61 protein-coding genes and 1 pseudogene (1 of these 62 cut by a window edge) are annotated in these 57,671 nt (G+C 40.8%); 11 read left to right on the forward strand and 51 right to left on the reverse strand.

Going from position 1 to position 57,671, the window contains the following annotated elements; translation table 11 throughout:
- The first annotated feature begins 53 nt into the window (after nt 1-53).
- The gene (locus G6R08_RS01565; RefSeq protein ID WP_163526375.1) at nt 54-554 is read left to right on the forward strand and encodes a DUF1189 family protein; all 501 of its coding nucleotides are present in this window, start codon (nt 54-56) and stop codon (nt 552-554) included.
- A 45-nt stretch (nt 555-599) separates the two neighbouring features.
- Here G6R08_RS01565 and G6R08_RS01570 read toward each other — a convergent pair whose 3' ends face one another.
- Nucleotides 600-1,229, reverse strand: coding sequence for an NfeD family protein (locus G6R08_RS01570; RefSeq protein WP_163526376.1), 630 nt, complete (start codon nt 1,227-1,229; stop codon nt 600-602).
- A 276-nt stretch (nt 1,230-1,505) separates the two neighbouring features.
- On the opposite strand from G6R08_RS01570, the gene ispG reads away from it, so the two are divergent.
- On the forward strand, nt 1,506-2,609 hold the full coding sequence (ispG, locus tag G6R08_RS01575; protein WP_205439451.1) for a flavodoxin-dependent (E)-4-hydroxy-3-methylbut-2-enyl-diphosphate synthase: 1,104 nt from the start codon (nt 1,506-1,508) through the stop codon (nt 2,607-2,609).
- 47 nt (nt 2,610-2,656) lie between these two features.
- On the opposite strand, the gene G6R08_RS01580 is transcribed toward ispG, so the two are convergent.
- On the reverse strand, nt 2,657-3,070 hold the full coding sequence (locus G6R08_RS01580; protein ID WP_163526378.1) for a DUF4190 domain-containing protein: 414 nt from the start codon (nt 3,068-3,070) through the stop codon (nt 2,657-2,659).
- A gap of 187 nt (nt 3,071-3,257) precedes the next feature.
- On the opposite strand from G6R08_RS01580, the gene G6R08_RS01585 reads away from it, so the two are divergent.
- Nucleotides 3,258-3,542 (forward strand): DUF2624 domain-containing protein, encoded by a 285-nt coding sequence (locus tag G6R08_RS01585; RefSeq protein ID WP_163526379.1) that lies wholly within the window; start codon nt 3,258-3,260, stop codon nt 3,540-3,542.
- A gap of 33 nt (nt 3,543-3,575) precedes the next feature.
- Here G6R08_RS01585 and G6R08_RS01590 read toward each other — a convergent pair whose 3' ends face one another.
- Both G6R08_RS01590 and G6R08_RS01595 read right to left on the reverse strand, forming a co-directional pair.
- Nucleotides 3,576-4,469, reverse strand: coding sequence for a deoxyribonuclease IV (locus G6R08_RS01590; RefSeq protein WP_163526380.1), 894 nt, complete (start codon nt 4,467-4,469; stop codon nt 3,576-3,578).
- A 17-nt stretch (nt 4,470-4,486) separates the two neighbouring features.
- Nucleotides 4,487-5,812 carry a DEAD/DEAH box helicase gene (locus G6R08_RS01595; RefSeq protein ID WP_163526381.1) on the reverse strand — a complete coding sequence of 442 codons (1,326 nt, stop codon included), beginning with the start codon at nt 5,810-5,812 and terminating at the stop codon, nt 4,487-4,489.
- Nucleotides 5,813-5,971: 159 nt separating this feature from the next.
- Between G6R08_RS01595 and G6R08_RS01600 the strand changes: the two genes are divergently transcribed.
- Nucleotides 5,972-6,919 (forward strand): 4-hydroxy-3-methylbut-2-enyl diphosphate reductase, encoded by a 948-nt coding sequence (locus G6R08_RS01600; RefSeq protein ID WP_163526382.1) that lies wholly within the window; start codon nt 5,972-5,974, stop codon nt 6,917-6,919.
- Nucleotides 6,920-7,163: 244 nt separating this feature from the next.
- Here G6R08_RS01600 and G6R08_RS01605 read toward each other — a convergent pair whose 3' ends face one another.
- The 35 genes and pseudogenes from G6R08_RS01605 to gpr all read right to left on the reverse strand — a co-directional run bounded on the left by G6R08_RS01605 (nt 7,164) and on the right by gpr (nt 41,439).
- Nucleotides 7,164-8,276 carry a Nif3-like dinuclear metal center hexameric protein gene (locus G6R08_RS01605; protein WP_163526383.1) on the reverse strand — a complete coding sequence of 371 codons (1,113 nt, stop codon included), beginning with the start codon at nt 8,274-8,276 and terminating at the stop codon, nt 7,164-7,166.
- The gene (locus G6R08_RS01610) at nt 8,273-8,980 is read right to left on the reverse strand and encodes a tRNA (adenine(22)-N(1))-methyltransferase (RefSeq protein ID WP_163526384.1); all 708 of its coding nucleotides are present in this window, start codon (nt 8,978-8,980) and stop codon (nt 8,273-8,275) included. The genes G6R08_RS01605 and G6R08_RS01610 overlap by 4 nt, the downstream gene beginning before the upstream one ends.
- 63 nt (nt 8,981-9,043) lie before the next feature.
- A complete protein-coding gene (gene cccA / locus G6R08_RS01615) occupies nt 9,044-9,406 on the reverse strand; it encodes a cytochrome c550 (RefSeq protein ID WP_079530300.1) in 363 nt (120 codons plus the stop codon).
- Nucleotides 9,407-9,812: 406 nt separating this feature from the next.
- Nucleotides 9,813-10,940, reverse strand: a complete 1,128-nt coding sequence (gene rpoD, locus G6R08_RS01620; protein WP_163526385.1) for an RNA polymerase sigma factor RpoD — start codon at nt 10,938-10,940, stop codon at nt 9,813-9,815.
- A gap of 33 nt (nt 10,941-10,973) precedes the next feature.
- Complete coding sequence (gene dnaG, locus G6R08_RS01625; protein WP_163526386.1) at nt 10,974-12,791, reverse strand: DNA primase; 1,818 nt, start codon at nt 12,789-12,791, stop codon at nt 10,974-10,976.
- A 409-nt stretch (nt 12,792-13,200) separates the two neighbouring features.
- Nucleotides 13,201-14,013, reverse strand: coding sequence for a pyruvate, water dikinase regulatory protein (locus G6R08_RS01630; protein WP_163526387.1), 813 nt, complete (start codon nt 14,011-14,013; stop codon nt 13,201-13,203).
- Between the two features lie 28 nt (nt 14,014-14,041).
- On the reverse strand, nt 14,042-14,671 hold the full coding sequence (gene ccpN / locus G6R08_RS01635) for a transcriptional regulator CcpN (protein WP_163526388.1): 630 nt from the start codon (nt 14,669-14,671) through the stop codon (nt 14,042-14,044).
- Between the two features lie 74 nt (nt 14,672-14,745).
- Nucleotides 14,746-16,830 (reverse strand): glycine--tRNA ligase subunit beta, encoded by a 2,085-nt coding sequence (gene glyS / locus G6R08_RS01640; protein WP_163526389.1) that lies wholly within the window; start codon nt 16,828-16,830, stop codon nt 14,746-14,748.
- A complete protein-coding gene (gene glyQ, locus G6R08_RS01645; RefSeq protein WP_163526390.1) occupies nt 16,823-17,707 on the reverse strand; it encodes a glycine--tRNA ligase subunit alpha in 885 nt (294 codons plus the stop codon). The genes glyS and glyQ overlap by 8 nt, the downstream gene beginning before the upstream one ends.
- Before the next feature lie 324 nt (nt 17,708-18,031).
- Nucleotides 18,032-18,778, reverse strand: a complete 747-nt coding sequence (gene recO / locus G6R08_RS01650; protein ID WP_163526391.1) for a DNA repair protein RecO — start codon at nt 18,776-18,778, stop codon at nt 18,032-18,034.
- A 14-nt stretch (nt 18,779-18,792) separates the two neighbouring features.
- On the reverse strand, nt 18,793-18,936 hold the full coding sequence (locus G6R08_RS22205; protein ID WP_275897944.1) for a YqzL family protein: 144 nt from the start codon (nt 18,934-18,936) through the stop codon (nt 18,793-18,795).
- A 109-nt stretch (nt 18,937-19,045) separates the two neighbouring features.
- Complete coding sequence (gene era, locus G6R08_RS01660; protein WP_163526393.1) at nt 19,046-19,951, reverse strand: GTPase Era; 906 nt, start codon at nt 19,949-19,951, stop codon at nt 19,046-19,048.
- Nucleotides 19,952-19,981: 30 nt separating this feature from the next.
- The gene (locus G6R08_RS01665; protein ID WP_163526394.1) at nt 19,982-20,362 is read right to left on the reverse strand and encodes a diacylglycerol kinase family protein; all 381 of its coding nucleotides are present in this window, start codon (nt 20,360-20,362) and stop codon (nt 19,982-19,984) included.
- Nucleotides 20,337-20,810: an rRNA maturation RNase YbeY gene (gene ybeY / locus G6R08_RS01670; RefSeq protein ID WP_240339798.1), complete on the reverse strand. Its 474-nt coding sequence runs from the start codon at nt 20,808-20,810 to the stop codon at nt 20,337-20,339. The genes G6R08_RS01665 and ybeY overlap by 26 nt, the downstream gene beginning before the upstream one ends.
- A gap of 127 nt (nt 20,811-20,937) precedes the next feature.
- Nucleotides 20,938-21,294, reverse strand: a pseudogene (locus G6R08_RS22040) (HDIG domain-containing metalloprotein); the annotation flags it as partial.
- A gap of 232 nt (nt 21,295-21,526) precedes the next feature.
- Nucleotides 21,527-22,489, reverse strand: a complete 963-nt coding sequence (locus G6R08_RS01680; protein WP_163526396.1) for a PhoH family protein — start codon at nt 22,487-22,489, stop codon at nt 21,527-21,529.
- Between the two features lie 2 nt (nt 22,490-22,491).
- Nucleotides 22,492-23,703: a sporulation protein YqfD gene (yqfD, locus tag G6R08_RS01685; RefSeq protein WP_163526397.1), complete on the reverse strand. Its 1,212-nt coding sequence runs from the start codon at nt 23,701-23,703 to the stop codon at nt 22,492-22,494.
- Nucleotides 23,703-24,002: a sporulation protein YqfC gene (gene yqfC / locus G6R08_RS01690; RefSeq protein ID WP_079530314.1), complete on the reverse strand. Its 300-nt coding sequence runs from the start codon at nt 24,000-24,002 to the stop codon at nt 23,703-23,705. The genes yqfD and yqfC overlap by 1 nt, the downstream gene beginning before the upstream one ends.
- A gap of 69 nt (nt 24,003-24,071) precedes the next feature.
- Nucleotides 24,072-24,572, reverse strand: coding sequence for a ferritin family protein (locus G6R08_RS01695; RefSeq protein ID WP_163526398.1), 501 nt, complete (start codon nt 24,570-24,572; stop codon nt 24,072-24,074).
- Between the two features lie 29 nt (nt 24,573-24,601).
- Complete coding sequence (floA, locus tag G6R08_RS01700; RefSeq protein WP_163526399.1) at nt 24,602-25,588, reverse strand: flotillin-like protein FloA; 987 nt, start codon at nt 25,586-25,588, stop codon at nt 24,602-24,604.
- A 22-nt stretch (nt 25,589-25,610) separates the two neighbouring features.
- Nucleotides 25,611-26,900, reverse strand: coding sequence for an NfeD family protein (locus G6R08_RS01705; RefSeq protein WP_163531059.1), 1,290 nt, complete (start codon nt 26,898-26,900; stop codon nt 25,611-25,613).
- 141 nt (nt 26,901-27,041) lie between these two features.
- Nucleotides 27,042-27,485, reverse strand: a complete 444-nt coding sequence (locus G6R08_RS01710; protein ID WP_079530317.1) for a GatB/YqeY domain-containing protein — start codon at nt 27,483-27,485, stop codon at nt 27,042-27,044.
- Between the two features lie 21 nt (nt 27,486-27,506).
- Complete coding sequence (gene rpsU / locus G6R08_RS01715; protein WP_079530318.1) at nt 27,507-27,680, reverse strand: 30S ribosomal protein S21; 174 nt, start codon at nt 27,678-27,680, stop codon at nt 27,507-27,509.
- Nucleotides 27,681-28,005: 325 nt separating this feature from the next.
- Complete coding sequence (gene deoC, locus G6R08_RS01720; protein WP_163526400.1) at nt 28,006-28,677, reverse strand: deoxyribose-phosphate aldolase; 672 nt, start codon at nt 28,675-28,677, stop codon at nt 28,006-28,008.
- A gap of 100 nt (nt 28,678-28,777) precedes the next feature.
- Entirely contained in the window at nt 28,778-29,533 is a 756-nt protein-coding gene (locus G6R08_RS01725) for a 16S rRNA (uracil(1498)-N(3))-methyltransferase (protein WP_338035419.1), read from the reverse strand.
- Nucleotides 29,534-29,536: 3 nt separating this feature from the next.
- Nucleotides 29,537-30,481: a 50S ribosomal protein L11 methyltransferase gene (gene prmA, locus G6R08_RS01730; RefSeq protein ID WP_163526401.1), complete on the reverse strand. Its 945-nt coding sequence runs from the start codon at nt 30,479-30,481 to the stop codon at nt 29,537-29,539.
- Nucleotides 30,482-30,597: 116 nt separating this feature from the next.
- Nucleotides 30,598-31,725, reverse strand: a complete 1,128-nt coding sequence (gene dnaJ / locus G6R08_RS01735; protein WP_163526402.1) for a molecular chaperone DnaJ — start codon at nt 31,723-31,725, stop codon at nt 30,598-30,600.
- Between the two features lie 144 nt (nt 31,726-31,869).
- Complete coding sequence (gene dnaK / locus G6R08_RS01740; RefSeq protein ID WP_163526403.1) at nt 31,870-33,699, reverse strand: molecular chaperone DnaK; 1,830 nt, start codon at nt 33,697-33,699, stop codon at nt 31,870-31,872.
- 37 nt (nt 33,700-33,736) lie between these two features.
- Complete coding sequence (gene grpE / locus G6R08_RS01745) at nt 33,737-34,285, reverse strand: nucleotide exchange factor GrpE (RefSeq protein WP_163526404.1); 549 nt, start codon at nt 34,283-34,285, stop codon at nt 33,737-33,739.
- A gap of 196 nt (nt 34,286-34,481) precedes the next feature.
- Nucleotides 34,482-35,498 (reverse strand): heat-inducible transcriptional repressor HrcA, encoded by a 1,017-nt coding sequence (hrcA, locus tag G6R08_RS01750; protein ID WP_163526405.1) that lies wholly within the window; start codon nt 35,496-35,498, stop codon nt 34,482-34,484.
- A gap of 99 nt (nt 35,499-35,597) precedes the next feature.
- Entirely contained in the window at nt 35,598-36,737 is a 1,140-nt protein-coding gene (gene hemW / locus G6R08_RS01755; RefSeq protein ID WP_163526406.1) for a radical SAM family heme chaperone HemW, read from the reverse strand.
- A 64-nt stretch (nt 36,738-36,801) separates the two neighbouring features.
- A complete protein-coding gene (gene lepA / locus G6R08_RS01760) occupies nt 36,802-38,616 on the reverse strand; it encodes a translation elongation factor 4 (protein WP_420810363.1) in 1,815 nt (604 codons plus the stop codon).
- Between the two features lie 211 nt (nt 38,617-38,827).
- On the reverse strand, nt 38,828-39,079 hold the full coding sequence (locus G6R08_RS01765; protein WP_163526408.1) for a hypothetical protein: 252 nt from the start codon (nt 39,077-39,079) through the stop codon (nt 38,828-38,830).
- A gap of 16 nt (nt 39,080-39,095) precedes the next feature.
- Entirely contained in the window at nt 39,096-40,259 is a 1,164-nt protein-coding gene (gene spoIIP, locus G6R08_RS01770) for a stage II sporulation protein P (protein WP_163526409.1), read from the reverse strand.
- Nucleotides 40,260-40,341: 82 nt separating this feature from the next.
- On the reverse strand, nt 40,342-41,439 hold the full coding sequence (gene gpr, locus G6R08_RS01775) for a GPR endopeptidase (RefSeq protein WP_205439384.1): 1,098 nt from the start codon (nt 41,437-41,439) through the stop codon (nt 40,342-40,344).
- Between the two features lie 152 nt (nt 41,440-41,591).
- Here gpr and rpsT point away from each other — a divergent pair, with 152 nt between their 5' ends.
- Nucleotides 41,592-41,852 (forward strand): 30S ribosomal protein S20, encoded by a 261-nt coding sequence (rpsT, locus tag G6R08_RS01780; protein WP_079530331.1) that lies wholly within the window; start codon nt 41,592-41,594, stop codon nt 41,850-41,852.
- A gap of 108 nt (nt 41,853-41,960) precedes the next feature.
- On the opposite strand, the gene holA is transcribed toward rpsT, so the two are convergent.
- Nucleotides 41,961-42,962: a DNA polymerase III subunit delta gene (gene holA / locus G6R08_RS01785; protein WP_163526411.1), complete on the reverse strand. Its 1,002-nt coding sequence runs from the start codon at nt 42,960-42,962 to the stop codon at nt 41,961-41,963.
- Between the two features lie 337 nt (nt 42,963-43,299).
- Here holA and G6R08_RS01790 point away from each other — a divergent pair, with 337 nt between their 5' ends.
- Nucleotides 43,300-43,434, forward strand: coding sequence for a YqzM family protein (locus G6R08_RS01790; protein ID WP_079530333.1), 135 nt, complete (start codon nt 43,300-43,302; stop codon nt 43,432-43,434).
- 30 nt (nt 43,435-43,464) lie between these two features.
- On the opposite strand, the gene G6R08_RS01795 is transcribed toward G6R08_RS01790, so the two are convergent.
- The 3 genes from G6R08_RS01795 to G6R08_RS01805 all read right to left on the reverse strand — a co-directional run bounded on the left by G6R08_RS01795 (nt 43,465) and on the right by G6R08_RS01805 (nt 46,964).
- Nucleotides 43,465-45,711: a DNA internalization-related competence protein ComEC/Rec2 gene (locus G6R08_RS01795; protein WP_205439385.1), complete on the reverse strand. Its 2,247-nt coding sequence runs from the start codon at nt 45,709-45,711 to the stop codon at nt 43,465-43,467.
- Between the two features lie 20 nt (nt 45,712-45,731).
- A complete protein-coding gene (locus G6R08_RS01800; protein WP_163526413.1) occupies nt 45,732-46,313 on the reverse strand; it encodes a ComE operon protein 2 in 582 nt (193 codons plus the stop codon).
- Between the two features lie 78 nt (nt 46,314-46,391).
- A complete protein-coding gene (locus G6R08_RS01805; RefSeq protein ID WP_240339799.1) occupies nt 46,392-46,964 on the reverse strand; it encodes a helix-hairpin-helix domain-containing protein in 573 nt (190 codons plus the stop codon).
- Nucleotides 46,965-47,049: 85 nt separating this feature from the next.
- Here G6R08_RS01805 and comER point away from each other — a divergent pair, with 85 nt between their 5' ends.
- Complete coding sequence (gene comER, locus G6R08_RS01810) at nt 47,050-47,853, forward strand: late competence protein ComER (protein WP_163526415.1); 804 nt, start codon at nt 47,050-47,052, stop codon at nt 47,851-47,853.
- A gap of 68 nt (nt 47,854-47,921) precedes the next feature.
- Here comER and G6R08_RS01815 read toward each other — a convergent pair whose 3' ends face one another.
- Genes G6R08_RS01815 through G6R08_RS01850 form a run of 8 tightly spaced genes read right to left on the reverse strand, consistent with a single transcriptional unit; the run spans nt 47,922 to nt 52,917 of the window.
- Complete coding sequence (locus G6R08_RS01815; RefSeq protein ID WP_163526416.1) at nt 47,922-48,644, reverse strand: class I SAM-dependent methyltransferase; 723 nt, start codon at nt 48,642-48,644, stop codon at nt 47,922-47,924.
- Entirely contained in the window at nt 48,645-48,998 is a 354-nt protein-coding gene (rsfS, locus tag G6R08_RS01820; protein WP_163526417.1) for a ribosome silencing factor, read from the reverse strand.
- Between the two features lie 12 nt (nt 48,999-49,010).
- A complete protein-coding gene (gene yqeK, locus G6R08_RS01825) occupies nt 49,011-49,586 on the reverse strand; it encodes a bis(5'-nucleosyl)-tetraphosphatase (symmetrical) YqeK (RefSeq protein ID WP_163526418.1) in 576 nt (191 codons plus the stop codon).
- Nucleotides 49,570-50,142 (reverse strand): nicotinate-nucleotide adenylyltransferase, encoded by a 573-nt coding sequence (locus G6R08_RS01830; protein WP_163526419.1) that lies wholly within the window; start codon nt 50,140-50,142, stop codon nt 49,570-49,572. Before G6R08_RS01830 ends, yqeK begins: the two co-directional genes overlap by 17 nt.
- A 12-nt stretch (nt 50,143-50,154) precedes the next feature.
- Complete coding sequence (gene yhbY / locus G6R08_RS01835; protein ID WP_163526420.1) at nt 50,155-50,445, reverse strand: ribosome assembly RNA-binding protein YhbY; 291 nt, start codon at nt 50,443-50,445, stop codon at nt 50,155-50,157.
- 1 nt (nt 50,446) lies between these two features.
- Nucleotides 50,447-51,280 carry a shikimate dehydrogenase gene (gene aroE, locus G6R08_RS01840; protein WP_163526421.1) on the reverse strand — a complete coding sequence of 278 codons (834 nt, stop codon included), beginning with the start codon at nt 51,278-51,280 and terminating at the stop codon, nt 50,447-50,449.
- A 12-nt stretch (nt 51,281-51,292) separates the two neighbouring features.
- Nucleotides 51,293-52,393, reverse strand: coding sequence for a ribosome biogenesis GTPase YqeH (gene yqeH, locus G6R08_RS01845; RefSeq protein ID WP_163526422.1), 1,101 nt, complete (start codon nt 52,391-52,393; stop codon nt 51,293-51,295).
- The gene (locus tag G6R08_RS01850) at nt 52,390-52,917 is read right to left on the reverse strand and encodes a YqeG family HAD IIIA-type phosphatase (protein ID WP_163526423.1); all 528 of its coding nucleotides are present in this window, start codon (nt 52,915-52,917) and stop codon (nt 52,390-52,392) included. The genes yqeH and G6R08_RS01850 overlap by 4 nt, the downstream gene beginning before the upstream one ends.
- Before the next feature lie 335 nt (nt 52,918-53,252).
- Here G6R08_RS01850 and G6R08_RS01855 point away from each other — a divergent pair, with 335 nt between their 5' ends.
- The 4 genes from G6R08_RS01855 to G6R08_RS01870 form a co-directional block, all read left to right on the forward strand.
- Nucleotides 53,253-53,405 (forward strand): sporulation histidine kinase inhibitor Sda, encoded by a 153-nt coding sequence (locus tag G6R08_RS01855; RefSeq protein WP_079530346.1) that lies wholly within the window; start codon nt 53,253-53,255, stop codon nt 53,403-53,405.
- 255 nt (nt 53,406-53,660) lie between these two features.
- On the forward strand, nt 53,661-55,997 hold the full coding sequence (locus tag G6R08_RS01860; protein ID WP_163526424.1) for a Na+/H+ antiporter subunit A: 2,337 nt from the start codon (nt 53,661-53,663) through the stop codon (nt 55,995-55,997).
- Between the two features lie 3 nt (nt 55,998-56,000).
- Entirely contained in the window at nt 56,001-56,339 is a 339-nt protein-coding gene (locus G6R08_RS01865) for a Na(+)/H(+) antiporter subunit C (protein ID WP_163526425.1), read from the forward strand.
- Nucleotides 56,332-57,671: the 5' portion of a Na+/H+ antiporter subunit D gene (locus G6R08_RS01870; RefSeq protein ID WP_163526426.1), read on the forward strand. The gene runs 145 nt beyond the window's last position; the window shows 1,340 of its 1,485 coding nt (coding positions 1-1,340); its start codon is at nt 56,332-56,334; the stop codon falls past the right edge of the window. Before G6R08_RS01865 ends, G6R08_RS01870 begins: the two co-directional genes overlap by 8 nt.

Genomic DNA, 57,671 nt, shown 5'->3' on the forward strand with positions numbered 1-57,671 from the left:
TATACGGTGGATTGTCGATTACTATAGAAACGGAAAATAAAGGAGATATAACCATGAGTAAAACGCAACAGCTAATCAAAAGTTTCTACCATTTCAAAATGCTCGCAGCTTTCCGCATTCAGCCAGTAGGTAAAGCCATCAGCTACCTCTTTTATTTAAGTTTGGTTGTCCTTATTCCTGTACTAACCAGTTCAGTCTATACATATTTAAGTGGTCAAGATACATTAAACGGTACCATAAGCCGAGGAATTTCAAGCGGTATATTTGTGGTCATCTTCCTGCCGTTTATTTTTTTCTTAATTGCTCTCAGTCTATTTGTACTCGTATCGATTATCGCAGCGTTAGCCATTCCTTACATACAAATTAAAGGCTTACGAGCTGATTACAAACAGTTATGGAACATTTCAGCATTTGCCATTACCGCCCCCACTTTGGTTCTTGTTACTGTGGAATCTTTCATATGGTCTGGTTCCATGCTGATTTATTTATATTTACTTTTTTCACTGTCTTATGTTCTATACACACTTAGGTTTCTCCCTAAACGCCCTAAATAACCCCTTTGCTACAATAAGCAAAGGGGTTCAGATGGGAATCACTCTTCAATTGTGTTTTTTTACGAGAATCTTCGTACCATCGACAGCCATTACCTTGACTTGTTCATTTTTATAAATCCATTTTCCATTTGATAATGCACTATATTCTTCTTCACCAATTTTTATCGTACCTGATGGTCTCATATCAGTTAATGCTTTACCAGTAAGACCGACTAAGCCCGCATACGATTCTTTCATTGAATTATATCCCATCTCTGCAGATAACTGATCAACGAGCGTAATTTTCGTCCACATGTCACGCCTTTTAAAAACTTTAAGAAATAACAGCGAAGCTGCTCCTCCAATCAGTACTCCAATCACACTATACATCCCGGCTATCCAGTTAGGGGCCGTCAAACTCACAGCAATAATCATAACTGCTACGCCTATTGTAGCGAGCGTGCCGTCATTCACGACTTTTCCATCTATTATAATTAAAATTAACCCAAACAAATAAACAACCATCATCATTACAAACATGTCAAATGTTAAATAAGAAGAAAAGTATATGGTTATAAAGCCTAATCCAAGCAAACCTAATAACCCTCGCATATTTACTAACAATTCACCGATTAGAAACATCGTCCCAAATAACGTGATCAGTAACACAACCCAATTATAGGAAAGTAAGTCCATCTAGTTCACACCCTCTCGCCTTCACTTCAAGATAATATATATACGATTCATGTTTAGAAAATGTTTCATGTTTATTGATTGATTTTAAAACTATGTAAACCATGATATAATCTGTTAAGCTGTTCACACAAGAAAAGTACTGACACAAAATATTTACATTCAAATTGTCTTTATTCAAGGGGCATGACTTCTCATTTGCAAGAATACCCCTTATAATTAAGGATGGTTATAAAGTAAAACCTTTTTTCATATATAAAGGAGCGATTCTATATGGCAATAACTCACAGAAAAGATACCCGCCCTGTAAAAGTGGGAGATCTTACAATTGGTGGAGCAGATCAAGTTGTGATTCAATCCATGACGACAACTAAAACACATGATGTGGAAGCTACTGTGGCAGAAATTAAACGTCTCGAAGAAGCAGGCTGTCAAGTTGTCCGGGTAGCTTGTCCTGATGATCGTGCAGCAGATGCCATTCCTGAAATAAAAAAACGTATTAACATTCCACTTGTTGTAGATATTCATTTCGATTATAAAAAAGCGTTAAAGGCTATCGAAGGTGGAGCTGACAAGATCCGAATAAATCCTGGTAATATCGGTAAACGAGAAAAGGTTGAAGCAGTCGTGGAAGCTGCCAAAGCTAAAGGAATTCCAATTCGTATTGGAGTGAACGCTGGGTCATTAGAACGCCATATCTTAGAAAAATATGGTTATCCAACAGCTGAAGGTATGGTGGAAAGTGCGCTTCATCATATTAAAATTCTTGAGGACCTTGATTTCCATGATATTATCGTTTCACTTAAAGCTTCTGATGTTAAATTAGCGACTGAAGCATATGAAAAAGCAGCTGAAGCCATTTCCTACCCTCTTCATTTGGGGATTACTGAATCTGGTACGCTGTTTGCCGGAACGGTTAAAAGTGCAGCAGGGCTTGGAGCTATCCTAAGCAAAGGGATCGGAAGCACGCTAAGAATCAGCTTGAGCGCTGACCCAGTCGAGGAAGTTAAAGTAGCCCGTGAACTTCTTAAATCCTTTGGGCTGGCATCAAATGCGGCAACATTAATTTCTTGTCCTACTTGCGGACGGATTGAGATCGACTTAATTGCGATTGCTAATGAAGTCGAAGAATATATTCAAACGATCAAAGCACCGATTAAAGTAGCTGTTCTCGGTTGTGCTGTGAATGGGCCCGGCGAAGCTCGTGAAGCCGATATAGGTATAGCAGGTGCAAGAGGAGAAGGACTACTGTTCCGACACGGGGAAATCATTCGTAAAGTTCCAGAGGAAATCATGGTAGATGAACTGAAAAAAGAAGTGGATAAACTTGCTGAAGAACATTATGAAAAAGAACGTCTAGAAAAAGAAAAACAAAACGCATAATTGCAGAAAAAGGTGGACCGATAAACGGTCCACCTTTTTTGCTTTTGCTAAAATATATTGGCTGCCGAGGCAAAGAATAAGGAGAACAATATTGATACAGCACTAATAATAAGTGCCATATTTCCAAGTGTATCTGCACCTTGACGTTTTCCAATAATACCGAAGACGATCCCCACAATCCCTAATAAAAGGGGAGCAAAGAAAAAGGAAAGGATAGCTGCGGATAACCCTATCCATGCCATACCTGTATTCACTTCATCCTGCATTGTAGTCTCACGCTCATCAGAGTTCATTGCCTGATTCATCGGCATTGCTTCTTCAGCAAACTCTTCCTCATAGCTGTCTCCGTATACTGGATCATTAGATCTTTCTTCAGCATCGCTTACTTGATCTAATTGATCTTCAGTTTCCGGAGTTTCCTCCGTACTATGATTCCCTACCCTTTCTTTGGGTTCATTCATGAGATAATCACCCTCACTTTCTAATTGGAGAATCAAGTATAGTATGTGAAGGGATCTCTTTTTTAATGAAGGAAGTTGATGGGAATTAATGATGGAAATAATTCATTTAATATGCACTGATTAGTGGAACAATTGCCTTCTCCTATCATACGTTGTATGGAATAAGGAAACGGAGGAGTATCGATATATGAAACATGTGGCACAACAGATTGTGATGCAGAAATTAAGGCAATTAACTGTTGAGGATATTCTTCACTACAGCCAAAAATACCATATTAAGGTAACTAAAAATGAAGCCAAACAAATTGTGACCGCTCTTAAGAAAAATCAGGAAAATCCTTTCGATCCTGCTGGAAGAAAGCGTATGTTGAAAAATTTAGCGGCCATCACTTCTACTGAAACTGCAAAATCAGTTCAGCACATACTCATTAAACTTGCTAAGGAACACGGTGTTGAACATTGGCTTCAATAAAAAAGAGAGTGCCTTAATGCACTCTCCTTCAAATTATTGCTGCATAATTTTATCCTTTAATTCTTCATCATAATTTCCCGCTTTCAGCATATCAATTTCAAAACGATAAGGAGGCTTTTTATTTTTCTTATCCTCTCCTACATAGGGTGTTTCTAAAATTTTCGGAACATCTTTAAAACTCGGATGGTGGACAACATAATGCAGGGCTTTAAAACCGATATGTCCAAAACCAATATTCTCATGTCGGTCTTTTCTTGCCCCTTGAATGTTTTTGCTATCGTTCACATGAACAACCTTGATACGATCCACTCCGATAATCCGGTCGAATTCATTGAGGACGCCGTCAAAATCCTCTACAACATTATAGCCAGCATCATGAATATGACAAGTGTCCATGCAGACCGAAAGCTTTTCATTTAACGTCACACCTTCGATAATTTCTGCAAGCTCTTCGAAACTTCGTCCGCATTCTGAGCCCTTGCCAGCCATTGTTTCTAAAGCGATCTGTACATTCTGATCTTTGTGCAGTACTTCGTTCAATCCCTCAATAATCTTTGGAATCCCTTTGTCGACTCCCTGCCCTACATGTGAGCCAGGATGCAAAACAATTTGCTTTGAACCTAAAGCTTCCGTTCGGTTAATCTCATTCTTTAAAAAGTCTATCCCTAGTTGAAAGGTCTCTGGCTTAGTAGTATTACCGATATTTATAATGTATGGCGCGTGAACAACAAATTCATCGATACCATTTGCCTTCATATGTTCAGTTCCGGCCTCAATATTTAATTCTTCAATTGGACGCCTTCTCGTATTCTGGGGTGCGCCAGTATAGATCATAAATGTAGATGAACCATATGACTCAGCTTCCTCACTCGCACCTAACAGCATTTTCTTCCCTTTCATGGAAACATGTGAACCAATCTTAACCATATTTTTCACTCCTCTAACTATTTCCGCTTACCTCGATAACTGTCTCTTTTTAATTTTTTCGTATTTTGATCTACTTTACGTTTCATCTTCTTTTTATAACCAGGCTTCACTTTTTTCGGTTTTCTAACCATCTGTTTGGCCTGTTTTTCAATATCCGATTCTCTGCGAGTTCGTTTTTGCCGTTCTTTATAGGAATGGGTTTCTTTCCATTCTCCGTTCGATACTTCATAATAAGCAAATGTAAGGCCGCGCTTCTCTAATTTCTCAATCAATGGAAAGTCATCTTGTGAATAGAGGTTGATGGCTGTCCCTTCCAATCCGGCTCTTGCTGTTCGCCCCACTCTGTGTATATAAAATTCTTCTTCCTTCGGCATTTGTGCGTTTATGACATGGCTGACTCCTTGAATATCAATTCCTCTTGAGGCAAGGTCAGTAGCCACAATATATTGATATTTCAGCCCCTGAATATCTTTCAGCATACGCTTCCGTTCTCTCGGGGACAATCCACCGTGAATGATTCCAGTTTCTAAACCCCTGTCTAATAATTTATTGGCGAGCTCATCAGCATGAGCCTTCCCATTAGTAAAAATAATTGCTAAATAAGGCTGAATGCTCTTCGTAATATTCATAATCACGTCAGCAGGCTCTTTATGCCGCAATGCAACTAACCGATGTTCCATCGATTCAGGGGAAGGTTTATGATCTTGAATTTGAATATGAGTCGGATTTGTAAGGTACTTTTTTAAAAATGGCTGAAGGCGTTCTGGTATAGTAGCCGAAAACACTAACATCTGGAGATCTTCATTCATACGAACAAGAATTTGGTCTACCTCTTCGATAAATCCTAGATCAAGCATTAAGTCTGCCTCATCAAGTACAAAGGCATTAGCCTGGTACAAATCGAGAGCTTCCTCCTTGACCATGTCCAAAATTCGGCCAGGTGTCCCTACAACAATGTGAGGCGGGTTGGATGCCAGCTTTTCCATCATTTTTTGTTTGTCTGTACCGCCAATCACAAGCTTCGCTTTCCAAACTTCCTTTTTACCAGCAAACTGAATTGCTTTTCTTACTTCTTCATAAATCTGTGTAGCTAACTCCCTGGTTGGCGCTGTTACCACAAACTGCACATGGTTTTCGTCATCGTTCAACTGATTGAACAATGGTAATAAGTAGGCATGGGTTTTTCCAGAGCCTGTATGTGACTGCCCGATCAGACTTTCTCCACGTAACGCCGATGGAACGACTTCTTTCTGTATAGGTGTCGGCTCGTTAAAGCCTAACTGTTCTATAATTTGATCTACATTGTTATTAATTGCGTATTGTTTAAACGAATGATTGCGCATTCCTTAACTCCTTTAAAATAAATTGTTCCTTTTCTATTATAACCTGAGACTAGAGAGAATTGCACGAGGATGTAGACATTCTTTGTCATCTGTGCCATTACCATTTATAATAAGAGTGGAGACGAGAAATAGTTTGGCTTATAGAGGAGGACTTATCAAATGGAAGTCATAAAGATCGCACCTCGCGGTTATTGCTACGGAGTGGTAGATGCTATGGTAATTGCTCAAAATGCTGCCAAAGATCCCAATCTGCCACGCCCTATATATATTCTAGGTATGATTGTTCACAACTCACATGTAACAAATGCATTTGAAAATGAAGGAATTATAACAGTCGACGGAAAAGATCGTCTTGGACTGCTGGAGGACATTAACGACGGTACAGTCATCTTCACAGCTCATGGCGTCTCCCCGGAAGTAAAAGAGCGAGCGAAAGCAAAGGGACTGACAACTCTTGACGCCACGTGTCCAGATGTTACAAATACTCATAATTTAATTCGTGACAGAGTGGCAGAGGGCTATGAAATAGTTTATGTAGGTAAAAAAGGACACCCTGAACCAGAAGGCGCGATGGGAGTTGCGCCAGGTAAAGTTCACCTCGTACAAACAGAAGAGGATGTGGAAGATCTGCATCTAGATCATGATAAGCTTCTCATTACTAACCAGACAACGATGAGTCAATGGGATGTTTATGACGTAATGGAAAAAGTCCGGGAGAAATATCCTCATGTCGAGAAACATCAAGAGATTTGTATGGCTACCCAAGTTCGTCAGGAGGCTGTATCCGAGCAGGCTAAAGACGCTGATTTAACACTTGTGGTCGGTGATCCAATTAGTAATAATTCAAATCGTCTGGCCCAGGTCTCTCAGGAAGTTGCTGGTACACCAGCCTACCGAATTGCTGATATATCCGATTTAAAACTGGAGTGGCTCGAAGGTGTACAAAAAGTAGCCGTAACTGCCGGCGCATCTACACCCACACCGATCACAAAAGAAGTCATTAAGTTCATTGAACAATATGACTCCAAGAAAGAGGACGAATGGAGCCTTGAATCAAAAGTAGAACAGAAAAAGATTCTTCCTCGGGTAAAAGCTAAAAAGAAATAAAAAACAAAAATTGCCTGGGACAAAATTTAATTAAGCAACAAATAATCCGGACGATTCTAGTGGAATCAGTCCGGATTATTTGTTACTAAGAAAGGGTTTCTGACATCCCTTCGTCAACCCCAAAGGAGTCTGCGTATTTTGACTACACTAAGGATCTGCATTTATACTATTTCTTTACTTATGTCCCAGCCTCATTTCACCTTTATTATTGGCTATTATTAAAGATTGGAGTTCATCTACTACATTACATAAAGCGGAACGGTTCTGTAAGAGAACGTGATACAACAAATGTAACCTGTGAGCCGCACTGCTCTTGTAAGAGTTGCTGCAGCCTTGGTGCTACAACTTTTTCTACATGATGACCTGGATCAATTAACGCTAGACCCATTTGCTCTGCATCCTGCGCTAAATGAAAAGAAAGATCTCCTGTAATATACACATCCGCACCTGCCTTCTTGGCGTCATGGATATATTTCTCTCCACTCCCTCCAAGGATGGCAACTGTCTTAACTAATCGATCAGGAGCACCTACATACCGTAAAGCCGGGACATCGTACTGTCGTTTCACCCGATTACATAAGTCCTCCAGGGTAATCTCGTTTGAGAGTTTTCCCACTCTTCCTACTCCCCTCTTCTCACCTACATTAAGTACTGGATAAAGATCATATGCAGCTTCCTCATAGGGATGTGCATGATTCATAGCACCTAGCACAGAAGATAGTTTTGACTTTGGAAAAATCGTCTCAAGCCGATATTCATCAACTTTTTCTAACTCTCCTCGCTGTCCAATAAAAGGGTCAGTACCATCAAGCGGCATAAACGTTCCTTGACCTGCTGACTGGAAAGTACAATGACTATATGCACCTATATGACCTGCACCTGCTTCACTTATTGCATTTCGAAGTGGATCTGCAAAGTCTTTAGGTACAAACACAGCAAGCTTCACTAACTCATCCTGGCCAGTTTCTATCATTGGCACTAGATTCTTAAGCCCCAAAAGGTCTGCCATCACATCATTTACTCCTCCAGCTGCCACATCTAAGTTTGTGTGAGCTGCATAAACAGCGATACCGTGCTGGATCAACTTGCTGATGACTCTGCCTTTCGGTGTGTCCGTATTGATTTGCTTTAAAGAAACAAACAATAAAGGATGATGGGCGATAATTAAATCTACGTTCTTTTCAACAGCCTCATCTACAACACTTTCCACTACATCCAGCGTGACCATCACATTGCTTACGGGCTTATGTAGCGACCCTACCTGAAGACCCACATTATCCCAGTCAAACGCATAGTGTTTCGGGGAGATCTGTTCTAGCTGCTGAACAACATCCTTTGCCTGAATTTGGTTTTTCATGGTTCAAGAGCCTCCTTTATCCACTCCAATTCTTTTTGGAATTGCTTCATTTTCAATTGATCAGGTTGTTTGGAACCGCTCATCTGTTGCAATATACTTTCTTTCTTACTTTTTTCCTGCTGCCATTTCTTTTTAAACACTGAATTGTTTTCTTTTAATAGAAAAGGTCCGAGCCACATTTGTTTTTGCAGAGTCTCATCGTCATAATTTATTCCCGGCTCTCCCTTTTCAGCCATTAGTACTTCGTAAATATGGCCATTCTCTTCAAGAATAGTTTCCTGAACTAAACAAAATTGATTATCGTAAAACCATTTACGGACCGTGCGGGCATCAATGTTTGGCTGGGCAATAATTCTGGATACTCGACCTAATTTATCTTTTCCCTGTTCTAAAATATCCCGGATAAGCGGCCCTCCCATACCTGCAATAACAACTTGTTGCACTTCATCTGCTCCTAAAACCATTAAGCCATCTCCCAGCCTGACATCTATCCGATCAGCTAACTCATGTGAACGGACTTCTTGGACAGCGCTATGATAGGGGCCTTTATTCACCTCTCCGGCTACAGCCTTGGCTTTATCATCATGAAGACAAACATAACAAGGAAGATAGGCATGATCTGAGCCTATATCGGCGAAACACGCCCCTTCAGGCAAGTATTCTGCCACCTTTGCAAGACGCTCGGATAGTTTTGTTACCTTCATAAATCACTTTCCTTTCAAAAAAGAAAAGCTTTCTGGAAGGAACAGAAAGCTTTTCTCATCGGTTTATTTTTTTTCAGCCAGCCATTGGGCTAGCTTCGCTGCTTGCTCTCCTGTATAGAGACCGGCAGGCATTTGTGAGCCCTTACCATTTATGATGATATCCTGAATTTCTTCTGCAGAGTAACGGCTTCCAACTTGTTGCAGATTTGGTCCGATTCCTCCACTTAAGTCACCACCATGGCAGCTGGCACATTTAGCCTGGAACATTTCTTCCGGACTGGCATCCGCCGTCTGCTCTTGTCCTCCACCTTCTTCTTCATTCTGAATTGCTTCTTTTTGGTTTACACCTATCCCTGAAATAACAATCATAGCTAAAATTCCTAAAACAGCAATAATTGCAAAAGGAATCACAGGGTTTCTTTTCATAACTTGCATCCTCCTTATGTATTCCTCTTTTAGTGTAACAACTATCTTACAGACTATACTTATTTTACTTGAAAAGCTCTATTTAGAAAAGGGTAAACGTATGAAAACTTATAAAACAATCATAAAACTTTGAAAGAAAGACTAATGACCTGCAGCTTTTTCCTAATAAAGCAAAATAATTATATGGTAGTAATGAGCATCAAACAAATGTCGACAAAAGCCCTGTTTGCAATATGAAGCTCAATTCAGTAAAATAAATGACAAGAAATGATTGGAGTCGCAGCTACTTTAGTGACGGTCTCCATTGGATGAACTAATGTGTATTCGCCTCTATGAGGTGTAAAAAAAGAGGGACCCTCCCACTAAACAATTTTAGCAAGGGACCCTCGTGACCATGGATTTCATTCTATTCCATAAAGTCTTTCAAACGTTTGCTTCTGCTAGGATGTCTGAGCTTACGAAGAGCTTTTGCTTCAATTTGACGGATTCGCTCTCTTGTTACGCCAAATACTTTCCCAACTTCCTCAAGAGTACGAGTGCGTCCATCATCCAGGCCAAAACGAAGGCGAAGTACATTCTCTTCACGATCAGTCAGGGTGTCCAATACATCTTCCAGCTGTTCTTTCAACAATTCATAAGCAGCATGGTCGGATGGGGAAGTAGCTTCCTGATCTTCAATGAAATCACCGAGATGTGAATCGTCCTCTTCTCCAATAGGAGTTTCAAGAGAGACTGGTTCTTGGGCAATTTTTAGGATTTCACGGACCTTATCAGGAGTAAGTTCCATGTCCTGAGCAATCTCTTCTGGAGTAGGTTCACGTCCCAGGTCCTGTAGTAATTGTCGCTGAACACGAATTAACTTATTAATCGTCTCAACCATGTGAACTGGAATTCGAATTGTACGTGCCTGATCTGCTATAGCACGGGTAATAGCTTGTCTTATCCACCATGTAGCATACGTACTAAACTTGTATCCCTTGCGGTAATCAAACTTCTCTACCGCTTTAATTAGACCCATATTTCCTTCTTGGATCAAATCTAAAAAGAGCATTCCTCGACCAACATACCTTTTTGCGATACTAACGACTAAACGTAAGTTCGCTTCTGCAAGATCACGCTTCGCTTCTTCGTTGCCGTTTTCGATGCGTTGAGCCAAACTTATTTCGTCCTTGGCCGATAAAAGATTAACTCTTCCTATTTCTTTAAGGTACATCCGAACAGGATCATTTATTTTAACACCTGGAGGCACGCTTAAATCGTTTAAATTAAATTCTTCTTCTTTATTCAGCTGCTGCATGCTAGGATCTTGATCCGAATCACCAATTACCTCTACACCCTGCTCATTCAAGTGCTCGTAATACTCATCCATTTGATCTGAGTCTAACTCAAAGCTCGAAAGTTTCTCTGCCACTTCCTCATAGGCAAGAACCCCTCGTTTTTTACCCATTTCAAGCAATTGCTCTTTTGCTTGCTCCAGGGTCAATTCAGTTTCATTTTCTTTAGAACGTGATGGCTGTTGTTGCTTATCCGCCATAAGTCCCCCTCCTTCCGACTATCCAAAACCAGTTTAATGAGTGTTTTTCAACTCTTGTTTTCGTCTCAAGATTTTCATGGCAATTTCTGCTGCTTTTATCGGCTCATTGTGCTGTTCAGCTCGTTTAAGCTCAGCCTCTAAGCTCTTAATATCGACCCGATCACTGTTCTCTAATCGAATCCGATGAATATAGTCATCAATTTCCTTATCCGACACTTCCTCCTCAGCCAATGGCGACATAGCTAAGTGGATCACAAGGTTCCTTAAGGATGGATCTTCAATCCGTTCAACAAAATGACTAATATCTGATTCATGACCGTCTTCATAATATGCGTAAAGATGCGTGACAATGACCTGATGCTCGGTAATATTAAACGAACCACCTAATTCTTCTTGAACTTTATCAGCAATAAAAGGGTTTTTCAACATATATGCTATCAGCTTTCTTTCAGCATTATGAAAGGCCGGAAGCAGTTTATGGTGAACGTTTTTTGAGCTTGTAGAATTAGTATGTCGCCTCTTATCCATGCTATCCAGTTTAGGATGCTGCAGTCTTAGCTGCTCCACCTCTTCCTTTAAGGTATTCATGGAAATTTGAAATTCTTCTGCTATTTCGTTCAGATAATGTTCCCTTTCGATGGCCCGGTCTAGCTGTGCGACCTCTTGTATTACCCTTTCGATAAAAGTGATCCGATCTCCTTCTAATTGCAGATTAAAGCTCCGCCTTAAATAGTGGATCATAAAAGATGTATATGGATCACTAGCATCTAATATTTCACGTCTGAAACGATCGCCGCCAAATTTTTTAATGAATTCATCCGGGTCCATTCCATTCGGCACTCGCGCTACATTCGTTTCACAACCAGCTTTTTTAAGCAGCTTTGCCGCTTTAACAGCGGCCTCTATTCCTGCATCATCGCCGTCATAGCAAATAACAACCTTTTCGGCGTAACGCTTTATTAGTTGGGCTTGAGTATCTGAGACTGATGTTCCCATGGTGGCAATCCCATTCTGAATGCCTGCTTGATCAGCGGATATAACATCAGCATACCCCTCAAATAAAATGATTTGGTTTTGTTTTCTGATGGATCCCCGTGCCAAATCAAAATTATAGAGAAGGCGGCCCTTTCGAAACAAGTCTGTTTCTGGACTATTTAAATACTTAGGCTCCTGAGCTCCAGTCGCCCGTCCTGCGAAAGCTACGGTTTTACCAAGATGATTACGGAGAGGAAACATAATTCTTCCTCTGAAGCGATCAAAATATCCGCCTCGTTCATTCGTATTCAATAAACCAGCCTTTACCATTTGCTGTGGATGAAAACCTTTCTTCTCTAAAAAGGTTACAACGAAGTCATTCGAACTTGGAGAGTAGCCTAGCTGATGTCTATTTATTGTTTCTTCCGTAAAGCCGCGCTGCAGTAAATACTCGTAGGCTTCTTGTCCCTCTTTCGAATTTCGTAATAGATGATGATAGAGCTTAGTTAACCAGGCATGTGCATCTAAGCTGCTTTGGGATTCCGGGTCATGCTCTAGCTGCTGTGTTTCATTGAATTGCTCTGGCAAGGGGTGTCCAGTCTGGTCAGCTACCTTTTTTACTGCCTGAAGGAAAGTAAATCCTTCCATTTCCATTAGAAAAGAATAGACGTTCCCACCCTTTCCACATCCAAAACAATGAAAGATTTGTTTATCAGCGGATACGGAAAAGGAAGGAGTATTCTCACCGTGAAAAGGGCATAATCCGAAGTAATTTCTACCCTGTTTCTTTAATTGAACATGTTCACCCACAACGTCTACAATATCTACAGCTTTTCGAATTTCGTCTACTTTTTCCTCTGGAATGTGTCCAGCCATTTTTATCACCAAATTACAAAGATTATTACTAGGTACCCCAATGTTCATCGTTTGCTGTCTGAATTATTGAGCCATGGTCTCGTCTGCATCGCCCTCTCCTATTAGTGTACCTCTAGGATTAATGACATAAACCTGAGCATTTACCCAAGCTTGTTGTCTTTGTTTTAGCATAATTCAATAATTCTACAATAAACCAAAGAATCCTTCCCATTTCTTAATGTTTTATTTTTCTGAAAGTAATTAAGACTTCTATCATTTTTTCACAAAAATCCATTATAATACATTGGATCATAAAAATCTATAATTTTATCATTAATTTTTAACAAAATTGGGCACGGCTCTAATTCTTTATGTTTGTTCCCAACAAAAGCCGCGCTAATGAAAGCGCGACCTTTTAATTCTGTTGCCATTATTTCAAAGAATCTTCTCTTAGTTTATTGACAATAACATTAGCTGTTTCTTCAACCGCCTTATGTGAAACATCTATTACATGGCAGCCGATTTTTTCCACCACAGTATTAAAGTGTTCTATTTCCTGATGGATACGGTTCATATTCGCATAACTTGCCTGTTCACCTAATCCAAGTGATTTCAGTCGTTCTTTACGAATATCATTTAATTTCTCCGGGCTAATTTTAAGTCCAATACATTTATTTGGGTTCACTTTAAATAATTCATCTGGCGGATCTACCTCTGGAACAATTGGAACGTTCGCCACCTTCAACCGTTTATGAGCTAGATACTGAGATAATGGAGTCTTCGATGTCCTCGAGACTCCGATCAGAATTATATCCGCTTTTGAGATCCCTCTTGCATCCCTGCCGTCATCATACTTAACAGCGAACTCGATCGCCTCCACGCGCTTAAAGTAATCTTCATCCAATTTATGGACAAGCCCTGGCTCGAGCCTTGGTTCGGTATTAAAGAAACGCTGCATAGCATCCATCATGGGACCCATTATATCGATGCACTCAATATTTTCCTGTCTGGCTTCGGCTAAAAGGTGCTGTCTGAATTCTGGTGCTACCAAAGTAAAGCCTATCAATGCCTCATGCTCTTTTGCCTGGGCAATTGTTTCATTGATGGTTCCTTTATCCTCTACATAAGGAATTCGCTGGACATCAAAAGGACCATCATCAAATTGACTGAGTGCGGCCTTTACAACTAACTCAGCCGTTTCTCCTACAGAATCAGATAGGATATAAATACATGGTTTCTTCATCTGTCATCCCCCATTTCATAGGAGTTGCTCATAGGTGTTGATCTCTTGCAAGCTCCACTAAAGCTTTAGTAATACTGGTTTTCGTTAAACGTCCTACTACCTCTAACCCATGATCATTAGGTTTTACGACGGGTAGTCCGTCAATCTGCTTTTCAATTAGCTTTTGAGCAGCGTCTAATAGCAAATCGTCCTTTTCACAAATAGATATGTTAGGCATTCTTGTCATAATAATATGAACGGGAATAGATGTTAAATCCTGGTTCCCAATACTGGCCCGTAATAAGTCTTTCCTGGAAAGCACTCCTACGAGCAGGGATTGTTCCTTAGTAACGAATAATGTGCCTACGTCCTCCAGAAACATGGTACAAATCGCATCGTAAACGGAAACATCCTCTTCCACCACGATGGGAAGCCCTTGATATTCATGTACTTTAAACTTCTTCAGCTTTTCAGTTAAGAGCTCCGATCCGGTTTTCCCAGTAAAAAAGTAGCCTACCCTGGGACGTGCATCCAAAAATCCTGCCATTGTTAAAATGGCTAAGTCTGGTCGTAATGTAGCTCTAGTTAAGCTTAATTGATCCGCTATATTCTCACCTGTAATCGGTCCGTTGTCTTTTACAATCTGGATAATTTGTTCTTGTCGGTTGGATAGATCCATTCCTTCACCACCCTAATCACTAACTGTGACATACTATTTATTATTATAGCACATTATTAGCAACTTGAAGGCTGTTAAAACTGCTGTTTCCATTGGATCGTATTAAAATCTGCAAAGGACATAATGTCATTTGAAATTAAACTTAACAATCCCAATCTGTTCTGTTTCACTTTTTCATTTTCTGCCATTACCATCGTATTGTCGAAAAACCGGTGGATTGGTTCAGTAAGCTCAGTTAACTTACGCAAAGCTTTTTCTGGTTGTTCGTCTGCAAGCAAGTGCTGATACTCATCATGCACTTGCTGATAAGTAACATAAAGATCCTTCTCTGTGTTATTTTCAAATAATTCCGGATTCACTTCCATAGATACTGCTTTCTCCGCAAGGTTCAACACTCGGCCCAAAGCTTCCTGAGTGGACTTAAATCCTGGGTCCTGCCGCTTTTCAGCTAGTATTTTAGCTTTTTCCATAGTTACAGGGTAGATGTGTATCCCGTGTGCTAATACTGCTTCAACGACATCAGGTTCAATTCCTCCATCTTTCAATAAGTATGAGGCACGAACAGTAAAAAATTCCTGAACATCTTGCTTAACTTCTGCTCCATTTCGTTCGGAAAGTTGTTTTCTAGCATAAAGGTCATAAACCATATCAAGCAATTGTTCTAAAGAAATCGACCAATTGTTTTGTTTTAAAATCTGTAATACGCCAAGTGCCTGTCTTCTTAATCCATATGGATCTTGAGAACCAGTTGGAATATTCCCAATCGAGATCGAACCAATAATCGTATCCAATTTATCGGCTACGCTGACCACTGAACCAATCATGGTTGCAGGAAGTTCTCCCCCTGCATGTGTTGGCATGTAATGTTCTCTAATGGCTGCTGCAACGTCTTCCTCCTCGCCAAACAAACGCGCATACTTCTCGCCCATAATTCCTTGAAGTTCAGAAAACTCATCAACCATATGTGTTACCAAATCAAACTTGCAAAGTTCTGCTGCTCGCATAGCTTTAGCCGTAACTGATTCAGAGAGTTCAAGCATGGCACTCATTTCAGCGGTAATTGTTTTTACGCGGTCCACTTTATCAGCAAGCGTTCCCAGCTCCTCCTGATACACCATCTTTTGAAGCTTTGCTGCTTTCTGTTCCAGCGATCCTTTCTGATCCTCTCTATAGAAAAACTGAGCATCAGCAAGTCTTGCTTTTAATACTTTTTCATTTCCACGTGAAACTGTATCTAAATGTTCACTATTTCCATTTCGAACCGCTACAAAATATGGTTGAAGGCTCCCATTACCTGCTCTGACAGGAAAGTAGCGCTGATGTTCCTTCATTGATGTAATGAGGGCTTCCTCGGGTACTTCTAAAAATTCTTCACTAAACGCTCCACTGAATACGGTAGGGTATTCAACGAGGTGAGTCACTTCATTCAGCAGATCCTCGTCCTTCATAATCAGCCAGTTTTTTGTTTCTTCCAGCTTAGATAACTGTTCCACTATAAGCTGTTTACGCTTATTTTGATCAGCAATTACAAACTCTCGCTCCATAACAGACTCATATTCATCAGCTTCCGAAACGATCGTTTCGCTTCCTAAAAATCGATGACCGTACGTATGTTTAGCAGTTGATACTTTACCGATTTGAAAAGGAATGACGGTATCCCCATATAAAGCCACGATCCAGCGAATAGGCCGGATGAAACGAAGGTCCGAGTTTCCCCATCTCATGTTTTTAGGAAAATTTAAGCCTAGCAGTACTTCTCCAAATTCTGCTAATAACTTGAAGGAAGACTCACCTTGAGTAAACTTTTTGATATGAACATATTCCGTACCATTAATTTCCTTGAAATAAATGTCATCAACTGTCTGTCCCTGACCTTTTGAAAAACCGATAGCAGCTTTTGACCAATTACCTTCTTCATCTTGAGCAATCTTTTTCGCAGGACCTTTCACTTCTTCATCCATATCAGTCTGCTGCTCAGCCACATCGGAAATTTTAACAGCAAGTCGTCTTGGTGTGGCAAAACTTTGAATTGATCCGAAGGGTATGCGGTTTTCGTTAAACCAATCTTCTGTATGAGCAGTAAGCTGTTTTACAGCGTCATCAATAAATCTGGCTGGCATTTCTTCAAGACCTAGCTCAAATAACACTGTCTTATTCATGACTTCCCTCCTCCTTTAACATTGGAAATCCAAGCCTTTCTCTTTCCTCGACGTAGGTTTTAGCAATTTTTCGAGCCAAGTTCCTTACCCGTGAAATATATCCTGTTCGCTCTGTAACTGAGATAACACCCTTCGCATCTAACAGGTTAAAAGTGTGAGAGCATTTTAAAACATAGTCATACGCCGGAAACACGAGACCTACTTCCATAATACGTTTAGCCTCTTTCTCATAAATAGAAAAGAGTTCAAACAACATTTCATCATCGGATTGCTCAAATGTATAAACCGAATGTTCATATTCAGGCTGAGTGTAGATGTCACCTACAGTCACGCCGTCTGTCCATTCTAATTCAAATACATCCTCTTTATCCTGAATATAGGAAGCTAAACGCTCAATTCCATAGGTGATTTCAGCAGAGACGGGCCGTGCTTCCAGACCGCCAATTTGCTGGAAATAAGTAAATTGAGTAATTTCCATTCCATCTAACCATACTTCCCAACCAAGTCCTGCAGCCCCTAAAGTTGGATTCTCCCAGTTATCCTCAACAAAACGTATATCATGTTTCGCTGGATCTATACCCAATGCCATTAATGAATCTAAGTATAGCTCCTGAATGTGATCAGGTGAGGGCTTCATAATGACTTGAAATTGGTGGTGCTGATAGAGACGATTAGGATTCTGGCCATATCTGCCATCCGCTGGTCTTCTAGATGGTTCAACATAGGCTACATTCCAAGGTTCAGGGCCAAGACTTCTAAGCAATGTCATAGGCGACATTGTTCCTGCCCCTTTTTCAGTATCATACGCTTGCATTAGCAAACAACCCTGGCTGGACCAATGGTTTTGCAAGGTTTGGATCATCGTTTGAATATTCAAATTCATTAACCTCCTCTTTCGTAGTTCATAACTTTCGAAAACCTCTCATTACCTAAAGCTGAACATAAAGAAACCCCGTCCCTATGCCTTACGACATAGGGACGGGGTTTCCGCGGTTCCACCCTACTTGCTTGCCAGTTGCTTTAAAAACAGCAAGCCGCTTTGTAACGATCATGCTCCAGACTGCCTTCATCGAATTACACAACCTGACTCTCACCACCACAGGCTCGCTTATAACTGTGTAAAGATCGATTACTACTTTCCTTCATAGCATCAATTTATTAGTAATGAAATCATACTGAATCTTGAATCGTTTGTCAATCATCATTCCTTAAAGAGATCCAACTGTTTAAGAAACTTTCGTGACTTTAGAAGGTAACCTCCATAACGATCATAGTATTCGTCTAAAAGTTGACGGAGTTTTTTCTTATTCTCTTCTTTCAGAGAAATGTCCCCCAGCCTTTTTACGTCCATATGTAGAAATAAACGCAACAATCGTGATAGAGGCTCTGTTAAACGATAAGCTCCCGGATCAATGTGCCAGCAACGGCTGCATAATAAGCCGCCCTCCATTATAGAGAACGCATAAGGGCTTTGCTCCTTTCCACAGTTTATACAACCGTCAACTATTGGAGCAAAGCCTGCTTTTCTATACAATTTCATCTCATACATCATGGAAAGAATCTCCGGATCTTTCCCGTCGGCCATCCACTTCAGAGATTGTAATAACTGTTCAAATATAAAAGGATCAGGCCTTTTCTCTTCAATAAGCTTATCGGTTAATTCAGCCATATAGGATGCATATCCTGTCAAAATAATATCTTCACGTATTGATCGAAATGAAGCCATAACCTCCCCTTGACTTAATGAGCCTAGTCCAGAACCAACGTAGAGCAAATATTGGCCGTGAATAAATGGTTGGGTGACCGAGGCCATTCGGCTTTTGGGCTTTTTAGCTCCTCGAGCCATGGCCCCGATCTTTCCCTTTTCTCTCGTCATCAAGGTTACTATTTTGTGTGTTTCCCCATAATTCCTCGTTCGTATCACAATACCTTCCACATTTTCTAACAAAGCATTCACCTGCTTTAGTTACTGCCCGGATCTTCCTCACCCTGTTCTGTCACTGCTGAAACTAATGACTCTTCTGACGATGCATTGTTTATTTCCAGTTCCTTCATCAACAAATAGGTTTCTATGTTTCCTGTCTGTCTAAATACATTCCAAGACATGTTATGCACAAGAAACACCGCCTTTCATAGTATCGTTAAAAAAGAAATGTCATGACATACTTAGGTTGCTTCATATGAGAAAAACCATAAGGCTTAATTTTTTCCATATTTAATATTCGTCTTCATTATAACCGAAATCACTTAGCTGCACTTGGCGGTTCCGCCAATCCTTCTGAACTTTCACCCAAAGTTCCAAATAGACGCGACTTCCTAATAAAGCCTCAATATCTTTCCGTGCCCGCTTACCAACTTCTTTCAGCATGCTGCCTTGTTTACCAATGATAATCCCCTTTTGTGATTTACGTTCTACGATGATTGCTGCTTGCACGTAGACAGCATTTGAATCCTTTCTTGGCTCTATGCCCTCGATGACTACAGCAATTGAATGCGGAATTTCCTCCCGCGTCAGGTGCAATACCTTTTCTCTTATAAACTCACTGATAATAAAGCGCTCCGGGTGATCGGTAATCTGGTCTTCCGGATAGAACTGCGGTCCTTCCGGCAAGTGTCCTTTAACTACTTGCAGCAAATGGTTAACATTGTTACCTTCTAAGGCAGAAATCGGCACAATTTCTTCAAACTCAAATTTCTCTCGGTATTGGTCAATGAGCGGCAGAAGCTTATCAGGGTGTACCTGATCGATTTTATTAATAACCAGAAAAACGGGCTTGTCTACTCGTTCAAGACGATCCAGGATAAACTGATCGCCTCGTCCATACCCCTCTTCAGCATTGATCATAAACATTACGGCATCCACTTCATTTAACGTATTTTCCGCTACATTAACCATGTAATCTCCCAGTTTATGTTTCGGCTTATGAATACCGGGTGTATCAATAAAAATAACTTGAGCATCTTTCTCCGTCAATACACCGGAAATTTTATTTCTTGTTGTTTGCGGCTTATCGCTCATGATAGCAATTTTCTCACCAATAACATGATTCATAAAAGTTGATTTTCCGACATTCGGGCGGCCCACTATGGCTACAAAGCCGGATTTAAATTGTTCTTCCATAAACTTTCCTCCATAAAAACTTTGATTGATTTATAAGATCATTATGAGTTTAGGCAAAAATATACATATTCCCACGAGTACTGATCCTACAGCTGTTATCAACACCGCAGCAGCGGCCATATCTTTAATAATTCCTGCTAATGGATGCTGTTCGGGTGCCAAATAATCCAATACACGTTCAATACTCGAATTAATGACTTCCATTGTTAATACTAGAACAATCATAGTTATTAGAACAGCCCATTCAGTCCATGAGATTCCAAAGTAAACGGCTAGGAAACAAGCCAGGCTGGCAGCCAAAAGATGAATACGGAAATTCCTCTCCGTTAAAAAGACTTCTTTAAGCCCATTTAATGCAAACCGCAGCCCTATTAACTTGCTTCGTTTACGATCTCTTGAGTCCATACTCATGTAGAATTTCCTCTTGACGGGAAAACATTGTCTTTTCATCTTCTTTCTCCATGTGATCATACCCAAGGAGGTGCAAAAATCCATGTAGAGCCAAAAAACCTAACTCTCTTTCAAATGAATGATCAAATTCCTCAGACTGTTCTTTTGCTTTATCCACCGAAATCACAATGTCACCTAGAATGGCGGGCATTTCACTTGACTGGACTTCCACTTCCCCTTCACCTAGTTCTTGCATAGCAAAAGAAATGACATCTGTAGACTGGTCCTTTTGTCTGTAATTCCGATTTAATTCCTGAATGTAGTCGTTATCCACGAATGAAATAGATACTTCAGATTGAGGTGTAACCTGTTCTTTTTCCGCAGCAAACTCGACCAATCTTTGAATTAAATCTACAAACGCTTCATCAACTGAATCGGTCTCATCTTGAAAATCAATTTGTACCATTATTTAGCCTCCTTTATGATTGAATGTTGATCAGGATACTGAATCCTGGAATGAAATATCCCCTTCAACGTTTAGACAAATTGCATTTTCTATCGTTTTTAACTCTTTGAACGACAAACTGCATTCATCAAAAATAGAAATACTTCAGTAAAGTTGTTCTGTGATGCTGTTTAGCAATATCAATAATTTCTTTCGGAAGTTTTTCTTTTTTTAATAGTTCTGCCCCATCATAAGGATGGTTAATGATAATCGTAGCACTTTGTACAGGATTTAGAAAATCGTGCGGGTTTTTCATGCCCATTTGATTTTCGATAAAATAGCGCGGATTTAGCGTTTTTCCTAGATCATGATAATAAGCACCGACTCGTTCCAGCAATCCACGTGCTCCGATCGCCTCGCAAGCTGATTCACTTAAATTAGCTACCATTATACTGTGATGATAAGTCCCCGGGGCTTCCGTCAATATTTTGCGTAACAATTTGTGGTTAACCTTTGTTCCGTTTTCTTTTCATTCCCTATTGTGATAGGTGACCGGATGGTTTCATCTGCTACACTAAATTTATCAAGATTATATGTTTCCGTATATACATTTGGTATACACAGATCCCATATTGTTTAAAAATTTGAACAAGCAGTGTCTTTTTATCCCGTTTCATATCCTCATCCCTTTTACATTATATGTAAACCACGAATATAAAATAAGACCCGCATGACGGGCCTTATGACTGATCGTGCTCGTAGGCATCAATGATTCTTTGAACTAGAGGATGCCTCACCACATCTGTTTGATCCAAGTGGATAAACTCAGACCCTTTCACACTTCCGAGTTTCTGCTCAGCAACCTTTAATCCAGACGTGACTCCTTTCGGAAGGTCTACCTGGGTAATATCGCCGGTTATAATCATTTTTGACCCAAAACCAAGACGAGTCAGAAACATTTTCATTTGTTCGGGTGTTGTATTTTGGGCTTCATCTAAGATAGCAAAAGCGTCGTCAAGAGTCCGCCCCCTCATGTATGCCAGAGGAGCAATCTCTATCGTTCCTCTGTCGATTAATCTTGCAGTATGCTCTGCACCAAATACATCATGTAAAGAATCATAGAGCGGTCGTAAATAGGGGTCAACTTTTTCCTTTAAATCGCCCGGAAGGAATCCTAAGCTTTCTCCTGCTTCAACCGCCGGACGGGTGAGAATAATTCGTTTTACATCACCATTTTTGAGAGCATTGACTGCCATCACAACAGCCAGATAGGTTTTACCCGTACCTGCGGGTCCAATACCGAAGACAAGATCATGATTTTTAATCGCTGACACATATTTTCTCTGGCCGAGGGTTTTTACTCGAACAGACTTTCCTTTTGAATTCTTCGTAATTTCATCCTCAAAAAGGGCTTCAAACTGATTGATTTTTCCTTTTTTCGCGAGCTCTACCGCGTATACAATATCGCGTTCTGTTATGGATAACCCTTTGCGGATAATGGCTAGTACAGCCAGTAAAATATCTTCTACCAAACGAACATGCTCGGCTTCCCCTGAAACATTTACTCGTTCACCTCGAGATATGATCGAGACGTTCAATTGCTCTTCAATTTGCTTTAAATGTCTATCTTCTGTACCGAATAGAGCCAGAGCTTCTGTTGGATTATTCAGTTGAATATCAATTGTTTTTAAGTTTCCTTGCATACTCAATCTCCTTGGGTTACATACTTGGTCACTGCAATGTTCTCGTGTACTTTGAATAAAAGGATTAATTTTACTTTACCATTCTCCTTACGCTCGTGCAAAACTTTTTCGCCGATGACCTCTGCCTCTTCATCCAGCTTCTGCTTTAAGTCTCTTTTGGCTGCCACGATTCCCTGTTTAACACGATCGTTTGCTGGTTGAACATCTTCCTGAGCATACATATCTTCGACTTCCAAACGGATTGGCAGCTCCCAACCAAACAAGTCCCACTTCTTTTGAGAGGTTTCCACTCTTACATTTTCCTCATCCTTATTCCACCATCCCCATATCGGAATCTTTATTGAGCCTATCCCGAGGGAATACGCTGAAGATTTTTCTCCATCTGTAAGTTGCAATTGCTGATCTTTAGGAACTTGAATTTCCGCTCGGTACCATGTTTCAGCAATGACTTCTCCTTCAGCCTCAATATACTTGCCGCTATCTTCTTCAGATTCATCCTTGGCCGTTTCATTTGTATCTTCTTTTAGTTTACCTGTGGCGAGCACTGTCCCTTTTTTAACAAACTGATTAACGGAGACTAAAGGTCTGCCTTTAGTAATAAACATTTTTTTTATTATGCCCTTTTTTGATGCTACTAAATCAGCTGGCCGCGTCGTTTCATCTGGATCCTGCCTCGTTTTCATAACCCCATAAAGCTGGTAGCTCGTCCCTTTCTTTTTCACACCAATCCAAAGCAAATCAGGAACATCCTCCAGGAGAAGTCGTTGTACCTCATTAGGATCTTTCATCCCAATTGTCAATTTCCCTTCTGTTACACCATAGGATTCGAGCTGGCTTTCGACAGTCGCTTCAAGCTCAGGCGGCAACCCTTTAATCTGTACAGACCATAATGTATTGGCAAGTAAAAACAAGGCACAGATCCCACAAAGAAAGGCAGCGAGTACTGCCTTTTTAGCAAGTAACCGATGGATGAGAAATGGAATACCATGACGAGCAATGATATGGATTTTACAGCGGTATTTTTTACGAAGCCTGCGATAAATCATCCAGTCCTTAAGACGTATAGTCATTTGTACATCTTTGTCAGACACCTGCTTAACGTTTGTTATATAAGCTCCTTCTCTTGTACAAGCCTGAAGGAAAGCCTCAATTAATGCCCCTTTAACCCTTACTGTAACTAGTCCATATAAAAAATCTAATTGGTTCCTCGCCATTACTTCCCTCCTTTCTTTGGATCAGGATAAAATTCTATGGAATCAAGTGTACCTTCGAGGAGCAATTCTTCCTTTAACATCATTTTAATTCGTAAGCTTTTCCCTTTTATGGAGAGGTGGCCATCACGATACTTTAAGCGCACTTCACGGTCTGAAAAAAGCAGTAGTCCCGTATGATTTTCTATGTAGGCATGGATCGACCCAATCGTAGTTATGCGAGGAAGATCAAGCATAACGTCAGAAGGTAAATCGAAATAACGGCCGACCCATGTACGAATTTGCTGCTGCCATTTCACCATTCGATTTCCTCCTTTCTCTTATACATACGAAAAACGCACGAATTGTATCACTACAATTCGTGCGTTTTTTTATCTTTTTCTGGGATTTGAACGATGTGGCTTGTATGCTCTGGGCGCACCAAGTATTTCTGACATTATGATACCGTCAGCCAATTTCTGTTTGTTCCATTGTCTGGAATAACGAATTGCATTTTTTCTTTCCTTGCCATATTCGACTTGTATCCCATTTGGATCATACATTGACTCAGAGCCGGTCTGAGTAGAAGGAATGGGATACTGGCCCCGATTCTTCTGATATTCCATCAATTCTTCTTGACGCTTTTGTTTTTCATCGTAGTAGTTACGGGTATGCTCCTGGCTGTTCGGTATATTTTCATCCGTTCGGTCAAAAACTGGCTTCTCCGCCCGCTCGGGTGATGCTGAAGGTTCGCTTGGCGTAGTGGGTGAAGACACCGGCGAACCTTTCCCTTCTTTGTTTTTATTTAAACCAGTGAAAAAGCTAATGATCCCGCCGATCACAGCCGCAACGACGAGAAAATTACTAAATATTAATTCCAGAATATTTTCCATATCCATTCTCCTTTATAAGATTAGGAAAATTATTGTTCCTCATTCTCCTGATCAGACATGTCACCTAAGGTTTGTCTCATATCTGTATCAGCATTTATGTTTTGATAATTCATGTAATCCATAACGCCCATTTTGCCTGAACGTAGTGCTTCGGCCAGCGCCTGAGGTACTTCTGCTTCTGATTCAACCACCTTAGCCTGCATCTCCTGCACACGTGCCCGCATCTCTTGTTCTTGGGCAATAGCCATTGCACGACGCTCTTCAGCTTTCGCCTGAGCAATATTTTTGTCTGCTTCTGCCTGATCTGTCTGCAAAATGGCACCAATATTTTTACCAATGTCAATATCAGCGATATCGATTGATAATATTTCAAATGCAGTACCTGCATCAAGCCCTTTTCCTAATACATTTTGTGAAATCCGATCAGGATTTTCCAAAACTTTATTATGGTTCACACTGGAACCTATGGTAGAAACGATACCTTCACCAACTCGAGCGATAACTGTATCCTCTCCAGCACCACCCACTAGGCGATCAATATTAGCACGAACCGTAATACGCGCTTTTGCTTTTACTTCAATCCCATCAATAGCTACCCCGGCGATGAATGGAGTTTCAATCACCTTCGGATTTACACTCATTTGTACAGCCTCAAGCACATCACGGCCTGCAAGGTCAATGGCTGCACAGCGCTCAAAGCTGAGTTCTATATTTGCACGTTGAGCAGCGATCAATGCATTCACCACTCTGTCAACATTACCACCTGCAAGATAATGACTTTCTAATTGGTTCGTGTCTACATTAACTCCTGCTTTGTGCGCTTTAATCATCGGATTAATGACTCTTGATGGAATAACTCTCCTTAACCGCATACCCACTAATGTAAAAATACTTACCTTTACACCTGCAGCCAGGGCACTGATCCATAACATCACGGGTATGAATGTAAATAGCACGGCTATAACAATAATGATAATTCCAATGATAATAATTGGCATAAGTTCTTGTAAGCTCATTTATTACTCCCCTTTTACAATTTTAGTTTTCTTGACGAACAACAATTCTGGCACCTTCGATTTTCACAATTTTAACCTGCTGATTAGCAGCGATGAAACTACCTTCTGACACCACATCCATACGCTCCTCATCAATGAGAGCGGTGCCGGAAGGTCTTAGAGGAGTAATTGTCTCTCCTTTCAGCCCAATCAGTTCAAGACGGTTCACAGTTGAAACATAACCTTTTTCAGCCGAGGTGGAATCATTAAGAATAACGTGTCGGAAAAAACCTCGCTCAAATCCGATCGTTTTTATAAGTATGATCGAGACTACAATCGTTAATAGCAGCGCAATTCCGATGCTCATCGCCATATGGCCTATATCTGCAGATGACATCATCAATGACGCTACAACGGCTGCTACCCCTGCTATTCCAGCTATGCCTCCAGGCAGAAATAGTTCAGCTACAATCAGGCCGACCCCTAAGATCAGCAAGACAATAGCTTCATAACCTGCAAGCCCTGCAACGACATGCCCGTAAAAGAAAAGCACTAAGGACAATGCTCCCATGATCCCAGGAATACCAAAACCAGGAGAGTATAACTCAACCACAAGACCGATACTGGCAATTGATAATAATATGGGTATAACAATCGGATGGGTAAGAAAGCGTGCAAAATTTTCGGCCAGAGTCGGACTCGTTTCAACTACCTTGGCATCGCTCATGCCAATTTCGTGAAGTAGTTGAATCCGATCCTTCACAATACCTTCCGCATAACCGACTTCCACAGCATCTTCAGGCCCTAGTGTCAAAAATTCTCCTTTAGCTGCTCCATACTCAGATAGATTCACACTGCTATCTGCCATGGCCCTGGCATATAAAGGATCACGGCCGTTTGCCTCGGCAGCCGAAACCATTGCTGAAATCCACGCTGACTGTGCTTTCTTATCAGCAGCCGTTCCATCTGAATTAATCACACCTGAGGCACCCATCGTGGCTTGGGGCTTCATATAAATTTGATCAGCACTAAGGGCAATATACGAACCTGCCGAATATGCCCGACTGGCTACAAAGGCCGTATTTGAAATATCTAAACCGGCAAGAAGCTCGCCAATGTCTCCAGCAGCGTCCACCCTACCTCCAGGTGTATCAATTTCAAATATGATATGATCTGCTCCTTTTTCAATGGCTTCATCTGTTGTACGTTCAAGGAAAGAAACCATGCCGCTTTCAACTGTATTTTCGACTGGGATCACATAAACCAGCTGGCCTTCTCCTTCAGCTTTCACATGATCACTAATAAAACACAGGATAAGGAGCATGCTCATCATCAATAGAGAACGATTAACCCATTTCAAACAATTCACCTCCTCGCGCTGGCACACTGCTTATTAATTATACGGGATACCTATGTAAGAAGTTTCATAAAATACAAAAGGTCCCTCTTTTTTATTAAGAGAGACCTTTATCTTTTAAGATAATTGCTTAAGTACGAGTTTATTCACCTTTGAGCCTTCTGTTTTACCTTTTACCTTTGGCATCACAGCACTCATGACTTTCCCCATGTCGCTCTTAGATGAAGCCCCTACTTCTTCAATTGTTTCTTGAACGATTTGTTCAAGTTCTTCTTCTGTAAGCTGTTTCGGCATGTATACTTGTAAAATCTCAATTTCTTCATTAAGTCCTTCTACAAGATCTTCGCGTCCAGCTTCTTTAAACTCTTGGAGGGAATCTTTCCTCTGTTTCACCTCGCGAGATAAAACAGTCAGTTCTTCTTCTTCTGATAGATCTTCACCCAGTTTAATCGCCTCGTTTTGCATCGAAGCTTTAACCATACGAATGACTCCAAGGGTCTTCTTATCCCTTGCTTTCATCGCGGCCTTCATATCCTGGTTAAGACGTTCTAGAATTGACATCTACTTAACACCCTCTTTTAATCACTTGCGCTTTCTAGCGGCCTCAGACTTTTTCTTACGGCGTACGCTAGGCTTATCGTAATATTCACGCTTACGATATTCTGATAATGCACCGCTTTTCGATACATCGCGCTTGAAGCGACGAAGAGCATCTTCAAGAGACTCGTTTTTACGGACGCGAGTTGTTTTTGACATGCTATTTCCCTCCCTCCAAAGCAAAAAAACTGTTTCTATATAGTGTAGAGAACTCCCACACCTTCGACAATTATATTATATAGGTCATTTATGGTCAACTTTTTTATTAATCATATGTTTTAAAATCTCTTGAAACTTAGGTGCTCCTTCTGCTTCAAATCGCCGATTCCTCAAAGCAGAGCGGAATTTTTAACTTGTTACAACTCAAAAGTTATTTTTTTAAATTTCCTGATTTGAATAGCAGGTCCTACCTTTTCATGAAGTATCTCGCCTTCAGCTTTCAATTAAAAAAGCTGCTTGCTTTATCGCAACCAGCTTTCACACTCTAATAATCAGATGTTCCAGTGCCTCCGTTGATGATGGCGATACCTGCGCTTGCCCCAATACGAGTTGCTCCTGCTTCAATGACAGCTCGTGCTCCTTCGTAATCACGTACTCCGCCAGAAGCTTTTACACCTAAATCCGGACCGACAGTTTTGCGCATCAGGCTGACATCTTCAACCGTTGCGCCACCACCTGAGAAACCTGTTGAGGTTTTAACGAAATCCGCTCCGCCATCTTTAGTTAACTGTGAAGCTGTAACTTTTTCTTCATCACTCAGCAGAGAAGTCTCAATAATAACCTTTACTAAGGCTTTACCTTTGGCTTCATTTACAACAGCTTCAATATCAGCCTGGACAGCTTCTGTATTTCCTGATTTCAATTCGCCAACATTGATCACCATGTCCACTTCTGTAGCACCATTCTTAATAGCCTGGCGTGTTTCAAACACTTTTGTCTCTGTCGTTGTCGCCCCTAGAGGAAACCCAATAACTGTACATACCCTTACATCTGTACCTTGTAGTAATTGTGAACTGTATTCCACCCAGTAAGGATTTACACAGACCGACATAAAATCATATTCTTTTGCTTCATGGCAAATCTCGGTAATCTTATCTTTGGAAGTATCTGGTTTGAGCTGTGTATGATCTATCATTTTTGCTAAATTTTGTCCCATAGAGTTCATCCCTTCGTTTAGTTGTCCGTACATCTACCTTATAATAGCATGTCGCTTTCAAAAAAGCGAGCAGCATGAAAGGGCTTTTATAAAATGTCCATTATTGTTCTTCTAGTTGATAGGATAAACTAGATAGAAAATATAGCGGAGCGGTTTCCATTCGCAATATTCTCGGTCCTAATCGTACCGGATGGAAGTCTGCCGACAAGAGTTGTTCCGCTTCTTCAGATGTAAATCCACCCTCTGGTCCAAATACAACAATCACCCTCTTTCCTCTGGTTACTCGCTGTAACTGATCTGCCAATGAGTGATGGTTTCCAGATCGTGCTTCTTCTTCATGGGCGATCAGTTTCACGTCATACTGATGGCTCTTTTTGATCAGAGCTGTCATAGCCATAACATCAGATATTTCGGGAATGCTGGATCGTTCAGATTGTTCGCTCGCTTCTTTGGCGATTTTTTCGAGCCTGGAAACCTTCTTCTTTGCTTTTTTTGCGTCCCACTTTGCAACCGAACGCTCCGCTTCAAAAGGAATAAAATCGTAAGCTCCAAGTTCCGTCCCTTTTTGAACAACCTGTTCAAGTTTATCCCCTTTACCAAGACTCTGAACGATTGTAACTCTTACGGGTAGTTCTTTATTTTCCGCAAGCCATTCCCTGACAGTACCTGACACCTTCTCGCCTGCGTTGATCTTATCGATCTCGCATAGAGCTGGGCCATGATCAGGATGAACACAAATAAAAGTATCCCCTTCCTGCATTCTCATGACTCTTGTCATATGATGGACATCGTTTCCTGTAATGGCAACGCCTTCATCTTCCCAACTGGTTCGATCTACAAAATAACGCTGCATCATCAATCACCTTATATCCGGCTTTTTAGCAATAATAGAAATCCAATCTTCCATTCTGTTCGTCTCAATGACCTCAAACCCAGCCTTCTGAAGCCGATTTTTTACCAATTCCTTCTTTCCCTCAATGATTCCTGAAGTGATAAAATAACCATTTGGCTGCAGCAGACGGTAGGCGTCATCTACAAATTGGACAATAATTTCCGCCAGTATATTCGATACAATTAAGCCTGGTTCAATAGTAACACCTTGTAAAAGATTATTTTTAGTCGATGTTACCTGATGTGCCACTTGATTTAATTCAGCGTTATTCATTGTACTTTTCACGGCCACTTCATCAAGATCGAATGCATGGACATGGTCAGCACCTAGCAGTACAGAAGCTACGCTCAGCACCCCTGAGCCTGACCCTACATCGAGAACAATGTCACCTTTCGTTAAATACTGTTCAAGAGCTTGCAAGCTCAAGACTGTGGTGGGATGCGTCCCTGTTCCGAATGCCATTCCAGGATCCATTTCGATTATTAACTCATCACTTTGTACAGGGGTATAGTCTTCCCATGTAGGGATAATTGTAATCTTTTCAGAAATCTTTACTGGTTTATAATATTTCTTCCAGGCTGTAGCCCAGTCTTCTTCATGAATTTCGGTAAGGGTTACATCATTATGGCCAATGTCAATGTCAAATATCTTTAAATTATTTACCGATTGTTTGATCGCATCAACCGTTTCAGATAAAAAGCTATTGACTGGCAGATAGGCCTTAACATAGACTCCTTCCTCAGGATAATCTTCTGGATTCAGTTCATAGATTTCACCAAATCCCGTTTCCTCTTGGTTCATATCCTGAGGATCTTCTATCACTACACCGCTTGCCCCTGACTCATGCAAGATGTTCGAAACGGGTTCAATGGCTTCATTGGTGGTGTGAATACAAACTTCCGACCACTTCATATTGATCAACTCACTTTTTTAGGATTATGTACAAAAAGAGTGCCAGGAACTTTGGCACAGGTAGTATTCACAAGCTACCGATTTATCCACGTCCAGACACTCTTTCATTAACAGCCTCATTCACCTTTAAATGCACGTTTCATTCGTTCAAAAAAATTACCATGCTGCTCTTCCGTTACTTCATTACCACTGATTTCACTAAATTCCCTAATCAGCTCACGCTGACGGTCTGTCAAATTCTTTGGTGTAATGACACGCATCTTGACGTGCTGATCTCCATGGCCACGGCCATGGACATTTGGAGAACCTTTATCTTTCAAACGGAACGTCTTACCTGTTTGAGTTCCAGCCGGCACCTTAAGTTTAACTTTTCCATGCACAGTCGGCACTTCAATTTCATCACCTAGGGCAGCTTGGGCAAATGTTAACGGGATTTCACAAAAGATGTGGTCCTGTTCGCGCTCAAAAAATTCATGCTGCTGCACACGAATCACAACGAACAGATCCCCAGCAGGACCGCCGTTTACACCAGCTTCTCCTTTGCCAGGCACACGAATTTGCTGTCCCTCGTCAATACCTGCAGGAATATCGATGTGTATTTTGTTTCGTTTCGTTACACGGCCATCTCCACCACAAGTATTACATTTATCTTTAACGATCTGTCCGGTTCCTTGACAATGATGACACACTCTTCGGTTCACAACACGGCCAAATGGTGTGTTTTGCTCTTGATTAATCTGTCCGCTTCCCTGACAGTGTGAACAAGTTTCAGGAGAAGTGCCAGGCTTAGCACCCGACCCCTCACATGTATCACACGTTTCCTCGACAGGAATCTCAACATCTGTACTCTTTCCAAAAATGGCTTCCTCGAACTGAAGCGTCATAGAATACTGGAGGTCGGCCCCTTTGCGTGGAGCGTTAGGGTCACGCCGACGCCCCCCTCCGCCGAAGAACATATCGAAAATATCGCCGAAGCCGCCGAAGTCTTCACCGCCGCCTCCGAAACCGCCAAATCCTTGACCTTGCGGACCAGCATGACCAAATTGGTCATATTGTGTACGTTTTTGTTGGTCACTCAAAGTTTCATAAGCTTCTTTGGCTTCTTTAAATTTATCAGATGCATTTTCTTCTTCACTGACATCTGGGTGATATTTACGTGCTAGTTTACGATAGGCCTTCTTAATTTCCTGTTGAGAAGCATCCTTCGATACACCTAGCACTTCATAATAATCACGTTTACTCACTTGTTGATCACTCTCCCAGGCGCTATTACATAAGATTTATATTAACATTCTAGTTCAGTTTTAAGCAAATAGTTCATTATTAAGACATACGTGAAAAAAGTCAAAGTCAAGAAGATCCTGACTTTGACTTTTCTTTCAAGCTGCTTACTTTTTATTTTCGTCTTCGTTTACTTCCTCGTAGTCAGCGTCAACTACATCTTCTTCAGCATCTGACTGTTCACCCTGAGCAGCTTCTGCTTGCTGCTGTGCTTGTTCATAAAGCTTAACAGATAAGTTTTGAACCTGCTCTTGCAGTGCTTCTTTTTTCTCTTTAATTTGATCAAGATCTTCGCCTTCAAGAGCTGTTTGAAGCTCTTCTTTAGCTGTTTCGGCATTTTGCTTTTCTTCATCGCTTACTTTATCTTCAAGATCCTTGATCGTTTTGTCTGTCGTGAAGATAAGCTGATCAGCTTCGTTACGAAGTTCAATCGCTTCACGTTTCTTCTTATCTTCCTCCGCATTCTCTTCAGCCTGACGTACCATATCTTCTACTTCTTCATCAGAAAGGCCGGAAGAAGACTTGATTGTGATGGATTGTTCTTTGTTCGTACCCATGTCTTTGGCACGTACATTGACAATACCGTTCGCATCAATATCGAAACTTACTTCGATTTGAGGAACACCACGCGGAGCTGGCGGAATATCAGTCAGCTGGAAGCGTCCAAGTGTTTTGTTGTCCTGAGCCATTTCGCGTTCACCTTGAAGGACATGGATATCAACAGCTGTTTGATTGTCAGCCGCAGTAGAGAACACTTGAGAATGACTTGTAGGAATGGTTGTGTTACGTTCAATTAGTTTTGTTGTAACAGACCCCATTGTTTCAATGCCTAGTGACAGTGGTGTTACATCAAGAAGAACTACATCTTTAACGTCCCCTTGCAGTACTCCACCTTGAATAGACGCACCAAGTGCTACAACTTCATCCGGGTTAACCCCTTTGGAAGGATCTTTTCCTACCTCTTTCTTAATCGCTTCTTGTACAGCTGGGATACGAGTGGAACCACCGACAAGAAGTACTTTATGAATATCGCTTGAGCTCATGCCAGCATCTTTCATTGCCTGGCGAGTTGGCTTCATGGAACGTTCAATTAGATCAGAAGCAAGCTCTTCGAATTTCGCACGAGTTAGATTCATTTCTAAGTGTAGCGGTCCAGCTTCGCCAGCAGTAATAAATGGTAGAGAAATTTGTGTTTGAGCTACACCGGAAAGATCTTTTTTAGCTTTTTCAGCAGCATCTTTCAGGCGCTGTTTAGCCATTTTGTCTTGTGAAAGGTCAATTCCATTCTCTTTCTTGAACTCTGCTACCATGTGGTCCATGATCACTTCGTCAAAGTCATCCCCACCAAGGCGGTTGTCACCAGCTGTAGCTACAACTTCAAATGTACCTTCACCAATGTCAAGGATAGATACGTCAAACGTACCGCCACCAAGGTCATAAACTAAAATTGTTTGATCCTGGTCTTCTTTATCAATTCCGTACGCAAGTGCAGCTGCTGTAGGCTCATTGATAATACGTTCTACTTCAAGACCGGCAATTGTACCAGCGTCTTTGGTAGCTTGACGTTCCGCGTCATTGAAGTATGCAGGAACAGTTACAACAGCCTTCTCTACTGTTTCACCAAGGTAGTCTTCAGCATAACCCTTAATGTACTGAAGAATAGCAGCAGAAATTTCTTGTGGAGTGTATTCTTTACCTTCCACTTCAACTTTATAATCAGTACCCATATGACGTTTAACAGAAAGAATTGTGTTTGGGTTGGTGATTGCCTGACGCTTGGCTACTTCACCTACCTGACGTTCACCATTTTTAAATGCAACAGCAGATGGCGTTGTGCGGTTTCCTTCCGGGTTAGGGATTACTTTCGCTTCCCCGCCTTCCATTACTGCCACACAAGAGTTTGTAGTACCTAAGTCAATACCAATAATTTTACCCATAGTAGTGTATCCTCCTCTAACAAATTATCTTAACAATTTATTGATTTACTTTTACCATAGCCGGGCGGATAACCCGATCGTTTAAACGATAGCCTTTTTGCAGTTGCTCTACAACTACATTAGACTCAAAGTTGTCGTCCTCAACTTGCATCACTGCTTGATGTAAATTCGGATCAAACTCTTCCCCTTGAGCCGGGATTTCCTCCACACCCTCTTTTTCAAGAGCAGCTTGGAATTGGTCGTACACCATTTTCATTCCATTCGCAAAGTTCTGGGCCGCATCCCCATCCACTTCGACTTGCAAAGCTCTTTCAAAGTTATCAAGGACCGGGATTAGCTCTTCAACGATTGATTGAGATCTATATTTTCTGTCCGCTTCTCTTTCTTTTGAAGTTCGGCGGCGAAAATTATCATAATCAGCCTGAAGTCTGAGCAAACGGTTCTGAGCTTCCTCTTTCTCTTGCTTAATCTGAGCCAGCTCATCAGAAGATTCCTCAGTCTCTGACTGTTCCCTATCAAATTCAACTGCTTGTTCATCAGTTTCTGGTTCAATAATTTCTTGTTCTTGCTGATCTTTCTCTTCCACGACTTTCACCTCCTTGATTCTTATTTACCGTTATTGACTATAACATGAAAAAATATCCGAAGAAAAGCAAAGGCGGCCAGATTTAAATTCTTTGTGCTGACAATTAGATGGTCGCCCCTGCCCGTCCTAAAAAGCAACAGACAAAAAGAAGCGATGGGAGCCTTTCATCCCATCATCCATACATAACTTAAAGGTATCAATACCACCCTTTAAACGTTTCTGTCATATGCTTGGATAAAACACTTAACAATGAAATCACCCGATTGTACTCCATACGTGTTGGACCAAGCAAAGCAATCGTCCCTACCTGCTCATTTCCAAGAGTATAGCTTGCCGTGATCAGGCTGCAGTTTTGCATAGCATCAAAAGGATTCTCATGCCCTATACGTACATGAAGACCCTGGTCGCCTGATCTCAGCAAATCTGCCATTTCATTTTCCTGCTCGATTGTAGCAAAGAGCGAACGTACTTTCTCAAGGTCCTTAAATTCAGGCTGTGTAAGTATATTGGTTTTTCCTCCAATATAAAGCTTAGCTGGCTGTTCATCCATCAATGCAGCTTGCATATACCTGAATGCCTGCTCATCCATATGCTCCTTGACTAACTCCCGAACTTCAAGTTGGAGTTTTTCATGCAAATGAACTAATGGAACATCGCGCAAACGATCATTTAAGATATTGACCATTTTTTCAAGCTGAGCTGGCTTCATTTCAACAGGAACATTGAAAGCTCTGTGTTCCACATGACCTGTATTCGTCACTAAAATCGCGATCGCAGACTGTCCATTGAGCGGTACAATCTGCAGTTGCTTCAACTTTGTTTCGAATACTTCGGGACCGAGAATGATCGACGTATAATTAGTCATATCCGATAAGATCCCGGCTGATTTCTGCACGACCCGTTCGAATTCCATCATACGGTCCTTAAATGCTTCTCTGATCGTTTTTATCTCTCCATTAGACAATCGCAGTGGAGATAAAAGATGATCGACATAAAAGCGATAACCTTTCTCTGATGGTACCCGTCCCGATGAGGAATGGGTTTTTTCAAGGTACCCCATTTCCTCAAGGTCTGCCATTTCATTACGTATGGTGGCTGAACTATAGGTTACAGCTTCTTTTTTTGAAATTGACCGCGAGCCAACCGGCTGAGCAGTCAGGATGAAATCATCAATAATCACTTGCAAGATTAACAATTGTCTATCAGTTAACATCGATGATCACCTCTGTTAGCACTCGAATTAAGTGAGTGCTAAATCTAATAATAAATTATCAAAAGGGTGTTGAGATGTCAACGAATTTCCTTTGATTTTTCACGAATCCAGTAAAAATTCCTGAAATACCTCATTCCCTAGGATTTTCCCTTTATCTGTTAACCAAAGGAAGCCATCACCCTCTGCCAAGAGTCCGCGTTGTTTTAATGCAGGTACGGCATCTTTAAATACTTCATCAATAGTGCGGAAGTATTTAGCTTCAAAACGTGCTAAAGAAACACCGCTTACTTTACGTAAACCTAGAAACATCTCTTCTTCCATTTGCTCTTTCAGTCCTACCGGCTCTTCATGCAGAATAGGGCGGCCATTTGCCATTGCTTGTTTCACGTATGCCGGTAAAGGACGGATGTTTATTGTACGTTTGCCTGGCATGTAGCCATGGGACCCTGCTCCAATGCCGTAGTAATACTCATTATTCCAGTATGTCAAATTATGCTTACTCTCAAAACCAGGCTTAGCAAAATTGCTTATTTCATACTGGTCGATCCCCTGACTCGCAAGCTTCCTTTGCAGCAACTCATACATTTCTGCCTCATCATCTTCAGGAGGTTTTACGAGTGTTCCTTTCTTATACCGTTGATAAAAAACTGTCTTTGGTTCAATTTGAAGCGAGTAAGATGAATAGTGCGGAAGTCCGAATTGGAGAGCCTCGTCAATTGTTTCCTCAAATGCTCCCACTGTTTGTCCCGGTAAGGCATACATCAAATCAATACTAATATTCGTAAGGCCTGCTTGGATGAGACGGTCAACATTCGTATACACATCTTTGACACGATGTACCCTGCCGATTTTTTCAAGCATGTCATCATCAAAAACCTGAACGCCTAACGAAATTCGATTAACGCCGAAAGCTTTAAGAAGTTTCACTTTCTCGAAGTCCAAATCTCCAGGATTAGCTTCGAACGTGTATTCTTCACACGCTGGAATGTCAAAGTGCTCATCAATCATGCTCAATAGTTTTTCCAGCTGATTGAGAGTAACTACGGTTGGCGTTCCTCCACCAACAAAAATCGTCCTCACTTTGGCTTTCTCACCGGGAATGTATGCGTGTATCTCTTGATAAAGAGCGTCTAAGTACTCATCTGCTAATCGTTCATTATAAAAGAACTTCGTAAAGTCACAATAATGACAGATCTGTTGGCAAAAAGGAATGTGAATATATGCGGAGGAGATTGTCATGGTGTTCCACCTTTCATAAGGAAAACCGCAAGAAGTGGCCTCCTGCGGTCTTTACCTGCTCTTATTAATCATCATTAATTTCTAATACAGACATAAATGCTTCCTGCGGTACTTCTACAGAACCGACCATCTTCATACGTTTTTTCCCTTCTTTTTGTTTTTCAAGAAGTTTACGCTTACGAGAGATGTCACCGCCATAACATTTGGATAATACATTTTTTCTCATCGCTTTAATTGTAGTACGAGCAACAATTTTATTGCCGATAGCCGCCTGGACAGGCACTTCAAATTGTTGACGCGGAATGAGTTTTTTTAACTTTTCAGCAATAATCTTACCACGGTCATAGGCAAAGTCACGGTGAACGATGAAAGAAAGAGCATCGATGGTATCACCATTTAGCAAAATATCCATTTTTACAAGATTGGATGTTCGATAACCAATCAACTCATAATCAAATGAAGCATAACCTTTCGTCTGTGACTTCAACGAATCAAAGAAATCATACACAATTTCAGACAATGGAATTTCGTAGACCACATTCACCCGATTATCATCAAGATATTGCATGTCCATAAAATTCCCGCGTTTGCGCTGGCAAATTTCCATTACAGGCCCTACATAATCGTTGGGCACCATAATAGTTGCTTTAACAAACGGTTCCTGAACATCCTCAAGCTTTTGATTATCAGGCATCATAGACGGATTATCTACTTCAATTTCTTCTCCATCCGTTAAGGCGACCTTATAAATTACACTTGGAGCTGTCGTAATCAGATCAATCTTGTATTCACGCTCAATCCGTTCTTGAATAATCTCCATGTGAAGCATTCCCAAAAACCCGCAACGGAAGCCGAATCCCAGGGCTTGGGAGGTTTCTGCTTCATATTGAAGTGATGAATCGTTTAACTCCAAGCGCTCAAGCGCATCTCTTAAGTCATTATAATTGTTAGCATCCACTGGGTACAGCCCGCAGAATACCATTGGGTTCATTTTTTTATAACCCGGCAATGGAGTTTCCGCTGGTCGATCAGCTAAGGTAATCGTATCCCCTACTCGCGAATCACCAATATTTTTTATAGATGCTGTTAAATATCCTACATCACCTACATGAAGTTCATTTAAGGATGTTGGTGTCGGTCTGAAAACACCGACCTCATTTACTTCAAATTCTTTCCCTGTTGCCATCATCCTAATTTTATCTCCAACTTTCACAGAGCCCTCACGTACACAAGTATAAGCCACCACTCCACGATACGAGTCGTACAGCGAGTCAAAAATAAGGGCTTTAAGTGGATCCTTCCCATTCCCTTCGGGGGCAGGGATATCCGTTACGATTCGCTCTAGAATTTCATCTATCCCTACCCCTTCTTTCGCTGATGCTAAGATGGCATCTGAAGCATCGATACCGATCACATCTTCGATCTCTTGCTTAATCCTCTCTGGATCTGCGCCAGGAAGATCAATTTTATTAATAACCGGGATTATTTCCAAGTCGTTCTCCAAGGCTAAATATACGTTTGCTAATGTCTGGGCTTCAATTCCCTGAGCAGCATCAACAACTAATATGGCTCCTTCACATGCAGCGAGGCTGCGGGACACTTCGTATGTAAAATCGACATGTCCAGGGGTGTCTATTAGGTGAAACGTATAATCCTGTTGATCATTGGATGTATAGTTCAATTGAACAGCATTAAGTTTTATGGTTATGCCCCGTTCGCGTTCAAGATCCATTGCATCTAAAAATTGTTCTTTCATTTCTCTTTGTGTTAAAGCTCTTGTTTTTTCAAGAATCCTGTCAGCTAACGTCGATTTCCCATGATCAATATGGGCAATAATCGAAAAGTTACGGACTCTTTCCTGTCTAGATTGACTTGTCAACTTCATCACTCCTACTAATTTCACACGCAGTCAACTAGCCTGATTATAGCAATAGGCGCACGAATATTCAATGCAAAGAACAAAAGCTGGGAGTGCAGGGAGATGCTAGAGGTAGTTCGGCTAAACCAAAGACAGAAGAAGTTCGACTAAGAACGGCACATTGTGTCCAGCATAAAACAAAGCCGCCCATCTTGGACGGCTTTAATCGATATTAGGTTTTCACAAAATCCGACACAAACATTAGTACTAAATCAAAACCTGCCCCCACTCCCTTTGCCGCCCCTACTGCTACATCAACAATGAAGGGGGCTTCTTCTTCAGCTATCTCAGAATTGCACGACTTTCCAAATTCCAAAGTTGTTTCTTCAGCAGAATCTGATTCGGTTACGGATTGGCTCGTTCCATACAGAGCACCGGCTGCGAATAATAACATACAAAGCAGTAAGATCGTAAGCCACTTCATACAGTTCCTCCCCTGATTATGAATCTGTTGAAACTTTTTCCGCTTGCTGCCAGTAGTAATCACTAAACACTTCTGCCATTGCATCTGCTGTCCGGTACGCCTCATCAAGACTGTTATGTTTCCCGCCAAATTCAATTAACACGGCTTTATCTGATAAATCCTGGTTATATACTCCGTTAACGCCGCTTCCTTTCTTGGTGATGACACCACGGCTAAGTGTTGGATACTGCTTTTTAATCCTTTTATGAAGTTCTGTAGCGACCTTTAAATTTTCCTCATAATCTTTATGTTCTGCACCGACTACGAAAATGACCTTAGCATAGGTTTCCCCATCGATTGTAGTTGTCGTTACATCTCTCGGCATACTATCCCGGTGTAGATCAAATGTGTATTTGATCTCCTTGGTTGAAGCCAAAGCTGCTTCTACAACGTTTCTTGAAGCGCTATACGAGCCAATTCCTTGCTCACTCGCTGCCTTCATAATATCTTTTTGGTTAACCTTTGTACCAATTCCATTAGCTTCGAGCCCTTTTGCAAGCCGCTCCCCTACTTTAGTAATATTAACTTCATCGTGATAAGCTTCCTCCGTACCTTCAGGCAAATGCGGTAAAAAGGACTCTCGATTGTGGGAAGAATAAATAAAAACAACATCACGCTCTCCCGTACTTGGTTTATTCTCTATTTTCGGAGGCGGGTCCGTCTCCTCTTTTTGTTCAGGTTCCACAGCATCTCTGTCACGTAGAACGACATCTAGTGGTGGCGTTGATTCGACCGGCAAGTTTGTGTAATTGGTTCCTTCCCCGGCAATAATAATTTCACTATTGTAGGAAGACAATCCTGGTATTTCACGACCTAGCAGACTTCGTGGGTCTTTTGGGGTCACGCTCGTCAGCATTTGAAACGATAAATGCGAAAGACTTGGCAAGTCTGCCCCTTCCGGATGAGCATTGGCATAAATTTTATTTTCCATTTCAAACAAGTATAAGAAGTCACTGCCTTCTAACTGGGTAGTAAAGTTTTGAATGGTTTCCGAATAAAGGCGATACGTCGTTTTGGCCCCGGTAAGAATACCGATCCCAATAAATAATAGCAACAAAATGACTAATGATAAGACAAGCCACTTAGACCAGCGTTTTATGTAATTTCGACCGTTTTTTGGATGTTTTTTGATCGGTGACATCGCTCTGATCCTCTCCCTATTTTAAACTCTAGTAAATGGTATGTTAGAGAGAGGAATCATAGAACGAAATCTCTAATGAATATTAAAATTTAGTATAAGATTGGGCGTCGCCATCTTCTATTACCGGATGTAAAGCACCGTTAATTCCGGCAGAAACCACATGGGCCATATCTTCAACAAATGAGTCGACTTCTTTTGGAGTGACCATTAAATTATGTCCAAGCGGTGTTAATACTTCTTTAATAAGCTGTCTTTTTTCCGATTCTTTCAAGGTTCCGAGCATTCCTAGGACTGCCTGACTCTGCTCTTCACTTGGAAGATCATCTTCTGTCAGCTGTTTTCTTTTTTCAAAAGGATTGAGGGCAGGAGATAAAGCGTTTGATGGACGATCCTTCTGCCTCCATTCCCTGCCAAAGTGTTTAAGCACATAATCTATCGCATCGTTCGTAATCGTAACAGCATCAACGACCGTTGGAACTCCTATGGAAAAAACCGGAATACCGTATGTTTCCTTACTGATTTCCTTGCGTTTATTACCTACACCAGATCCTGGATGGATCCCTGTATCAGATAACTGAATTGTTGCATTAAGCCTGTTGATAGAGCGGGAAGCGAGCGCATCGATCGCAATAACAAAATCCGGATTCGTCTCATGAATGATTCCATGAATCATATCGCTTGTCTCAATGCCTGTTATTCCCATGACTCCAGGAGTTACTGCCGATACATTGCGGTATCCTTCTGCCACTGTTTCAGGCTGCAATTCAAACAAATGACTGGTAACGACCAACTCATCTATTGCGAAAGGACCAATGGCATCAGGTGTTACTCGGTGATTGCCTAAACCGACAATCAAGCAGCGGTCTGTATCTTTAATTTTATTGTCAGCTAACAGTTTTTTTATTTGTTTAGATAAACAAGTGGATACTTCCACCTGCATCTTTGTATCCTGCTTACGAATAGCCTGTGATTCGATCGTTATATAATTCCCTGCCTTTTTGCCGATCCTTTCTGCACCTTCGGGATCTACTTGGACAAAGGTCAGTTTAATATCATCAAGTTGTTCCTCTGTAACATCTACACCATCATGACCTTTTTGTGCAGGGTCAGATTCCACATTCATTTCATGGGCCTCTAAAGCCAGGTCAGTTCGTACTGAAAATCGTTCTTCTATAGCCATTTTCACGACCTCCTTTTGCCCATTTTCCCCTATATGAATAGATACTATGCAAATCATCCGTTAGAAATCTATTGAAAACAAGGACTTGCTTTGGTAAAATGTCTCTTGTTCGATATGAATGAGTTTTATGTTTTTACCTGGGAGGTGAAACCATGCCTAATATTAAATCAGCTAAAAAACGCGTACGTGTTAATGATGATGCCCGTTCATTAAATGCAGCATTCAAATCTGACATGCGTACAGCGATTAAACGTGTTGAGAAGCTTGTAGAAAGCAATGATACGGATAATGCTAAACAAGCTCTTACGACAGCCGTTAAGAAAATTGACAAGGCGGTCCAACGCGGTGCCCTTCATAAAAACAATGGTAACCGTAAAAAATCACGCCTGTCCAAATTAGTTAACGCCAGCTAATCGTCTAAACGTTTTTTATGACCAACATGCGATCCTGGATTCAGGATCGTTTTTATTTTTGAAATTTTACCGAATAAAAGCCTTCAGGTTTTCTCCTGAAGGCTTTCCTTATACCATTTCGTGGTTTTTAATATTTATGAGTTGATATAATAACATTTCAAACGCCAGCTCCTTATCCATTTGCCCCTGTTTCATGATGTAATCTGTTTCTGCAAGCTGCTGGATAATTTCGTTCAACTCCTCGTTGGTAAAAGCCCTCTCCCTTTTTAAAGCCATTTTTATCACAAATGGATGGGCCTTCACATAACTCTTCATTTGATTCTGGGCATAACCCTTTTGCTTCAGCGTCTTCACTTGACTAATAATTCTAAATTGAGAGGCCAATAATGCGATCAAAGCAATCGGCTCTTCATTTGCTTTTACTAAGTCTTTATAGAGTCTGATAGCCCTTCCCAAATTTTTCTCCATTACTGCATCAACTAATTTAAGACCTGATGCTTCAGCACTGTGCGATAGTAAGTTCTCCGCAAGTTCTCGACTGACTACCCCGCCTTTTTCTACATGCAATGCCAGCTTTTCAATTTCCTTGCGCAAGGCCATCAGGTTTGTCCCTATTTCCTGTGCGAAAAGTTCGAACACTGATTCGGGAATTGTGATTTGCAGGTCCTTTGCAATTTTTTGTATCCACTTGTCCATATCCCATTCTCTTATGGGCTGACATGAAAGTACCTCACCATTTTTTTTGAACTGTTTGAACACTTTTTTTCGCTCATCCAATTTTTCGTAAGGCGCGATTAAAATCAGAACTGAATAATCTGCAGGATTGTTTATGTACTGTAACAATGCTTCTACATTATGGTCAAAAGGAAGTTTGTCTGGTTTCGCCTTAAGAAAAGTTGGATGAAAGGCGATGACCACCTTATTGTCGCCTAAAAAAGGAAACGTTTCAGCATCAGTGACAACATCTTCTACTGGTGTTTCTTCTAAATCATATTGTGAAATATTAAAGTCGCGGTCCTTTGGGCTTAATGTCTGCTCGATAATTTTCTGTTTATGTTCTTGTATCAGATAGCTTTCCGTTCCATATAATAAGTAAATCTGTTTAGGCATATTCTCTGATCCCTTCCCACCTAAAAAAAGGGGTGCAGCGGCGACCCCAATTGGGTATATTCGTGTATTAATTTTATTGCTCATTTTCAATTCTGTCAAAAACACCGCCGCACCATCTATATGAACGTCACCATCACAGCCCCGGATGCTGTGATAGTAAACGATATTGTTCCCCTCATGTGTATAGTGTGACCGCTCAGGGCAGAATTATCTGTGACAAGTCTTGCTAGAAGAGGCAAAGGATTGTTAGAAAAGGGATATTTATTTTCCTTTTCTAAGAATGTGGATTTTTTAAATATTTTCGCTTATAATAAAAAATGATATAGGAGGGGTAACAATGAACGAATTTAGAAAGGATATTCAGTCTAAGACGAATGACGTAATTGATTCTGGTTTAGGATTCGTATTCTCATTTGTTTTCTTTTTCGTCATCTTCTTCATAGGTGTACTATTCGAATTTATTGGACGATAACTTAAAAACCGAAAGCTAAAAGGCTGCCTGCTAAGGCAGTCTTTTCTTATTTTCTTCATTATACGGAAGAAATGTGGAAAACGTTCCTGATTGTTTACTGAATTTATACTGTACTGCACCATGCAGATCTGTTCTAAACAGGAACACGTCTTTTTCGAGGAGACGGTCCACGACTTCTTCATGCGGGTGTCCATAACGATTGTCTACTCCTGAGGATATTAGCGCTATGTTTGGAGCAAGGTTATTAATCCAATTGGCAGAGGTTGACGAATCACTGCCATGGTGACCCACTTTGAGTACTTTTGTCGTTAACGATGGGTAAACATTGAGAATCTTCTCTTCAATTGCGTCCGTAATATCACCGGTAAATAACCATGATTTCCCCCCTAATTTAGTATAAATGACAACAGAGTTCTCATTTGTATCTTGCTCATCTACACTTGGATGAAGCACATTAAACTTATGGCCGCCAATTACAATGGTGTCTCCCTGACGAATTACAGTTACACTTTTCTGATCAATTTGATGATAAGGACTTACATAAATCTTGTCGACTTGAAATGAACTTTGCAAACGATCAACACTGCCGCTGTGATCAAGGTCCATATGTGAAAGCAACAGGGCATCAATTTTCTTAATTCCTCTGGACTTTAAAAATGGCTCGATTACTTGATCTGCAATTCTGTTGGAATTACTACTGAAAGCCGGTGACCCAGCTGCATCAATTAAAATCACTCCTTCCCTAAACGGAAGCTCCACGACGAACGTATCGCCTTGCCCTACATCTAACATCGTTACCGTGCCTTGATTAGAAATATAAGGTTTTATGGAGTAACTCATAAGAATAATGACCGTCCCTAACCCAAATAGAAATGCTTTCTTCAACCGCTTCTGTACCCAGTTGATCATCATTAACGTAAGAAGTGCATAATAAGCGAGAATCCATTCTAACGGAAGCTCCCCGACTACCCATTGAATATTGAACGGCTCACTTACACCTTTAATCCATGTTAAAAATCCTTCATGTAAAGACACCGTTAATGTAGATAGCGTAAAGGTCCATGTTGGAATAAAAAACGATACAAACACAAAAAGAAATAGAAGCGGAATGATAATAAATGAAAAATAAGGGACAAGCAATACATTGGCTGCTAGCGAGAGCGGGTTAAATTCATAAAAGTGGTGCAGTTGGAGGGGCAGAATGACAGCTTGGCTGATGAAGCTGATCAGTGTGGAGACAATCCATATATTGTTATTGCCTAAAAGTGGATAGGACAAAAATAAGCTAAACGTGACAATGAACGAAAATTGAAATCCCAGATTATAGAAATAGGCAGGATTCCATAATAGTAACAACATAGCGACTAATGCAAGAACATCAGTGGCAGCTACTTTAACCTTCCATTGCGCAATGAGCAGAAGAAAGAGAGCCATAAGACAGGCTCTTAGAACTGGAGGGGCTGCTCCTGAAATAAAACAGTACGCAGGAAGAATAAATAGCACAACTCCCCTGGCTTGTTCCACCGTGGCAAACCCAGAACGGTATAAAATCAAGAATAGCGCGCCTAAGAAAAGTCCTACATGAAGCCCGGAAATAGCTAATATATGGGATAAGCTGAAGTCCCGAAACCATTCTATAGTTTCTTCGGAAAGATATTGGGTATCTCCAAAAACGAGTGCAGATGTCCAAGCAAAAGCTTGTGGGCTCATGGCTTTCTCTACTGTAGAGACCAAGTTTTTTCTGGCTTCGAATGCACTATGGAATATAGACTGGCCTTTGCAGGATATTTGAGACGGCGAGTCCAAGGTTATTTGATAAGCTATATGCTGATTTTTCAGGTATTCCCGGTAATCAAATTGACCAGGGTTTCGTGCTCCCTCCGGCCAATCAACCACTGCATTTACAACACAATACGCACCGTATTTGAGTTGTTTACGGACATAGTTTATTTCTTCTGGAAGAGCTGCTGTTTTAAAATAGACGATCACCGCCTTGTCTTCTCGTTCCGCTAATTTGAATGTAGTACGGATCGTGCTTTCCGTTTCAGATAAAGGAGAAATAATTGTTCCTTCTAAAGAAGGAGATAGAGTCGAAGGATGAGGGGGGACTTGTGTGGTAAAGTAAAGGAAGCCAAAGGTGAAACAGACGGCAAGGGTGACTATCCAGGTCAAGGACTTTCTTAATGTTGCTATCCACGCAATAAACATTCCTAACATGAGATAGGTCACCGGTTGAGCCGTTTGTGATAAAATCCCTCCCCCGACTGTTGCTAACACTAGGAGATGGATGTTTCCCTTCATGAGCGTTGATTATTATTCACTTTAAAGAGGTGTTCGGCCTTTTGCTTAAGCTCACCCAATTCTTCTGGGCTATGGCCGCCTTGTTCAAGCTTATGTATAAGCTGCTTTACTAGTTGTCCTTTTTCCATAGTTTGTGGATCAATCAATTTTTCATCTCGATCCACCTTATGGATCTCCACACCTGCCTGCGTGAGTAATTCGATTGCATATGGATGGTTACGATAATCTTCGCTGTAATAAACGGCCTTGATACCAGCTTGAATAATGGCCTTCGTACAATGGAGGCAAGGAAAATGCGACACATATATTTCAGCTTGTTCGGTCGCAACGCCAAATTTTGCACACTGAAGGAGTGCATTCATTTCTGCATGAATGGTTCGTACACAATGCCCATCAATCACATAACAGCCCTCATCCACACAGTGGACGCCCCCGGAGACACTCCCGTTATAGCCTCCCGCAATCATACGTTTATCTCTTACAATTACTGCTCCTACTGCTAATCGTTCACAAGTACTTCTTGATTTTAAAAGGTAACTTTGGGCAATAAAATATTGATTCCAAGAGATGCGCTCCATGTTTTCAAACTCCCCTTACTAGCATTTTCAATGAATTAAGTTTACCGTTAGATCCAGCAATCAGTCAAACCCAGCAGGTCACGGTACGAGGATCATATCCAGCATATTTTCTAGTGTTTTTTCTCCGATACCCGACACCTCCAGTAAATCTTCTGGTTTTTTAAATAAACCATTTTCTTCCCGATGTTTAATGATCGCTTCTGCTTTAGAGGGTCCTATTCCTGGTAGAGCCTGTATTTCTTCCACACTTGCTTGATTAATTCTTACTTTCCCAGTACTTTCACTCCCAGGTGAAGCTGGAGAAGCATTAGTACCCTCTGAAGCAGTTCTTGCCACTAATATGACCATTTCGTCAACAATTTTTTGAGCTAAATTAACACTCGTCTGATCGGCTTCCTTTGTCATACCTCCAGCCATTGTAATAGCATCGTTAACACGAAGACCAGCTTCTAGCTTATAAATACCAGGTCGAGCAACTTCTCCTTTAACATCAACGACCATATTTTGCTCAGCGGGAGCAGTATCTGTACGATCTTCTACAATTGGCGATACCTCACTTTCCTGAATAACCATTTGCTGCTCATCTTTCTGCAGGTAAAACACGAGAATTAATAATACAGGAATTAATAATAACCATGCATATCTTTTCATGAATATCACAGAAACGAAGTCCCCTTTCATAATTCAATTTTTGAAGAATAAAGTTATTAAGTAAACGAAAAAGGAGGGATTCTCCATGCGCTATGGAATCATTGGGACAGGAAATATGGGGAGTATGTTAATTAACGCCTTTATTTCGAGTGGAGCAGTCGACGCAAATGATGTAACCATTTACAATCGTACTCGTAAAAAAGCAGAATGGATAAAAAATCAATTTAAGGAAATTACAATTGCGGAGTCTGTTCAAGATGTTGTCAAGAATAGCGAAGTGGTTTTTATATGTGTAAAACCTCATGATTATAAAGATATCTTAACTCAATGCTCACTGAATGCCACACAATGTTTAGTTTCAATCACCAGTCCAGTATCTGTAAAGGAGCTGCAAAATGTTACGTCCTGTCAAGTAGCAAGAATCGTTCCATCTATTACCAATAGGGCGTATTCAGGGGTTAGCTTATTTACGTACGGAGATCGTGTTTCTGACTTTTATAAGGATGAATTACATTCAATCTTCTCACATATTTCTACTCCTGTAGAGATCGAGGAAGAGTCCATACGTTCGGCATCAGATATTGTCTCATGCGGACCAGCATTTATAAGTTTTCTCTTGGAAAATATGATTTCGGCAGCTTCAGAGGTTGGTGGAATGTCGAAGGAACAAGCAACACAGCTAACAGAGGAAATGATGATAGGGTTAGGTACCTTGCTGGAAAAAAGAACTTACACATTACCTGAATTAATGGAAAAGGTTACTGTTAAAGGAGGAGTCACCGGGGAAGGAATTCAAGCACTTGAGAACCATGTTGGAGATCTTTTTCTTGAAATGTTTAAAGCAACACATCGTAAACATAAAAATGATAAACAAACGATACATTTATAACATTCGACATTCCTCTCAATTTTCCTGCAAAAAAAATAAAGGACCTTCGAAAAAATCGAAGAGTCCTATCATTTTTGGCAAACAAAAAACAGTCGATCGCCACGCTCAGCAGGGTTTACCGAGAAATCAGCAGTGACACGCTGCAAGGTAAAACCTGCTTTTTCTATTGCCTTTTGCAATGTTTCCAAATGATATCCCTGCTGTAAGTGCTGTTCATCAAAACGTTGGTAATCCCGGTGATGACGAACAAAAAAAGTTAAATCATGAATCATGGAATATTCCTCCTCACCAGGATCACAAAACCACACGTACGAAAGGTCATCATATACTTCTGCGAAGGTTTGTCCACACAAATCATTGACAATATGATCGACAGAATGCACGTCAAAGAGAAATAGCCCTTGCTCACTTAGAGCCTGATAAGCATGTTTAAAAACAGCATTAAGGGATGATTCATCTGTAATATAGTTCATCACGTCACAATAGCTGACAATACAATCATAATCATGCAGACCTTTTAATTCAGTTATGTCCTGCCTCAGCCATTGAATAGTCTGATCTTTGCTGGCTGCCATGGTCAACATGTCTTCAGACAAATCAACTCCGGTTAGCCGCCAGCCGTGATCAGCTAACCGTGACGTTATCTCACCTGTACCGCATCCTAGATCTAATATATTTTGTACACCAGGATGATAATGCTTCACTATCTGTTTCGTCCACGTTACCCATTGATCATAAGGAGCATCCTTCATGAGCACATCATACACTTGTGCCATTTGCTGATAGTTCATTTATCCTTCAATTCCTTCAACGGCTACTGCCTCTGCGTCACCCCATAGACGTTCAAGGTTATAATAATTCCGCTCATCTTTATGGAAGATATGACACACCACATCTGTAAGATCTACCAGAATCCAGCGTGCTTTATCAAATCCTTCCATTCGCTTAACTTCAATTCCGTTTTCTTCTGCCTGCGCTTTAACTTCTCTGGCAATCGCCTGCACCTGACGTTCATTTGACCCTTCACAAATCAAGAAGTAGTCAGCAATCAATGATACATCCGTCATATCAAGAACGACAATGTCATTCGCACGTTTTTCATCACAAGCTTTGGCAGTTAATGTAACTAACTCTTTACTTCCCATCGTTTTCCTCCCTTAAATTTTCTTTATTTCTAATAAATCATTATATGCATGGATAGTGTCAGGGTAAACGGATCTGCTTTTATTAGTTAAAAATTGTATGGTATTCGACAATGCTTGCAAACAAGCTTGATCTAAATTCGCTTCCGCTGTCTCTCTCACTTCTTCCACACCGGAAAACCCTCTTCCAGGTTCAATATAATCAGCTAAAAAAACAACTTTGTCCATAACACTCATATTTTTCTTTCCCGAAGTATGACAAGCAATAGCAGATTTGATATCCGTATCCGCCAAACCAATTTCTTTTTCCAGCATAATAGCACCCACCGGCCCATGCCAGAGTTCATGATGATGGTTCAGCAAATCTTTCGGTAAACGCCGATCGCTTATAATCCAGCGCTCCATATCCTCTTTAGGTTTATACTTTGCATAATCATGTAAAATAGCCGCTTTTTCAGTAAGTTCTGGATTTGAACCAAACCGATCAGCTAAAATAAGTGCAGTTTCAGTTACCCGAACTGTATGTTCATACCTCGTTTTAGTGAGGTGCGGCTGAACAAATTCAAGTAATTCTTTACAACTTAAGTGCATACAGCGAATTCTCCTTTATATAGTGGTGAACAGCTTCGGGAATTAAGTATCGTACCGTTAAGCCTTGTGTTAACCGCTCCCGAATAAGAGATGATGACAGATCAAAACGAGGGACATCAATCATGACCACATCCTTCGCTGCCCTGCCTCCAGACCCTTCTCTTTGAACACCAACAAAAGTGACAAGCTTCTTCAATTCTTCAATCCTGTGCCAATCCTGTAAGCTGTCCACCATATCTCCGCCAATAATAAAATAAAATTTATCGTCTGGATAGTCTTCCGTTAATTGCTCCATTGTATCGAAGGTATATGATTTACCTTGCCGGGTCATCTCTAGATCAAGACAATAGAATCGTTCATTCCCTTGAATAGCTTTCTTGACCATATCCAGCCTCTCGTCTGATGAAACAGCCGCCTTTTTTTTATGTGGAGGAAGATACGAAGGAACAAACCAAATCTCATCTAATTTCATCGCTTCACATACTTGCTCTGCAATTATCAAATGTCCCTGGTGCGGAGGATCAAATGTCCCGCCAAAGATTCCTATCCGTTTCATAACAGGCTCTCCTTACGGTAAATCAATTTGTTTATTGTTCTTCGACTCTTTGTACAAAATAATTGTATTACCGATCAGTTGAACAAGCTCTGAGTCTGTTTTACCAACAATCGCTTGGGCAACTTCAGAATTGTCTTCAAAGCAATTTTGCAAAATGCTCACCTTTATTAATTCTCTTTTTTCCAATGCTTCAGATATTTGAGTGGTCATATTTTCATTAACGCCGGCTTTACCCACTTGAAAGATGGGTTGAAGCTTGTGAGAGAGACCACGTAAATATTTCTTTTGTTTACTTGTTATCATACTATTCTCCTTTCAATTTCTCTTCGAATGCTTTCAACATCTCAGAGGCATTAGTTGATTTCCCTGTCCAAATTTCAAAAGCAAGAATCGCCTGGTTTAATAACATTCCATGACCGTAATGCAGTCGTGCCCCCTGTCGCTCAGCTTCTTTTAACAAGGAAGTCTTCATCGGGCGGTAAACGATATCGCTGACGATTGTATTAGGACCGATATCTGTAAGGGAAATCAGCTTTCGGTTAATCTCCGGTGCCATGCCAACGGAAGTGGTTTGGATGATGTGATCATATTGAGACAAATTTTCTTCGGCTTTCTGCAGGGAAAGGGCTTCTGAAGTTGATTGTACTTGTAAGTCTTCAATGACCTGCTGTGCTTTTTCAACTGTCCTGTTCGCCACGTCCACCTTCTTAATCCCCTGCTTAAGTAAAGCATAAAAAATACCCCTCGCGGCTCCGCCACTGCCGAGAATGAGTACTTTGTCAAATGGTTTCAGGGCATCATCATACCGATTAAGCAATGATGCCACATAACCTTGTCCGTCTGTATTGTATCCTATTAAACGCCCATCATCTACTTTCACAGTATTGACAGCACCTAGAAACTTAGCTGCTTCATCTAACCCGTCCAGATAGGGAATAACTTTCTCTTTATACGGAACAGTGACATTGAAACCATTAATTTTGCTGGATTTTAGCTTTTCCATCTGATAAGGGAACTGCTCAGCGTTACATTCATACAATTGGTATTCTCCCTCCAACCCATGCTGATCAAGCAGACGGTTGTGAATCCATGGAGAAAGAGAATGAGCGATTGGGTAGCCTATCAACCCTAGTTGCATGTTATCTACCTCCTATATTAATGAACTTCTCAAGGATACCCGAACGCCTTTGGAGGCATAAGCTGTTACAGTTACATCTCCATCCGGGACTGTAATCCATCCTAATCCAGAAAATACAATATCCATTTTCGGTCGATCAATTTTAAACGTTGTCCCTTTTAAAGGCGGAAGCAGTTTAATCGTTTCCTGATCAGGTGGTGACAATAACTCACCCAGATGATTCTTATATAATTCATCGGCATTTTCCAGCTTGGTTCGATGGATTAGCATGTCATTAGAAAAGTAGCAAATAAATGAGCTGCGATCACCTGCTTCAAAGTCTAATCGTGCTAAACCACCGAAGTATAAAGTTTGTTGTTCATTTAGCTGATAAGCCTTAGGCTTCACCTCTTTACTAGGTGTAATTACCTTTAGGTCCTGATCTGATACATAATGGGCCATTTGATGACGATGGATGACTCCAGGAGTATCAAACAGAGAACTCTGTGCATCCAATGGAATATCAATAAATCCAAGAGTAGTTCCCGGGAAGTAGGAAGTAGTGATCGCATTTTTTACACCGGAAGTCCGATTAATCAAAGCATTGATGAAGGTTGATTTTCCAACATTCGTTGTCCCAACTACATACACATCACCGTCATTCCTATAACGGTCTATAGCCTTAGAAAGGTCTTCAATTCCCTGTTGTTTTTCAGCTGATATTAAGTATATAGCCTCTATATCCAGGCCGTTCTCTTTCGCTTCATTCCGAAGCCATTGCTTTACTTTATTGTGATTTACCGATTTAGGCAGGACGTCCATTTTATTTCCAACTAGTATAATCGGGTTCTGGCCTGTTAATCGCTTCAGTCCGGGGATAAAACTCCCGTTAAAATCGAAAATATCCACTAATTGCACAATGAGACCTTTAGTTTTACTAATCTGATTTAACATCTCTAAAAAGTCATCATCCTGATAAGGAACATCCTGCACTTCATTATAATGTTTAAGCCGGAAACACCGTTTACAAATAACATCGTCTTTTTCAAGAGCAGACTGAGGGGCAAAACCCGCTTGTTTCGGATCTGTAGTTTGGATCTCCGCCCCACAACCCTGACAGATTATATCACTCATCGTCCATTTCCCTCCTCCCAGGTAATTTTACCTTTTCGCTTCATCCAGCTTAAAATCCGCCGTTCAATTCTCCTGTTAAAGCGAGTCCAAAAACCATCTGTTTCAACAATAGGGACAACTAAAATAGTATATAGTCCTGCTACGTTTCCTCCCAGAACATCTGTCATGAGTTGATCTCCAACTACGACAATTTCATTTTTTTGGATATTCATATCCTTCCTGGCTCGTTTAAATGCCCTCGATAATGGCTTTCTGGCACTATGAATAAACGATGTGTTCAATGGTTCCGAAAATAGCTTCACTCGATTCTCATTATTATTCGACGCAATCGTAACTTGAATACCATGATGATTCATGAGTCGAAACCAACTTACGATTTCCTCTGTCGCATCAGGCTCATCCCATGCAACCAGGGTATTATCTAAGTCGGTAATAATCCCTTTAATCCCTTTTTCCTTTAAACTTTCTGGGTCTATATCTTGTATGCTTTGCACATGCTCATTAGGTAAAAAATGTTTAAACATCACCAATCACTCCATCCTTCACGACAAAATCTCCTTACCCATCATATACAAAATTTCTACAGGATTCAAAACAATAGTGAAACTTTCCTCTTCATGCTAAAAATCGTTCGACAATTCGCGACAAGATCGTCCTGTGGATAAGTTTATGCACATATTCCACACCCTAAATCCTTTGTCTTTACTATCCTGCTAAAAGTTATCGTTACACTTATCTACAATTACCTGTAGATAAATGGTGTATTGTAGGCCAACTTTGAACATGGTAAGGTAAACTTGCATTACTTAAATATACTATTTAATAAACAGGAGGTGGCTGTCACAAAAGTGGCAGAGAGATGAAGCAATTATCTGATACCCTGTTACTACAATCTTACCACAAAGCTATTGAACTAAATCTATCACAAGACTTTATTAAACAAATTGAAGAAGAAATACACGAACGTTCTATTGCACATTTAATTAACAAGAAATTAAATCATGTAGGATAAAAATGGAACCACCTACAAATACTGAAAGTTATCCGCTCGTTTCCGGAGAAGGAAACGAGTTTTTTTATTTAAATTTTCTTTACTTATATTGTCGTGTCTCTTCTTATTTAAAAGAATTGTCAAAAATACTTCAAGATTCGTCATCTCAAAGTGTTATTCAGTTGAATATTCCTTTACTTTTTGATTACAATTGAGTGAGCAACATTTACCTAAACTATTTCACTACCGGACTTAGCCAGAGGGAGGAACAACTAGATGCTATTGGCTGTACTATTGCCTTTTATTATTGCCATTTTCATCCCATTCCTAAGCAAATGGAAAGATAAATTTCATACAGGTTTCATTGTAACCGCTGTACCTGCTGTGATTTTTATTTATTTTGCACGATTCTTAGGGTCGGGATTTGAACCGGTGTCCAGAGAGTATACTTGGATACCCTCTTTAAATATGAATATCGCTTTTTATTTAGACGGATTAAGCTTATTATTTGTTCTGCTAATCAGCGGAATTGGTGCCCTAGTTGCTTTTTATTCGATCTATTACTTACATAAAACAGAGCAGCTAGGACATTTTTACGTGTACTTTTTATTATTTATGGGATCGATGTTAGGTGTAGTCCTTTCTGATAACGTGTTTGTTTTATACACGTTCTGGGAATTTACCTCGTTGTCATCCTTCTTGCTTATTGGATACTGGCATTATAAAGAACGTTCTAGATATGGTGCCTTAAAGTCAATGCTAATCACAATATTTGGCGGTCTTAGCTTATTGGGCGCTTTAATTTTCATGAGTGTGATTACAGGGTCAACGAGCATTCAACAAATTATCAGTCAGCAAGAACTTATTCTGAATCACGAATTCTTCCCTCTCATCCTTGTTTTCATTTTATTAGGTGCCTTTACAAAGTCAGCACAGTTTCCATTCCATATTTGGCTGCCTGACGCAATGGAAGCTCCAACTCCTGTCAGTGCGTACTTGCACTCTGCAACAATGGTTAAAGCAGGGATCTTTTTAGTGGCGAGATTTTCACCTATGTTATCCTCCTCTGATTGGTTCTTTATCATTGTCTCAAGTGTTGGAATTGTTACGTTATGCTGGGGTTCATATATGGCCGTACGTCAAACCGACCTTAAAGCCATCCTGGCCTTCTCTACTATCAGTCAGCTTGGCATGATTATGGCCATGCTTGGGTTTGGTACAGAAGTTGCCGTATTTGCAGCTGTTTTCCACATTCTGAATCATGCAACCTTTAAAGGAAGCTTGTTTATGGTGGCGGGAATTGTTGACCATGAGACGGGGTCACGCGATATCCGTAAGCTTGGTGGATTAATGACATTCCTTCCGATCACTGCAACGTTAGCTCTATTCGCTTCCTTTTCAATGGCCGGTGTCCCATTACCATTCTTAAACGGGTTCTACAGTAAAGAATTATTCTTTGATGCGGCCATTCATTTTGAACAGACTACGACGGGATTCATAGCTTTTCTTAAAACAGCCTTCCCGTACTTAGCCGTTCTCGGAAGTATTTTTACTTTCGTCTATTCTATGTACTTCTTTTTCGGAACTTTTAGAGGAAATGCGAAGGTGGACGAACTCCCAAAGAAACCACATGAAGCCCCGATGGGAATGCTCGTATCACCGATGATTTTGGTGGCTGGGGTTATTATTATTGGGCTATTTCCTCAATTGATAAATGAACCATTTATCCACCATGCGGCTTCAGCTGTAAAAGGTTTTGAACTTCCTGTTCATCATATAAAGTTTTGGCATGGAATTAAACTGCCGCTCATTATGTCACTGACCGTTATTGCCTTTGGCACAGTCCTTGTTCTGTCTATGAGTAAATGGAAGGGGATCTACCGGTTTTTACCTGGAGTTCTGAGTTTGAATAAATTCTATGATGGACTCGTTGATCGAACAGTAGGTTACTCTTCTGCTTTAACAAAAGGCTATATGAACGGGTCAATCGGTCAGTATATCCGATTAATTGTAGGGGCCATTATTATTGGCTGCTTTGGAATCATGGCTGCAACAAATGGCTTTCGTCTGGAGACTGGAAATCTAGCCGATGTTACGGTAACTGAGGTGTTTGTCGCAGTAATGATGGTCATTGCCGCCATCGGAACGATTATAGTTAGAAACCGAATAGCTGCAATTCTGATTTTAGGGGTTGTAGGGTATGGGCTCTCTCTCTTGTTCGTCATCTATCGAGCTCCTGACCTGGCCTTAACTCAATTTATTATCGAGACGGTTACATTGGCTCTGTTTTTGCTAGTGTTTTATCACTTACCTAAGTTTGAGAACCATACTCATTCTGCAAAAACTAAAACTTTCAATTTAATTATCTCTATAGGCTTCGGGGCTCTCATGACGATGATTGCTATCTCTGCCCATAGCAGTAAGATGTTCGACTCGATCGCCAGTTACTTTATCGAAAATTCATATAAACTAGGCGGTGGAGATAATATTGTCAATGTAATTTTGGTCGACATGCGTGGACTGGATACACTATTTGAAATTACTGTTCTTGGAATAGCAGCAATGGCTATTTATGGGCTGATTCGATTACGTGGAAACAGGAAGGGGGATTAAATCATGGAAATCATCATGGCCGTTCTTGCTGGTATCTTATTTACCACAGCCGTTTATAACCTCCTCCAAAAGCAGATGCTTCGTATCATCATAGGTACGGCACTGCTTTCTCACGGTGCACATTTATTTATCCTGACAATGGGAGAATTGAAAGAAGGCGCACCTCCGATTCTTACGGAAGGGGTTGAACAATATACAGATCCGCTTCCACAAGCATTGATTCTCACGTCCATTGTAATCAGCTTTGGAATCACGAGTTTATTACTTGTCCTGGCATATCGAACTTCTAAGATCAATGGTACAGATAATATGGAGCAATTGAGAGGTAACGATTATGAGTAATTTAATATCACTTCCCATTATTCTGCCGCTTCTGGCAGGAATTATAGTCGCATTTTTTGCAAATAAGCTGCCGCTGGCACGAACCATGTCAAAAGTATTCGCCTTGATTAACCTGGCTGTTACCGGTTTTATTCTGTATCAAATCTACCAAAATGGACCCATTGTCCTTGAGACCGGTGATTGGGCAGCTCCCTATGGCATCATTCTCGTTGGGGATATGTTATCCATCACACTCGCTTTTACTACGAACATTGTTGCAGTTGCCTGCGTCTTTTACGCATCAAGATCTTTGACGGAACAACAGGAGTCCTATTATTTTTACAGCTTTTTCTTCCTGTTGATTACAGGAGTCAGTGGCGCATTTATTACAGGGGATATTTTCAACTTGTTTGTGTTTTTTGAAGTACTGCTAATGGCTTCTTATGGTCTGATTGTCCTTGGAAATGGGCGAGCACAGCTTCGGGAGTCCATGAAATATGTGTTGATTAACTTGTTTTCTTCCATGGTTTTTGTCACAACCGTATCATTCCTGTATTCAGTGGTAGGTACGTTGAACATGGCTCATATTGCTGAGCGTGTTCAGGAAGTAGATCAACAGGGAATTCTTACGACAATTGGTATTTTATTGTTCTTCGTGTTTGCTACGAAGGCCGCCATTTTCCCATTGTATTACTGGCTCCCCCATTCCTACAGTGTCCCTAATCCTGTTGTCTCAGCTTTATTTGGCGCATTATTGACGAAAGTAGGAATTTACTCGATCCTTCGGGTGTTCACTTTGATCTTTGCCTGGGAAGCAGATTTAACTCATATACTCTTTATTTATTTGGCTGCCTTCACCATGCTTTTTGGTGTGATCGGTGCTTTATCTACAAATAATATTAAGCTGATCATCGCTTACAATATTATTCCGGCAGTTGGATTTATGATGATGGGAATCGGTGTTTTTACAGAAACGTCGATCAGCGGGACGGTTTACTACTTAATTCATGATATGGTAATTAAGGGCGCACTCTTTTTATTAGTAGGAGTAATCGCATATGCAGCTGGAACATCGGATTTAAGAAAAATAAACGGTTTGATTCATCATTACCCAGTTCTTGGCTGGTTTTTCTTTATTGCAACGCTCGTCTTGGCTGGTATTCCCCCGTTTAGCGGATTCATAGGAAAGCTTCTCCTCATTCAGGGAGCATTAGGACAAGAAGAGATTATGATCGTTATTATTGCCTTAATCACCAGCCTGCTTATCCTCTTCTCCATGATCCGCATTTTCATTCAAGGGTTTTGGGGAGAGAAACAAGAGCTTGCTCACCCTGAGAGAAAGCAGGCTGCCAA

The organism is Halobacillus ihumii (assembly GCF_902726645.1).
In the GTDB taxonomy this organism is placed as follows: Bacteria; Bacillota; Bacilli; order Bacillales; family Halobacillaceae; genus Halobacillus_A; species Halobacillus_A ihumii.

What these genes read in the sequence shown, in the direction of transcription:
- yqeK (WP_163526418.1), bottom strand. Translation starts at nt 49,586, where the DNA reads ATGCACTTAAGTTGTAAAGAATTACTTGAATTTGTTCAGCCGCACCTC.
- G6R08_RS22205 (WP_275897944.1), bottom strand. Translation starts at nt 18,936, where the DNA reads ATGTCTTGGAATGTATTTAGACAGACAGGAAACATAGAAACCTATTTG.
- dnaK (WP_163526403.1), bottom strand. Translation starts at nt 33,699, where the DNA reads ATGGGTAAAATTATTGGTATTGACTTAGGTACTACAAACTCTTGTGTG.
- G6R08_RS01610 (WP_163526384.1), bottom strand. Translation starts at nt 8,980, where the DNA reads ATGAAGGTAACAAAACTATCCGAGCGTCTTGCAAAGGTGGCAGAATAC.
- G6R08_RS01630 (WP_163526387.1), bottom strand. Translation starts at nt 14,013, where the DNA reads ATGAAGAAACCATGTATTTATATCCTATCTGATTCTGTAGGAGAAACG.
- G6R08_RS01805 (WP_240339799.1), bottom strand. Translation starts at nt 46,964, where the DNA reads ATGAAAAGATATGCATGGTTATTATTAATTCCTGTATTATTAATTCTC.
- G6R08_RS01865 (WP_163526425.1), top strand. Translation starts at nt 56,001, where the DNA reads ATGGAAATCATCATGGCCGTTCTTGCTGGTATCTTATTTACCACAGCC.
- rpsU (WP_079530318.1), bottom strand. Translation starts at nt 27,680, where the DNA reads ATGTCAAAAACAACTCGCGTCCGTAAAAACGAGTCTCTTGAAGATGCT.
- hemW (WP_163526406.1), bottom strand. Translation starts at nt 36,737, where the DNA reads ATGACAATCTCCTCCGCATATATTCACATTCCTTTTTGCCAACAGATC.
- dnaG (WP_163526386.1), bottom strand. Translation starts at nt 12,791, where the DNA reads ATGGCTGGACACATTCCAGAGGAAAAAGTAGACGAAATTCGAAAAGCT.
- G6R08_RS01565 (WP_163526375.1), top strand. Translation starts at nt 54, where the DNA reads ATGAGTAAAACGCAACAGCTAATCAAAAGTTTCTACCATTTCAAAATG.
- G6R08_RS01585 (WP_163526379.1), top strand. Translation starts at nt 3,258, where the DNA reads ATGAAACATGTGGCACAACAGATTGTGATGCAGAAATTAAGGCAATTA.
- G6R08_RS01600 (WP_163526382.1), top strand. Translation starts at nt 5,972, where the DNA reads ATGGAAGTCATAAAGATCGCACCTCGCGGTTATTGCTACGGAGTGGTA.
- G6R08_RS01680 (WP_163526396.1), bottom strand. Translation starts at nt 22,489, where the DNA reads ATGCAAGGAAACTTAAAAACAATTGATATTCAACTGAATAATCCAACA.
- G6R08_RS01790 (WP_079530333.1), top strand. Translation starts at nt 43,300, where the DNA reads ATGAACGAATTTAGAAAGGATATTCAGTCTAAGACGAATGACGTAATT.
- comER (WP_163526415.1), top strand. Translation starts at nt 47,050, where the DNA reads ATGCGCTATGGAATCATTGGGACAGGAAATATGGGGAGTATGTTAATT.
- rsfS (WP_163526417.1), bottom strand. Translation starts at nt 48,998, where the DNA reads ATGGGAAGTAAAGAGTTAGTTACATTAACTGCCAAAGCTTGTGATGAA.
- aroE (WP_163526421.1), bottom strand. Translation starts at nt 51,280, where the DNA reads ATGCAACTAGGGTTGATAGGCTACCCAATCGCTCATTCTCTTTCTCCA.
- G6R08_RS01595 (WP_163526381.1), bottom strand. Translation starts at nt 5,812, where the DNA reads ATGCGCAATCATTCGTTTAAACAATACGCAATTAATAACAATGTAGAT.
- yhbY (WP_163526420.1), bottom strand. Translation starts at nt 50,445, where the DNA reads ATGATAACAAGTAAACAAAAGAAATATTTACGTGGTCTCTCTCACAAG.
- G6R08_RS01665 (WP_163526394.1), bottom strand. Translation starts at nt 20,362, where the DNA reads ATGAGTATGGACTCAAGAGATCGTAAACGAAGCAAGTTAATAGGGCTG.
- G6R08_RS01860 (WP_163526424.1), top strand. Translation starts at nt 53,661, where the DNA reads ATGCTATTGGCTGTACTATTGCCTTTTATTATTGCCATTTTCATCCCA.
- prmA (WP_163526401.1), bottom strand. Translation starts at nt 30,481, where the DNA reads ATGAAGTGGTCGGAAGTTTGTATTCACACCACCAATGAAGCCATTGAA.
- floA (WP_163526399.1), bottom strand. Translation starts at nt 25,588, where the DNA reads ATGAGCTTACAAGAACTTATGCCAATTATTATCATTGGAATTATCATT.
- G6R08_RS01695 (WP_163526398.1), bottom strand. Translation starts at nt 24,572, where the DNA reads ATGGAAAATATTCTGGAATTAATATTTAGTAATTTTCTCGTCGTTGCG.
- G6R08_RS01830 (WP_163526419.1), bottom strand. Translation starts at nt 50,142, where the DNA reads ATGAAACGGATAGGAATCTTTGGCGGGACATTTGATCCTCCGCACCAG.
- rpoD (WP_163526385.1), bottom strand. Translation starts at nt 10,940, where the DNA reads ATGGCGGATAAGCAACAACAGCCATCACGTTCTAAAGAAAATGAAACT.
- cccA (WP_079530300.1), bottom strand. Translation starts at nt 9,406, where the DNA reads ATGAAAAGAAACCCTGTGATTCCTTTTGCAATTATTGCTGTTTTAGGA.
- ccpN (WP_163526388.1), bottom strand. Translation starts at nt 14,671, where the DNA reads ATGGATCTATCCAACCGACAAGAACAAATTATCCAGATTGTAAAAGAC.
- G6R08_RS01605 (WP_163526383.1), bottom strand. Translation starts at nt 8,276, where the DNA reads ATGAAAAACCAAATTCAGGCAAAGGATGTTGTTCAGCAGCTAGAACAG.
- G6R08_RS01855 (WP_079530346.1), top strand. Translation starts at nt 53,253, where the DNA reads ATGAAGCAATTATCTGATACCCTGTTACTACAATCTTACCACAAAGCT.
- G6R08_RS01705 (WP_163531059.1), bottom strand. Translation starts at nt 26,900, where the DNA reads ATGATGAGCATGCTCCTTATCCTGTGTTTTATTAGTGATCATGTGAAA.
- G6R08_RS01725 (WP_338035419.1), bottom strand. Translation starts at nt 29,533, where the DNA reads ATGATGCAGCGTTATTTTGTAGATCGAACCAGTTGGGAAGATGAAGGC.
- hrcA (WP_163526405.1), bottom strand. Translation starts at nt 35,498, where the DNA reads ATGTTAACTGATAGACAATTGTTAATCTTGCAAGTGATTATTGATGAT.
- rpsT (WP_079530331.1), top strand. Translation starts at nt 41,592, where the DNA reads ATGCCTAATATTAAATCAGCTAAAAAACGCGTACGTGTTAATGATGAT.
- G6R08_RS01710 (WP_079530317.1), bottom strand. Translation starts at nt 27,485, where the DNA reads ATGTCAATTCTAGAACGTCTTAACCAGGATATGAAGGCCGCGATGAAA.
- G6R08_RS01590 (WP_163526380.1), bottom strand. Translation starts at nt 4,469, where the DNA reads ATGGTTAAGATTGGTTCACATGTTTCCATGAAAGGGAAGAAAATGCTG.
- yqeH (WP_163526422.1), bottom strand. Translation starts at nt 52,393, where the DNA reads ATGAGTGATATAATCTGTCAGGGTTGTGGGGCGGAGATCCAAACTACA.
- G6R08_RS01580 (WP_163526378.1), bottom strand. Translation starts at nt 3,070, where the DNA reads ATGAATGAACCCAAAGAAAGGGTAGGGAATCATAGTACGGAGGAAACT.
- era (WP_163526393.1), bottom strand. Translation starts at nt 19,951, where the DNA reads ATGGAAGAACAATTTAAATCCGGCTTTGTAGCCATAGTGGGCCGCCCG.
- yqfC (WP_079530314.1), bottom strand. Translation starts at nt 24,002, where the DNA reads ATGGTGAAATGGCAGCAGCAAATTCGTACATGGGTCGGCCGTTATTTC.
- G6R08_RS01850 (WP_163526423.1), bottom strand. Translation starts at nt 52,917, where the DNA reads ATGTTTAAACATTTTTTACCTAATGAGCATGTGCAAAGCATACAAGAT.
- deoC (WP_163526400.1), bottom strand. Translation starts at nt 28,677, where the DNA reads ATGGGACAAAATTTAGCAAAAATGATAGATCATACACAGCTCAAACCA.
- glyS (WP_163526389.1), bottom strand. Translation starts at nt 16,830, where the DNA reads ATGAATAAGACAGTGTTATTTGAGCTAGGTCTTGAAGAAATGCCAGCC.
- gpr (WP_205439384.1), bottom strand. Translation starts at nt 41,439, where the DNA reads ATGGCTATAGAAGAACGATTTTCAGTACGAACTGACCTGGCTTTAGAG.
- spoIIP (WP_163526409.1), bottom strand. Translation starts at nt 40,259, where the DNA reads ATGTCACCGATCAAAAAACATCCAAAAAACGGTCGAAATTACATAAAA.
- yqfD (WP_163526397.1), bottom strand. Translation starts at nt 23,703, where the DNA reads ATGGCGAGGAACCAATTAGATTTTTTATATGGACTAGTTACAGTAAGG.
- G6R08_RS01765 (WP_163526408.1), bottom strand. Translation starts at nt 39,079, where the DNA reads ATGAAGTGGCTTACGATCTTACTGCTTTGTATGTTATTATTCGCAGCC.
- holA (WP_163526411.1), bottom strand. Translation starts at nt 42,962, where the DNA reads ATGCCTAAACAGATTTACTTATTATATGGAACGGAAAGCTATCTGATA.
- G6R08_RS01570 (WP_163526376.1), bottom strand. Translation starts at nt 1,229, where the DNA reads ATGGACTTACTTTCCTATAATTGGGTTGTGTTACTGATCACGTTATTT.
- G6R08_RS01800 (WP_163526413.1), bottom strand. Translation starts at nt 46,313, where the DNA reads ATGGAGCGCATCTCTTGGAATCAATATTTTATTGCCCAAAGTTACCTT.
- G6R08_RS01815 (WP_163526416.1), bottom strand. Translation starts at nt 48,644, where the DNA reads ATGAACTATCAGCAAATGGCACAAGTGTATGATGTGCTCATGAAGGAT.